The organism is Stenotrophomonas sp. SBJS02 (assembly GCF_020428325.2).
Taxonomy (GTDB): Bacteria; Pseudomonadota; Gammaproteobacteria; order Xanthomonadales; family Xanthomonadaceae; genus Stenotrophomonas; species Stenotrophomonas africana.
In genome coordinates this window covers 605000-662670 of sequence record NZ_CP109812.1, presented here as the reverse complement: position 1 = coordinate 662670, position 57671 = coordinate 605000, and the positions used below count along the sequence as shown (strand labels likewise).

Here is a 57671-nt window from a genome sequence, read left to right as displayed (position 1 = left end):
TCGCGCAGGTGTTCGATGTCATCGACCGCGCCGCCTTCGCCGTCGGCGGTTTCGACGATCGCGCCCATCGCGCTGCGGCCTTGGCCGAACCAGCGCTCGACCAGATCGTCGATCTCCGCGCGCATGCCCAGCACCGGCGTCACCGGTACACCCAGTGCCAGCTGCACGGCCTGTTGCGGGTAAGGATCGTGGGCATCGGCCAGCCACAGCCGTACGCCCTGTTCATCCAGCGCCAGCGGGCAGACATGGAACTGCTTGAGGAAGCGCAGCGACAGCGGCACTCCCTCCGCCAGGCCCTGCGGTGGTGCCTCGGGCAACTGCTTGCCTTCCAGCAGCGGCAGGCCCAGCACCTCGGCGCTGGCCTGCGCCTGGTCACGTTCGGAAACCAGTCCCAGCCGCACCAGCAGGCCCAGCAGGCTGCCGCCGGCCTCTGCGTGCAGCGGACGCGCACGTGCCAGATCGCCTTCCTTCAGCCGGCCGCGCGCCAGCAGCGCATCCAGGATGCGGCCTTCAGCGTCGTCGGCAGCGGCGGTAGCAGCAAGCGCGTTCACATGACTCTCCTGTCAATCGGCTCGACTTTAGCAGTTAAGCCATGATTTACGCCGCCTCTCCGCCACCTTTCGTAAAAAGACGAAGCCCGTCACATGCGGTGACGGGCTTCGGCCATTCAACTACGACAGTGCGTGCTTACTGCGTGGCAAGGATGCTCACGCCGTTGTAGGCCGCCTCGCCCACCACCTTGATGTAGTAGGTGCCGGCCACCGGCTTGTTCACCCGCACCGTTTCGGACGTGCCAGGACGGGTCGACTTGCCGTCGTTGTCGCTGGCGCTCGGCTCGCGTCCCTGGGCGATGTAGACCGACACGTTGCCGGTGCCACCGTAGGTGATCACGCTGAGCTGCTTGCCGGCGACGGCTTCGAAGCTGTACAGGCGGCTGCTGGCGGCAGCACCATTCAGGCCACCGACGGCAGCCTTGTTGGTCAGCGGCGTGGCCACCGGCCCGCAGTTCTCGGTGCACGGTTCTTCCAGTGCCTTGGCCAGCGCGGCCTTGGCATCGAGAATACCGGTACCGATCGGGGTGGCTGCCGGAATGGCGACCGGGAACGGACGCGCGGTCTCCTTCAGCAGGGTGCGCATCGCGGCCGGGGCCAGCGGATCCTTGCCCTTGGCGATCAGCGCGCTCTGCACCAGTGCAGCAACAGCAGCCACGTGCGGCGAGGCCATCGACGTGCCGCCCATGCCCATGTAGCTGTAGCTGCCCGACTCCGGGGTGGTGGCCGCATCGGAGCCGGACTGCCAGACGTAGCCGCCCGGATTGCCGTCCACACTGCCGCCACCGCCCGGACCGGACAGGTCCACACGGGTGCCGTAGTTCGAGTAGTAGGTGATCCCGCCGGTGATGCGGGTGGCGCCGACGGTCACCACGCCGTCGCAACTGGCTGGGCGGTACTTGGAGGCGTTGTCGGTCTCGTTGCCTGCGGCCACGACCACGGTGGTGCCCCGCGAGATCGCGCCGTTGATCGCATCCTGGTAGGTCCCGTCGCAGCTGCCGCTGCCGCCGAGGCTCATGTTGATGACCTCGGCCGGGTTGGTATTGGCGGGTACGCCGGCCACCGTGCCGCCAGACGCCCAGGTGATGGCGTCGGCGATATCGGAAAGGTAGCCACCGCACTTGCCGAGCACGCGGACCGGCAGCACCTTGGCCTTGTGCGCGACACCGGCCATGCCGACGCCGTTGTTGGTCTGCTCGGCCACGGTACCGGCCACATGGGTACCGTGCCAGGAGCTGTCCTCGGCGACGGAGCCGGTGTAGCACTCGTTGTCGTTCTCGACCCAGTCGCCATAATCCTGCGCGCCCGGCACGCGATCGTTGGTGGCACGGCGCGACGTCTCGGCATCGCTGATGAAGTCGTAGCCTTCCAGCAGGTTGCCGACCAGGTCCGGGTGCTGCGGCAGGATACCGGTGTCGAGTACCGCCACCACCACGCCTTCGCCCTGCGATACATCCCACGCCGACGGTGCGTTGATGCCGCCGGTGGCGTTGTGCAGGTGCCACTGGTACTGCTGGTAGTAGGGATCATTCGGCGCCAGCGCCGGCTGCACGTCACCGGCACGCAGCTCGGTACGGCGCAGCTTCACATCGGCCTCGGCGTACTGCACCGACGGGTCGGCCTTCAGCTCCTTCAGTACGCGCTGCAGCTCGGCCGGGGCCAGGCGCCCCTGCACACGGATGAGGTCCGCACCGGTCGACAGCTTGCGCACCACCTGCGGGCCGAGGGTACTGGCGCGGGAGGTGCCGCCGGAGAGGCTGGCACGGGTCAGTGCGGACTGCACGGTGGACAGCTTCGCCGAGCGGTCGGTGGCGGCAGCAGCGCCGGCACGGTACTTGACGATGATGCGCTCGGCCCCCGGTTGGGCGGTACTGGCCTGGCGCACCGGCTCACGGGTCGGCAGTCCAGCAGCGTGGACGGCACCGACAGCCGTCATCGACAGCACGGCGGCGGCAAGCACATTGATGCGAAGGTTCTGCTTCTTGATCACGTCGAATTCCTCTTCTGGGTCATGGATCGAACCAACACTGCGGCCATCATTCCTTGACGACTCCCGGCCGGCCCAGCCGGGATTGCCGTGACCTCCCCCCAGGCCCTCATTGCAGGTTTGGCGCCGGCGTGGGTGGCCGCCGGCGCAATGGAGTGGCTTACCAGCCGAAGCCGGCACCGACGCCAACCGAGCTGTCGTCGCTGCTGAAGGCACCGCCGAGGGTGACCGTGGCGCGATCGCTGATCGCACGCTGGTAGCCCAACGACAACGCCGACTCGCCGCCCTGGAAACCGATGCCGACGCCGACCCGGTTCTGGGTGCGGATACCGGCGGCACTGGTGGCCATGTTGAGCATCGCGGCACTCATCGCGCCCTGGCGGTCGATGCGGCGGTCCATGTGGCGCAGGCGTCCGTCGATCTCGCCCTTGAACACATCGAAGCTGTCGGCGACGGCCTGGACGCGACTGTCGGTGTAGCTGTTGGCGGTGGCCATGCCACGGTCGAGCTGGCCCTTGTTCACCGCATCGGTGGCCGTGGTACCGGCCGCCACGTTGGTGACCTGGCGCTCGTTGCCTTCACTGCCCACCGAGACCGTGTTGGCACGATCGGCGACAGAACCCTGGCCCAGCGCCACCGCGTTCGCAGCGGTGGCATTGGCCCCCTGGCCGATGGCCGTGGATGAAGCGCCACTGGCGACGGCGCCCTCGCCCATGGCGACGGCATTGAAGCCCGTCGCGGGAGTACCAACCGGAATCCCGGCACCGGCGGCGGCAGCGGTCGGCGTGCCCTGCACCCGCGCGGTGCTGGCCGGTGCCGCGTCGGCCGTTGCAGGTGCATCAGCGGTGCTGGCCAGCGGGCTCTCATCCAGCGAGGCACTCATCGCGCGCAGGTTGGCAGTCCCCGCACGCGAGCCACCGGCGGTGCGGCGGTCGATCTCGCTGACCTTGCGGTCCAGCGCGCCCAGCGCATCGCCGACGTTGCTGTAGGTGGCGCCCTGGATCACATAGTTCGGCGCCACGAACACGCCCTGCATGCCGACGCTGGCGCCACCACCAAGGAAGCTGGCGGCATCGCTGAGCGACTGGAACAGCTGGCCGCCGTTGATCGCCTGGCGACTGCCCGCGGCGATGCTGCCGGCACCAACGTTGTCGATGGTGGTGCCCTGGAACCCGGACAGGGTCAGGCGATCGCGGCTGGCGTCGTCATAGCCGACTGCGCTGGCCGCAGTGGTTTCAACGGTGGCGATACGAGAATCAAAATCGCCCACGCGGGTTTCCACCGCACCCACCCGCTGGTTGGTGACGTTGAGCTGCGAACCGGTGATGGCATCGCTGCTGCCGGCGGCGATGCGGCCATCGGCCACATTGACGATGCGGCGCGTGGCCGGACCATCGGTGCCATTGCCACCGCCCACCGACACCACGTTGGCATCGAGCGCACGGGAACCAGCACCCAGCGCCACCGAGTTCGCGCCGGATGCGCCGGCGCTGGTGCCCAGTGCAAGGGCACCGTTGCCGATGGCCATCGCATTGGCACCCAGCGCATTGCTGCGTGCGCCGCTGGCAGTGGCCGCCGAACCGATTGCGGCGGCATCGTTGCCGCTGGCGCTGGCGGTACCCGCGCCGGTGGCCTTCACGTAGCGCGCCGTGCCATCGGCGGTAGCAGCGACCGCATCGAGCTGGCCCCGGTTGACCGCATCGGAGCGCTCGGTACCGGCAGCGACACGCGTGATCTGGCGATCACTGCTGGCACTACCGACCGACACGGTATTGGCACGATCGGCGACCGAGCCTGCACCCAGCGCTACGCTACCGGCCGCGCTGGCGTTGGCGCTGACGCCCACCGCGGTCGCATTGGCGCCGGTGGCCTTGCTGCCGTAGCCAACGGCGGTACCCAGACGGCCGCTGGCGTCGGCATAGCTGCCGATGGCCGACGCGCCGTCGGCCGAAGCATTGGCGCGGAAGCCATTGGCCTGTGACTGCGTGCCGCTGGCGATGGCCTGCGCACCGCTGGCGGTGCTGTAGGCGCCCTTGGCCTGTGCGCCGGCACCGGTGGCACTGGAACCGAGTTCGCTGGCGCTGGCACCACTGCCCACGGCCACGCTGTCGACACCACTGGCCTGTGCGTTGGTGCCCAGCGCCGCCGCGTTGTTGCCGGTAGCCAGCGCATCGAAGCCCACGGCGGTGGCGTTGGCGGCCATGGCATTGGCACCGCTGCCCAGCGCGGTGGCGCCGTTGCCGATGGCGTTGGCCGCATTGCCGGCTGCCAGCGCATTGTCGCCGTCGACCAGTGCACCGGCTTCGCCATCGGCGTTGCCGCTGGCCTGGAACTGCCGGCTGGTCTTGTCGGCGACGCCGGCGACCGCATCCAATTGGCCCTTGTTCACCGCATCGGTGGCTTCGGTGCCGGCCGCGACGTGCGTCACCTGGCGCTCACCGCCGGCCTTGCCGACGGCGACGGTGTTGTCACGGTCGGCCTTGGAGCCTGCGCCGAGCGCAACGCTGTTGCTGCCATTGGCGGTGGCGTTGGCACCCAGCGCGGTGGCGCTGCTGCCTGCCGCCCACGAATTCCAGCCAATCGCGGTCGCGTAGTCTTCGGTAGCCCAGGCACCGGCACCGAAGGCCGCCGCACCGGTTCCGCTGGCACGCGAGGGAATCAGGCCGAAGAAGGTGCTGCCGCCGATGGCCACGCTTTCAGCGCCACTGGCCTCGCTGGACTGCCCCACTGCAACGGCACCGGTACCGGCCGCAGCGGCACCGAAGCCGACTGCAGTGGTGTTGGCACCGCTGGCTGCCGAGCCGTAGCCCAATGCGGTGCCGAGGCGGCCGCTGGCTTCGGCGTAGCCACCCACTGCGGTGGTGCCATCAGCCGAAGCCGCGCTGCGGAAACCGCTGGCGAGCGCCTGCCCGCCGCTGGCATTGGCTTCTGTGCCCGTGGCCGTGCTGTAGGCGCCACTGGCCTGAGCACGCGCACCCACCGCGCTTGCACCAACCTCGCTGGCGCTGGCACCGCTGCCCAGGGCCAGGCTGTCCTCGCCGGTGGCCTGTGCCGTGCTGCCCAGGGCCGCCGCGTTGCTGCCAGTGGCCAGCGCATCGATGCCCACGGCGGTGGCGTTGGCCGCCAGCGCATTGGCACCGCTGCCGAGTGCGGTGGCACCGTTGCCGATCGCGTTGGCCGCGTCACCGGCCGCCAACGCGTTGTCACCCTCCACCAGCGCGCCGGTTTCACCGTCGGCATTGCCACTGGCCTGGAACTGCCTGCTGGTCTTTTCCGCTGCCGCGGCTACGGTGTCGAGCTGGTTCTTGTTGACCGCATCATTGCCCTGCGTGCCATCGGCCACGTTGGTGATCTGGCGGGTGTTGCCGCCACCGCCTACCGACACGGTGTTGTCGCGATCGGCGATCGAATCGGCACCCAGCGCCACGCTGTTGGCGCCGCGCGATTCGGCGGCATTGCCCAGCGCGGTGCTGTTGATGCCGCCCGACCAGGCACCACCACCCACCGCAGTGGAGTAATTGCCCGAGGCCTCGGTGGCCAGCACGCCGAACAACGAACCACCGACGGCGACGCTGTTGGTGCCGGTGGCCAGGCTGCCCTGACCGGTGGCGGTGCTGTAAGCGCCGGAGGCTTCCGAATCGCCGCCCACTGCCACACTGTTGGAACCGGATGCATTGGCGAAGTTGCCGAACGCAGTGGCATTGAAGGCCGAGGCCTGTGCATAGCCACCGATGGCGGTGCTGTAACCGCCGCTGGCTTCGGCACCGATACCGAAGGCCGCCGACGCCGTACCACTGGCCACGCTCTCGCTGCCGACAGCGGTGGCCGCGTCGCCGCTGGCATTGCTGAAGTAGCCCACGGCCACGGCTTCTTCGCCGGACGCTTCGGACAGCACGCCATTGGCCGTGCTACCGGCACCGCTGGCGATGCTGGCCGCACCGAACGCCGCGCTCTGCTCGCCGCTGGCTTCGCTTTCCGCACCATGCGCAGTTGCGTACTCGCCCGTGGCCTGTGCGTTGGCACCGACAGCGCTGGCGTTGGCCGCAGTTGCCAATGCGTTGAAACCCAGCGCCTGTGCATTGCTGGCCAGCGCGTTGGCGCCGCTGCCCACTGCGGTGGCGCCATTGCCGATGGCGTTGGCGGCATCACCGGCCGCCAGTGCGTTGTCACCCTCCACCAGTGCACCGGCTACGTTGTCGCCATTACCGCTGGCCTGGAAGAAGCGGCTGGTGGTGGCAGCGGTAGACGCAACCGCATCCAACTGCGCCTTGTTCACCGCGTCGGTGGCCTGGGTACCGGCGGCGACGTTGGTGACCTGCCGTTCGTTGCCGCTGCTGCCCACCGACACCGTGCGTGCACGGCTGGCGACCGAGCCGGCACCGAGCGCGACAGCATTGCTGGCGCTGGCGTTGCTGCCGGCGCCAAGCGCGATCGCGCTTTCACCACTGGCCACCGTATTGGTGCCGATGGCGATGCTGTTGATGCTGTTGCCCAGCGCCTGGAAGCCCAGTGCCACGCTGTTGTCGCCATAGCCGAAGGCACCGCGGCCGACCGCCGTGGAACTGGTGCCGTTGGCCCAGCTGTTGTAACCGATGGACGTGGCGCCGCTGCCACTGGCCCACGCCGCATTACCGAACGCCGCGGCGTTGGTGGCGGTGGCCCATGCACCCGAACCGAATGCTGCGGCGCCACTGGCAGTCGCCCAGCTGTAACCGCCTACTGCGGTGCTGTCATCGCTGCTGGCGAATGCGCTGTCGCCGACCGCGACTGCATAGCTGCCGGTGGCGCGCGACTTGCCGCCTGCGGCGAAGCTGTTGTCACCACTGGCCTTGGCAGCGTTGCCGAAGGCGCTGCTGGCAGCCCCGGTGGCCTGCGCACCACTGCCCACTGCCGTGGCATCGGCAACAGCGGTGGTACCCACCTGCTGCGCCGTGCCGTCAGCACCGATGATCGGCTGGTTGAACTCGTCGTAGGCCTGGCCGAGTCCACCGATGGCGACACCGCCATTGCCGGTGGCTGCGCTGTTGCGGCCCACGGCCACGCTGTCATCGCCGATGGCCGACGCGGCTGCACCCTGCGCGATGGCACCGGCGCCGATCGCATTGCTCGACGAGCCCACAGCGATGGAGCCTTCGCCATCGGCCAGTGCGCCAGCGTCACTGCCCGCCTCCGGCTGTGCCTGGAAGAAACGCGCGGTGGCATCAGCGGTGCTGGCCACGGCATCGAGCTGGGCCTTGTTCACCGCATCGGTGGCTTCGCTGCCCGCAGCAACGCTGGTGATCTGCCGCTCGTTGCCTGCACTGCCGACAGCCACGCTGTTGGCACGCACCGCTTCGGAGTTCGCGCCAAGCGCGACGCTGTTGGCGCCGCGTGCGGTGGCGTAGTAACCCACGGCCGTGCTCTGCGCGCCGCTGGCCCAGGTCTGCGCACCCAGCGCGCTGGCATTCTCACCCGGGGCGTAAGCGAAGTAGCCAACGGCCGTGGCTTCAGCACCGGAGGCTTCGGTCAGGCTGCCGTTGGCCACCGCGCGGTCACCGCTTGCGATGGCACCGGCGCCGACGGCGGTCGCCGCTTCGCCGCTGGCCTGGGTCTGCACGAAGAAGCCCAGACCGGGAATCAGGTCGGCCGGGCCACCGATGGCGACGCTGCTGGTGCCGGTGGCATTGCTCTGCGTACCCAACGCTGTGGAGTAGTCACCGATGGCATTGGCCACCGCGCCGAATGCGGATGCCTGCGCGCCGGCAGCATAGGCGCCGACGCCGTAGGACGATGCCGCAAAGCCGCTGGCTTCGGCACTGGCGCCGACCGCGGTGCCACCGACGCCGGCGCTGGTGGCACCGGTCTCCACCGGTACGCCGCCACTGGTGATCAGCGGGTTGCCGTCGGCGTCCACCGCGGCGCCACCCACGGCAACGCCGCCCGGACCGTTGGCCTGCGCGTTGTTGCCGAACGCGGCACTGTTCTGCCCCGAGGCCAACGCATTGTTGCCCACGGCGGTCGCATTCTGCGCGACGGCCGTGGCGCCCGCACCGACGGCCGTGGTGCCGTTGCCGAGGGCATTGGCGGCCTCGCCCGCCGCCAGTGCATCGTCACCTTCGGCCAGTGCACCCGCATCGCTGTTGCTGCTGCCGGTGGCCTGGAAGCGCTTGGCGGTGGCATCGGCCACGGCGGCGACGCCCTTCAGCTGACCGACATTGACGGCATCGTTGTCTTCGGTGCCTGCGGCCACGCTGGTGATCTGCCGGGTCAGGCCGTATTCGGCGGCACCGACGGACACGGTATCGACGCGGTCGGCCAGCGAGCCCGCGCCCAGCGCCACGCTGCCGGTGGCGACCGCAGCGGAATTCGAACCCAGCGCGGTGCTGTATTCACCGACGGCGGTGCTGAAGGCACCCACGGCAATCGATGCTTCGTTGGCAGCGGTAGCACCACGACCGAGCGCGGTGCTGCCCGGCCCCATCGCCACCGCACCGCCACCCACGGCAGTGGCGCCATCGGCCGAGGCTTCGGACAGCGCACCGAGGGCGGTGGCCGCGCCATTTTCGCTGGCGGCGTAAGCACTGGCACCGACGGCCGTATCGCCGAGGCCGAACGCGGCCGCGCTCTGCCCGACCACCACACTGGCATCGCCGATCGCCAAGGCGCCCTGGCCGAACGCGCTGGCGCCCAGGCCCGCGGCAATGGCTTGGGTACCGATGGCAGTGGTGGCGTTGGCCAGCGACTGCGCGCCGGCACCGGCCGCAACCGCGCCCTGCCCGTCGATCTTCGCCGCGTCGCTGTCATCGCCTGCGCCGTCGGCCTTGAAATAGCGGTTGCCATCGGCGGCAACGTCGGCCAGCGCGGCCTGGGTAGCACGCGCCTGCGCATCCAGCTGTGACTTGTTCACCGCATCGGTGGCCTGGGTGCCTGCAGCAACGTTGGTGATCTGCCGTTCCTTGCCGGCATCACCCACGGACACGGTGTTGGCCCGCGTGGCCTTGGAACCAGCGCCCAGCGCAACGCTGTTGGCGGCACTGGCATTGCTGTTGCTGCCGATCGCCACCGCGTTGCTGCCCTTGGCGCTGGCCGAGCCTTCGATCAGGCACTTTTCGAGCAGCTTGCCGCTGAAGGCCACGCAGGTGGCGCTGCCACCGATCTGCACCGACTGTGCCGCGGCAGTGCCGCTCATGCCCACCCCCACTGCCAGGCCCAGTGCCACCGCCAGCAGTGCGGGCGCGGCCTGGGTCGCATCGCGGCGTCGGTCGACGACCCCGCCGCTGCTGCTGTCGGAGGAGGCCAGTTCCGAGGCCACCACCAACTGACCCAATGCTTTGTTCCAGACCTTGCGATAAATCCGATTCATCGGTACGGCTCCTGATTGGACTGGTTTTGGGCAAAGCAACGCCACCGCTGGGCTTTCCGGCCCAACGTCCCCTGGGGGCGTTTATTCGCGTGATTTACTGCGGGGTATTGCCGAACGGCGCGCAGCGACAGAAAACCGAGCGCGTGCGCCAACCGGTTACTGCGAAATGAATGATTCTGAAACGGGGTTCAAGTGTTAACGGCAACTTTCCAAATCGTCAAGACTTTGACACGGCAAATCCTATTGCCGTGAAGCAGTTCACCATTTCACGCATTTATGAGAGCTTTTTGTTAGGCATGCGTGACGAAGTTCCGCCGCATGAAAATCGATGTAACTAGCGGTCGCGACAGGAGTTTCACGCGCGCAAAGAAAAACCCGCCGATCAACGGCGGGTTTTTCCATACGCGGCGGCATTGATGCCTGCGCGATGTGATGCGATCAACCGCACCACACCCGCGCGTTGCGGAACATGCGCATCCAGGGCGAGTCACCCTGCCATTCGGCCGGGGCCCAGCTCAGGTTGAGCGCGCGCGGCGTGCGTTCCGGGTGCGGCATCATGATGGTGACGCGGCCGTCGTTGCTGGTCAGGCCGGTGATACCGTCCGGCGAACCGTTCGGATTCAGCGGGTACTGGCTGGCCACGTTGCCGTTGCCGTCGATGTAGCGCAGCGAGACGCGAGCGGCCGCCTGGTCGACGGCATTGTCGAACACGGCCTGGCCTTCACCATGCGCCACCGCCACCTGCAGGCGCGAACCGGCCATGCCGCGCAGCAGGATCGACGGCGATTCCACCACCTCCAGCAGCGCGGTACGGGCCTCGAACTGCTCGCTTGCGTTGCGGCGGAACTGCGGCCAGTGCTCGGCACCTGGAATGATGCCCTTGAGCTGGCTCATCATCTGGCAACCGTTGCACACGCCCAGCGCGAAGCTGTCTTCGCGCGCGAAGAACGCGGCGAAGGCATCACGCAGCGCACTGCGCTCCAGGATCGAGGTGGCCCAGCCACGGCCGGCACCCAGCACGTCGCCATAGCTGAAGCCGCCGCAGGCGACCAGGCCGGTAAAGTCCTGCAATGCCACGCGGCCTTCGATCAGGTCGCTCATATGCACGTCGAACGCGCGGAAGCCGGCACGTTCGAAGGCGTTGGCCATTTCGATCTGGCCGTTGACGCCCTGCTCGCGCAGTACCGCCACGCGCGGACGCGCGCCGGTGCTGATGAACGGGGCGGCCACATCTTCATTGAGGTCAAAGCTGAGCTTGGGCTTCAGGCCCGGAGCGGTGAAGGCACGGGCGATCTCGCGCTCGGCGTCGGCATTGGCCGGGTTGTCACGGCGCTTCTGCATCGCGTGGGTGACCGACCACCAGGCGTCGAACAGCGCGTCCCAGCGCCACTCGGCCAGGTTCTCGCCGCCCAGCGACACGCGCACCACCGGTGCGGTGGTCGGCTTGGCGATGCGCTGCGCGCATTCGATCAGTGCATGGCGCTCGACCAGGTCCGCAAAGGCGGCGCGGTCTTCGCGTGCGATCTGCACCACCGCGCCCAGCTCTTCATTGAACAGGCTGCGGAACGGATCATCGCCCCAGGCATCAAGGGTGATGTCCAGGCCCAGCCGCGAAGTGAACGCCATTTCGCACAGCGCGGCGAAGGCGCCGCCGTCGCTGCGGTCGTGGTAGGCCAGCAGCAGGCCGGCCTGGCGCGCATCGCGGATCAGCTCGAAGAAGCCACGCAGGCGCTGCGGGTCGTCCAGGTCCGGCGCGGCACCGGCGAAGGCCGGCAGATCGCCGTGGTCGGCATGCACCTGGGCCAGGATCGAACCGCCCAGGCGCTGCTTGCCGGCGCCCAGGCCGATCAGCCACAGCTCGCTGTCCACCTCGCGGTCGAGCAGCGGGGTCAGCTGCTGGCGCACGTCGGCCACCGGCGCGAACGCCGAGATCACCAGCGACACCGGCGACACGCTCTTGTGCGCTTCGCCCTGGTCGTGCCACTGCGCCTGCATCGACAGCGAGTCCTTGCCGACCGGGATGCTGATGTCCAGCTGCGGGCACAGCTCCATGCCCACCGCCTTCACCGCGTCGTACAGCAGCGCGTCTTCGCCCGGGTGGCCGGCCGCGGCCATCCAGTTCGCCGACAGCTTGATCTCATCCAGCGCATCGACCGGGGCCGCGCACAGGTTGGTCAGCGCTTCGCCGACGGCCATGCGCGCCGAAGCAGCGGCATCGAGCAGGGCCAGCGGGGTGCGCTCGCCGATTGACATCGCTTCGCCGGCCACGCCGTCGAAGTCGGCCAGGGTGATCGCCACGTCGGCCACCGGCAGCTGCCACGGGCCGACCATCTGTTCGCGTGCGGTCAGGCCACCGACGCTGCGGTCACCGATGGTGACCAGGAAGTTCTTCGAAGCCACCGTCGGGTGCGCGAGCACGCGCAGGCCGGCTTCCTGCAGGTCCAGGCCGCCGGTCTTCAGCGCCGGCCAGCGCGGGGCCGGCGGGTGCGCGGTGTCGCGGTGCATCTTCGGCGGCTTGCCGAACAGCACGTCCATCGGCAGGTCGATCGGGGCATCGGCCGGGGTGTGGCCCGGCACGGCGCCGTAAGCCACCACCAGGTGTTCCTCGGCGGTTGCCACGCCAACGGCGGCGAACGGGCAGCGCTCACGGGCGCACAGGGCGGCGAACTCGGCCAGGCGCTCCTGGGCCACGCCCAGCACGTAGCGTTCCTGCGACTCGTTGCACCACAGCTGCATCGGCGACAGCGACGGGTCATCGGTGGGCACCTTGCCCAGGTCGATGACGCCGCCGACCTTGGAGTCGTGCAGCAGCTCGGGGATGGCATTGGACAGGCCACCGGCGCCGACGTCATGGAAGAACTTGATCGGGTTGTTGGCACCCATCGCCACGCAGCGGTCGATGACCTCCTGGCAGCGACGCTCCATTTCCGGGTTGTCGCGCTGCACGCTGGCGAAGTCCAGGTCCTCGGCGCTTTCACCAGAGGCCACCGAACTGGCGGCACCGCCGCCCAAGCCGATCAGCATCGCCGGGCCACCCAGCACGATGACCGCATCACCGGCCTGCAGCTGGATCTTGTCGACCTGCACGCGATCGATCGCGCCAAGGCCACCGGCCAGCATGATCGGCTTGTCGTACGCGCGCACCAGATCGGCGCCTTCCGGCAACTCGAAGCTGCGGAAGTAGCCGAGCAGGTTCGGGCGACCGAATTCGTTGTTGAACGCAGCACCGCCCAGCGGGCCGTCAGTCATGATTTCCAGCGCCGGGGCCATGCGCGGGTTCAGCGCGCGCGGCGCTTCCCACGGCTGCGGCAGTTCCGGAATGCGCAGGTGCGAGACCGAGAAACCGGACAGGCCCGCCTTCGGCTTGCCGCCACGACCGGTCGCGCCTTCGTCGCGGATCTCACCACCATTGCCGGTGGATGCGCCCGGGAACGGCGCGATCGCGGTCGGATGGTTGTGCGTTTCCACCTTGATCTGGAACGCGCTGGGCACCTGTGCTTCCCGGCGGTACTCGCCACTGGCCGGATCAGGGCGGTAACGGGACGCCGGATGGCCTTCGATCACCGCGGCATTGTCGCTGTACGCGCTGAGCGTGTGCTGCGGGGTCTGCTGGTGGGTGTTCTTGATCATCCGGAACAGCGAACGGTCCTGTTCCTGGCCGTCGATGGTCCAGCTGGCGTTGAAGATCTTGTGGCGGCAGTGCTCGGAATTGGCCTGCGCGAACATCATCAGCTCGACGTCCGACGGCGAGCGACCCAGCGCGGTGAAGCGTTCGCGCAGGTAGTCGATCTCGTCCTGCGCCATGGCCAGGCCGAGGCGCTGGTTGGCGGCCTCCAGCTGGTCCACCGGCACGCGTTCCAGTTCACCCCGGGCCGGCGCCGAGAACAGCGCCTGGCCCTGTTCTACGGTTTCCAGCACCGACTGCGTCATCGGGTCGTGCAGCGCCTTGACCAGCGCCTGCTGTGCGGCGGCATCGGCCGGCCAGCCCTGCACGTCGATGCGCAGGCCGCGTTCCACCCGGCTGACCGGCTGCCCGGCACCGCGGACCAGTTCGGTGGCCTTGCTCGACCACGGCGACAGCGTGCCCAGGCGCGGCACCACGATGCGGCTGACCGCGCCTTCGGCCACGGCTTCGGCCTGCGGCGCGCTTCAAGGATGCGGCACAGGGTGTCGAGGTCGGGAGCGGCGCTGCCTTCGGGCTGCACGAAGTAGACGTGCCAGGCACCGCTGATGCGCAGGGAGGGCGCGATGGACTGCAGGCGGGATTCAAGACGTTCGCGGCGGAACGGCGACAGGGCGGGCGCGCCCTCGAGGACCATCATGTCCGGGGAACCGTAGTTGGGAAACGGGCCCGACATTGTACCGGAAGCGGGGGAAGGGCTTTGGCCGGGCGGCGCCCGGCACCCGCCGAGGCCAGGGCAACGGCAACAGCAACGGCCAAAGCAAAAGCTGGGTTCCCGTGGGATGGCGGGGTGGGTCCGGTTGCGGGGGACGCCGTGAATCCGTCCATGGAGGCTCGATGGCGCCATCCATGGCGCCAACGGTCCTGCTGGCCCCCACCACCCCGCCCCCGACAGATTTCCGCGATCTGCCGCCATGCGTGGATGCTCCCCGGTAGTGCCGGCCGCTGGCCGGCAACCAAGGAAATCTCAGAAGTCAGGCATTGGAGAGCGAAGCGACCGGCTTTTGCTTTTGATTTTTTGTTCTGTCTTCCGTGGCTGGCCGCGCAGGAACCTGTCCGTGGCCGGGTGGGCGGGCTGCGCAGGGGCGTAAGCGCCATGGATGGCGCGCCCGAGCCTACAGGGACGTATTCACGGCGTCCCCTGCGCAGCCCACCCGCCCGGCCAACCCCCAGAAATCCGCTGTCAGCGACCCACCCCAGCCACGAGGGGGCTCCGCCGATGGCCGCCGACCGCGCGCAGCGCCGCTCTCCATCCGAATCCCGGAACCATGCGCTTGCTCACGGATTGACCACGCGATTGATGACAACGTTGTCCCTACCTGGCGCCGGACTCTCTCCCCGGCCCCCCAGGTGCCTCCGTCCGGCCCCACCCGTCGCCTTCCCGGGCGACGCCCGGACCTGCGTCACGCGCGGCGCCATCGGGGCCCGCGCGCCCTTTGATCGGAGACTTACCCATGTACGACCCGATTGTGCGCAGTGCCGAACGTTCCACCCAAAGCTGTCGTCCCCGCCGCTTGGCTTGGCTGCTTGCCCTGGCCGCCGGTACCGCCGCCCTGCCCGGCCTGGCGCAGGCCGCCAGCTGTGCCGGCGTGGCCCAGTGGGACCAGGCCAAGATCTACCGGGCCGGCGATACCCTGCAGAAAGGAGGCGTCCTCTATCGGGCGAACCAGGACATCTGGAACGCGCCGCCGGACCATCCGGCCGGTGCGCCCTACTACACCAACCTCGGCGCCTGTGATGGCAGCGGCGCCAACCAGCCACCGGTGGTCAGCCTGACCTCGCCGGCCAATGGCGCCACCTTCAGTGCCGGCAGCACGGTCAACGTGACCGCCAGCGCCAGCGATCCGGACGGCAGCGTCGCCAAGGTCGAATTCTTCCGCGATGGCAGCACGCTGGGCGTGGCCACCAGTGCGCCGTATGCGGCCAGCTGGGCCAATGCCAGCGCCGGCAGCCACACCCTGCGCGCGGTAGCGACCGACAACAACAACGCCACCAGCAGCACCACGACCATCACCATCACCGTCAACGCCGCCGGTGGCGATACCACCGCACCGAGCGTGCCGGGCGGGCTGGCGGTCGGCACGCGTACCGCCAACAGCATCGCGCTTAGCTGGAGCCCCTCCACCGACAACACCGGCGGCAGCGGCCTGGCCGGCTACGACGTGTATCGCAATGGCAGCCTGGTCGGTTCACCGTCCAGTGCCAGCTATGTGGATGGTGGACTGACCGCGTCGACCACCTACCGTTATCGCGTACGTGCCCGCGACAACGCCGGCAATGCGTCGGCACAGGGCACCGAGATCAGCGCCACCACGCTGGCCGGCGACGGAGGCACCACCGGCAAGCGGGTCATCGGCTACTTCACCCAGTGGGGCATCTACGGCCGCAACTACCGGGTCAAGAACATCGACAGCAGCGGCTCGGCCGCGCGCCTGACCCACATCAACTACGCCTTCGGCAACGTGCGCAACAATCGCTGCGAAGTGGGCGTCACCCAGCCGTCGGATCCGAACAGCGGTGCCGGTGGCGACGCCTTCGCCGATTACACCAAGGCCTTCAGTGCCGCCGAGAGTGTCAGCGGCAGCGCCGATACCTGGGACCAGCCGCTGCGCGGCAACTGGAACCAGCTCAAGCAGCTCAAGGCCAAGTACCCGGGCATGAAGGTGCTGATCTCGCTGGGCGGCTGGACCTGGTCGCGCGGCTTCTCCAGCGCGGCGCGCCCGGAGAACCGCCAGGCCTTCGTCGCCTCGTGCATCGACGCCTACATCAAGGGCAACCTGCCGGTGACCGACGGTGCCGGTGGCGCCGGTGCCGCACTGGGCGTGTTCGACGGCATCGACATCGACTGGGAATACCCGGTGGCCTGCGGCATCGAATGCGGCAAGCCGGAGGACAACGCCAACTTCACTGCGCTGATGGCCGAATTCCGCCGCCAGCTCGATGCGGTGCGTCCGGGCCTGTTGCTGACGGTGGCAGTGGGTGCGGGCATCGACAAGATCCGCGTCACCGATCCGGCCGCGTACCACCCGTACCTGGACTACATCAACGTGATGACCTACGACTTCCACGGCGCGTGGGATGCGAAGACCAATCACCAGTCGGCGCTGTTCGATTCGCCGAATGACCCGTCCACCGGCGACCAGAAGCTGTACAACAGCAACGACGCCATCGAGGCCTTCATCAGCCGTGGCGTGCCCGCCGCCAAGCTCAACCTGGGCATCGGTTACTACGGGCGTGGCTGGACCGGTGTGGCCAATGCCAACAACGGCCTGTACCAGACCGCGACGGGTGCCGCCCCGGGTACCTACGAGGCCGGCATCGAAGACTGGAAGGTGCTGAAGAACCTGGCGTGGCCGGGCTACACCGACAACACCGCAGGTGCCACCTGGATCTACAACGGCAGCACGCTGTGGAGCTTCGATACCCCGGCCAACATCACCCGCAAGATGGGTTACGTGAAGACCCAGGGCCTGGGCGGCGCGTTCGTCTGGGAGTTCAGTGGTGACGATGCACAGGGCACGCTGACCAAGGCGGTCAGTGATGGCCTGAAGTAGGAAAAAAGCCGGGGATGCGACACGCATCCCCGGCTTCCGACCTGTAGAGCCGAGCCCATGCTCGGCTGCCGAAACATCAGCCGAGCATGGGCTCGGCTCTACAGGAAAAGATCGGCGGCGTCAGCGTTTGGCCGACAGCTTTTCCAGCGCCGCGCGCAGCTGCGCCGGCGGCAGGTAGCCGCCCAGCTGGGTGCCATCCGGCGCGAAGATCGCCGGCGTGCCATTCACGCCCAGCTGCTGGCCCAGCGCGTACTGCATCGCCACCGGGTTGGTGCAGTTCTTGGCCGGCACGCTGCCACCGCGCTTGGCATTGGTCAGCGCCTGGCGACGATCCGCCGCACACCAGACCGAGATCATGTCGGTGTAATCCTTGCTGCCCAGGCCCATGCGCGGGAATGCCAGGTACTCGACGCTGATGCCGTTGCGGTTGAGCTCGGCGATGTCCTGGTGCAGCTTGCGGCAGTAACCGCACTCGATGTCGGTGAACACGCTGATGGTGTACTTGGCGTTCGGCGCGGCAAACACGATGCGGTCGCCGTGGTTGGCCTTGGCCAGCAGGTCACGGCGGTAGCCCAGCAGGCCTTCGCTGTTGGCCGGGCCTTTGGCGCGGGTGTCGTAGGGCTGCGACTGGAACAGGTAGCGACCGTCATCGGACACATACAGCAGCTGCCCGGAAACGACGACCTCGCGGAAGCCGGGGAACGGTGCAGCACCGATGTAGTCCACCTGGAAGCCGGGATTCAGCGCGGTCAGCGCGGCGCGCACGGCCTGGTCGGCCGAAGCGTTGGCGGCCGGGCCGGCCTTGGCCGCAGCAGCGGCGGGTGCCTTGGCGGCCGGCGGAGCCGGCTGGGCGCAGGCGGTCAGGCTGAGCGCACCGAACACGGCGGCGATGGCAAATCGGAGCATGGAGCGTTCCGCGGCAGAAGAAGACCCCGGATTCTGACACAGCCACCGCGACCGGGCCGCGACGCCGCACACGGCGCAAGGCAGGGTTCAGGCCCTCGCTCAGCCGCGTGGATGATGCCGGGCGTGCAGCTTCTGCAGGTGTTCGCGCGCAACCAGGGTGTAGATCTGGGTGGTCGACAGCGAACTGTGGCCGAGCAGCATCTGCAGCGCGCGCAGATCCGCACCGCGGTTGAGAAGGTGGGTGGCGAAGCTGTGGCGCAGGCCATGCGGACTGATCCGCACCGGGTCGATGCCGGCCACCTGCGCGTGGCGCTTGACCAGGTGCCAGAACGCCTGCCGGGTCAGTGCATGCAGCGTCGGCTCGATGAACAACGGGGTCTGCCCATCGGCCAAGGCCTGTACTCTGCCCTTGCCGACCAGCTGCGGGCGCGACTGCTGCAGGTAACGCTCCAGCCAGTGCTGCGATTCCTCACCCAGCGGCACCAGCCGTTCCTTGCTGCCCTTGCCGGTAACCCGCAGCACGCCCTGGCGCAGGTTGACCGCGGTGGCCGGCAGCAGCACCAGCTCGCTCACGCGTAGACCGGCGGCATACATCAGTTCCAGCATGGCGCGATCGCGCAGGCCCAGCGGGCTGTCGATGTCCGGGGCCGCAAGCAGCGCATCGATCTGGCTTTCGGCCAGCGCCTTGGGCAGCAGCCGTGGCAGCTTCGGCGGATCCAGCAGCGCGCTGGGGTCCTCGCTGCGTTCGCCGCGGCGCACGCCATCGGCGAAGAACGCCCGCAGCGCCGACAGCAACCGCGCATTGCTGCGCGGCGACCAGCCATGCCGGGTGCGCCAGGCCAGATAGTCGAACAAGCCCGGGCGCTCGATGCCGGCCAAGCCACCGTCGCGCCCATCCATCCAGCGCGCCAGCCCTTCCAGGTCACGCCGGTAGCTGTCGAGGGTGGCGCGGGCCAGGCCGTTCTCGGCCCAGATCGCATCGAGGAAGCGCTGGATGCGCACGCTGTCGTCGGCGCGCAGTTCGGGCAGTTGCTGGACCAGCTGGCGGCGTTCGGCGGGGGTGGAAACAAGGGCCATGCGTGCAGGATACGAGGGCCACTGCGGGCACGGCCAGCTTTGCGTATGCTCGGCGCATGTCCCGCCCTGCCACCGACACGGCCTCTGCGGCCGCCAGCGAACTGCCTCGCCCGCGCGCACTGCTGTTGTGGCGCCTGCTGGCAATGGTCTACGACGCATTGCCGGTGCTGGCGCTGTGGATGCTGGCCGGCACACTGTTCACCCTTGCCTACACCTTCAGCGGCCACGCGCAGCGCGAGAACATCGCGCCGTTCAGTGCCTGGCAGTGGCTGCTGTGGGCGGTGTGCTGGGCGATCACGGGGTGGTACGCCACGGCCAGCTGGCGCCGCGGCGGGCAGACACTGGGCATGCGGCCATGGCGGCTGAAACTGCAATCGCGCGACGGCACCCCATTGCGGCGCGGCCAGCTATGGCTGCGTTTCGCCGTGGGCACGCTGTCCCTGCTGCTGGGCGGCCTGGGATTCTGGTGGGTGTGGGTCGACCGCGAACGCCTGACCTGGCACGACCGCGCCAGCGGCACCCGTCTGGTGCGCATGCCGAAACGGTGATGCACGACCTGTAGAGCCGAGCCCATGCTCGGCTGGCAGGCGGTGCGCAAAAAGCAGCCGAGCATGGGCTCGGCTCTACAGAATCCAGCACGCTGGGCCGGGATGCTGATGGTCCTGGCACGGATGCCGAAGCGGTGCATTGCCCCGGTAGCGCCGGGCATGGCCCCGCGCTACCAGAATCAGCCCGACTTGCGCCGGAACAGCAATCCGGACACCGCCAGCATCACGATCGGCGGCAGCGCATAGGCAATGCGGTAATCGAACTTCAGCGCGCCGGCCATGCGACCGAAGAACAGCTGCAGCAGCCAGAAGCCCAGTGCAAACAGGATGCCCAGGAACAGGCGCTTGCCCATGCCGCCACTGCGCAGCGAACCGAACGCGAACGGCACCGCGGCCAGGCACAGCGCCAGCACGTTCACCGGGTAGAACCAGCGGCTCCAGTACACATCCTCGAAGTCGCGCGCATCCAGCCCGTTGCGCTGGCGGTAGGCGATGCTGGTGCTCAGCTCGGCCACACTGAGGTTGCGCGGCTTGGCGATGCCGGTGGCCAATGCGGCCGCATCCAGCTTCGAATTCCACGGTTCACGCGCGATTTCCTGGCGGGTCGCCGAGCGCTCGCCGAAGGTGTCGCGCCGGACCCCGGTCAGCACCCAGCCGTCCTTGTCGTGCTCGGCGGTGTCAGCATGGGTCAACGCGGCAATCTTGCCGTCGTCGGCGATACGGTACAGGCGCACATCACGCAGGATCAGACGCGTGCCCTTGTCACCCACCAGCTGTTCCTCGCCGCTCTGCGCATTGAGGAAGGTATCGCCCTCGCGTGCCCACAGGCCCGAGTAGCGGGTGGTGGAAATGTCCCGCCCCCACTTGGCGCTGGCCTTCAGCGCATCGGCGCGGTCCTGGCCCCAGGGGCCCAGGGTCTCGGCGCTGAGCACCATCACCGCGGTCAGCAGCGACAGCGCGATCGCCACCGATACGCTCAGGCGCTTGCGCGACAGGCCCAGCGCGCGCAGCGCCGTCAGTTCCGAAGTCGCGGCCAGCTGGCCCAGGCCCATCAGCGCGCCGATCACCGCAGCGGTGGGGAACATCGTGTAGGCGCGGCGCGGCACCGTGTACAGCACCCAGGCGGCGGCATGGCCCAGGGTATAGCCGTTCTTGCCGATGTCCTTGAACTCGCCGGAGAAGGCCATTACCACGTCCAGGCCGACCAGCACGGCCCAGGTCAGCAGCACCGTGGTGAACACCGACTGGCCCAGGTACAGGTCGAAACGCATCGGGCGCAGCCTCATGCGCGGGCTCCCTTGGGGCGGCCCAGACGGCCATCACGTGCATACATCCAGATCGCCAGCGCCAGCAGCGGCAGGGTCAGCCACCATAGGCCGAGCGCAGGCGGAATCTTGCCGTTGGCGATCCAGCCGCTGCCGATGAACATCAGGTTGGTGCCGACCATGTAGGCCATCAGCGCCAGCATCATCCGGCCGTAGCGCTGCTGGCGCGGCGAGCTGCGGCCCAGCGGCACGGTCAGCAGGGCGAATGCCAGGGCGATCAGCGGCGGCGCCAGGCGGCGGTGCAGCTGCGCCTGCGCCTGCGGACGCTCATCGCCGATCAACTTCAGGGTCGGCATCAGTTCGGGGTCATCTTCGGTGCGGGTCTGCGCGCCATCGGGCAGGGCCACATCGTTGCGGGCGAAGGTCGCCAGCCGGTAATCCAGCGCGCCAGCCACCGGCCCCTCCACCTGGTGGCCATCATCCAGCTCCAGGAAGCGCTGGCGGGTGCCCTCGAAGAACATGCGGCCACCATTGGCGGACACCACTTCCAGGCGGTCGTCCTTCTGCCGCTGAAGGAATACCTTGCCCAGCTGGGTGCCATCGGGCGAGATCGAGGACAGGTAAACCACGCCGCCATTGGGCAGCGGGGTGAAGCGGCCCGGCTCCAGGCCCGCCATCAGCACGCTGCGGTTGGCCTCGATGATCATCTGCTCGGCCATCCGGCCGGCCCACGGGCCCAGCCACAGCGAGCAGGCGCCCACCAGGGCCACCACCGGCACCACCAGCATCAGCAGTGGCCGCAGCAGGCGTTTGGGCCCGACGCCAATGGCGGTGATCACCGCCATCTCCGAGTCGCGGTACAGGCGGGCGATGGCCAGCAGCAGGCCCAGCATCAGCGCCAGCGGCAGGATCAGCGGCAGGTAGGCGATGAACTGCAGGCCCAGCTGCGAGAACAGCAGCTTGGCCGGCAGGCGCCCGTCGGCAATGTTGCCGAGGATGTCCACCAGCACGCCGCCCACGCTGACCACCAGCAGGACGATCAGGGTAGCCAGGAAACTCTGGACGAAATCGCCCAGCAGGTATCGGTCGAGCTTCAGCATGGGGCGGTGGTTTAAACTCTGGGGTTCGTTCGCGGTGCCGCCCAGTCTACTGTCTGGGCGTAAACGGCCTGCGATTGTACGGACTCGCCAATGGAATCTGCTCAATGGCCCTCGAATTCACCCTGAACCACGTTGCTCCGGCCGCCGCCGCCGTTGATTGCCTGGTGGTCGGCGCGTATGCCGACCATACCCTGACCGCGGCCGCACAGGCCCTGGACACCGCCAGTGGTGGCCGCCTGGCCGCCCTCGCCCAGCGCGGCGACCTGTCCGGCAAGACCGGCGCGACCACCCTGCTGCACGACCTGCCGGGCGTGACCGCCCCGCGCGTGCTGGTGGTCGGCCTCGGCGAAGTCGCCCGTTTCGGCGTGCCGCAGTACCTGAAGGCCGTCGGCGATGCCGTGCGCGCGCTGAAGGCCGGTGCTGCCCGCAGCGCACTGTTCACCCTGTCCGAAGTGACGGTGAAGGACCGCGACGCGGCCTGGGCGATCCGCCAGGCGGTAATCGCCGCCGATCACGCCGCCTACCGCTACACCGCCACGCTGGGCAAGAAGAAGGCCGACGACGCCGGCCTGGCCCAGCTGGCCATCGCCGGTGACGACGCGCAGGCTCTGGCCCAGGGCCAGGCCATCGCCGCCGGTGTCGAGTTCGCCCGCGAACTGGGCAACCTGCCGCCGAACTACTGCACCCCGGCCTACCTGGCCGAGGTGGGTGTGAAGTTCGCCGGCGAGCATGAAGGTGCCGAAGCCGAGATCCTCGACGAGCATCAGATGGAAGCGCTGGGCATGGGCTCGCTGCTGGCCGTCGCCCGTGGCTCGGCCAACCGCCCGCGCCTGGTCGTGCTGAAGTGGACCAATGGCGGCGACGCCAAGCCGTACGTGCTGGTCGGCAAGGGCATCACCTTCGATACCGGTGGCGTCAACCTGAAGACCCAGGGCGGCATCGAGGAGATGAAGTACGACATGTGCGGTGGCGCCAACGTCATCGGCACCTTCGTTGCTGCGGTCAAGGCCAAGCTGCCGCTGAACCTGGTAGTGGTGGTGCCGGCGGTGGAAAACGCCATCGACGGCAACGCCTACCGCCCGTCCGACGTGATCACCTCGATGTCGGGCAAGACCATCGAAGTGGGCAATACCGACGCCGAAGGCCGCCTGATCCTGTGCGACGCGCTGACCTACGCGCAGCGCTTCGAGCCGGCCGCGCTGGTCGACGTTGCCACCCTGACCGGTGCCTGCATGGTCGCCCTCGGCCACCAGACCGCCGGCCTGATGAGCAAGCACGACGACCTGGCCACCGAGCTGCTGGCCGCCGGCGAACACGTGTTCGACCGCGCCTGGCGCCTGCCGCTGTGGGACGAATACCAGCCGATGCTGGATTCAAGCTTCGCCGACGTCTACAACATCGGCGGCCGCTGGGCCGGCGCGATCACCGCGGGCTGCTTCCTGTCGCGCTTCGCCGAAGGCCAGCGCTGGGCCCACCTGGACATCGCCGGCGTGGCCAGCGATGAAGGCAAGCGTGGCATGGCCACTGGCCGCCCGGTCGGCCTGCTGAGCCAGTGGCTGCTGGACCAGGTCGCTCGCGCCTGATGCCGTACCTGCCCCTGGCCGGCGCCTGCCGGCCGGGGCATCCTCCGGCCTGCCCCGCCCGGCATGCCGGGCCCCTGCCCGACCCGGACCCTGCCATGCCCCGCGCTGATTTCTACCTGATCGCCAAGCCCCGCTTCCTGACCGAGCCTCTGCGCCTGGTCTGCGAACTGGCGCGCAAGGCCAACGACGCCGGGCTGTTCACCCTGGTACTGGCCCGCGACCAGGCCCAGGCCGAGGAACTGGACGAACTTCTCTGGTCGTTCGACGACGATGCCTACATTCCGCACCAGATCGTGGGTGAGGATGTCGACGAGGAAGAAGCGCTGGTGCTGATCGCCCCGCCGGGCGGTGACGCGCCCATACGGCCGCTGGTGATCAACCTGCGCGACGAACCCTGGCTCGGCCAGTGCGAACGCGTGCTGGAAGTGGTGCCGGCCGACCCGGAAGCGCGCGAACCGCTGCGCGAACGCTGGCGCCAGTACAAGACCGCCGGTTACGACCTGAACAAGCACGACATGTAAGGCCGCGCCGGCCCCCTTGATGGGCCGCTGCCGCGCCCTGATCCTTCAATGATTACCTCTTGGTTCCCCCGCATGACCCAACTCGCCTCCAGCTACGACCCGAAGTCCTTCGAGACCGACCTCTACGAGGCCTGGGAGAAGGCTGGCCACTTCAAGCCGTCCGGCACGGGCGAGCCGTACACCATCCTGCTGCCGCCGCCGAACGTGACCGGCACCCTGCACATGGGCCATGCCTTCCAGCAGACCCTGATGGACGCGCTGGTGCGTTACCACCGCATGCGCGGCTACGACACGCTGTGGCAGGTCGGTACCGACCACGCCGGCATCGCCACTGAAATGGTGGTCAGCCGCAACCTGGCGCTGGAAGGCAAGGGCGAGACCCGCGATTCGCTGGGCCGCGAAGGCTTCATCGGCAAGGTCTGGGAGTGGAAGCAGCAGTCCGGCGACACCATCGAGCGCCAGATGCGTCGCCTTGGCACGTCGGCCGACTGGTCGCGCAGCACCTTCACCATGGACCCGCAGCCGTCGGCCGCGGTCAACGAAGCCTTCGTGCGCTGGTACGAACAGGGCCTGATCTACCGCGGCCAGCGCCTGGTCAACTGGGACCCGGTGCTGAAGACCGCCATTTCCGACCTGGAAGTGGAGAGCGCCGAGGAAGACGGTTTCCTGTGGTCGATCGCCTACACGCTGGATGAAGGCCTGAGCTACGAGCACGTCGAGCGCGATGCCGACGGCGTGGAAACCCTGCGCGAAACCCGCGACTATCTGGTCGTCGCCACTACCCGCCCGGAAACCCTGCTGGGCGATACCGCGGTGATGGTGCACCCGGAAGACGAGCGCTACGCGCACCTGATCGGCAAGAGCGTGGTGCTGCCGCTGACCGGCCGCCGCGTGCCGGTGATCGCCGACGACTACGTGGACCGTGCGTTCGGCACCGGCGTGGTCAAGGTCACCCCGGCGCACGATTTCAACGACTACGACGTGGGCGTGCGCCACAGCCTGCCGATGATCAACCTGTTCACCCCGGTGGCAGCGCTGAATGAAAATGCACCGGAGCGTTTCCAGGGTCTGGACCGCTACGAAGCACGCAAGGCCGTGCTGGCAGAGCTGGAAGACCTGGGCATCCTGGTCGAGACCAAGGCGCACAAGCTGCAGGTGCCGCGCGGTGACCGCACCGGCCAGGTGATCGAGCCGTACCTGACCGACCAGTGGTTCGTGAAGATGGACGACCTGGCCAAGCGTGGCCTGGAACTGGTCGAGGACGGAAGCATTTCCTTCGTGCCGCCGAACTGGATCAACACCTACCGCCACTGGATGAACAACATCCAGGACTGGTGCATCAGCCGGCAGCTGTGGTGGGGCCACCGCATCCCGGCGTGGTTCGACGAAGCCACCGGCAGCTGCTACGTCGGTCGCAGCGAAGAGGAAGTGCGGGCAAAGCACAACCTGGGCAGCGACGTGGTGCTGAACCAGGAAAGCGACGTGCTGGAGACCTGGTTCTCCTCGCAGCTGTGGCCGTTCTCCACCCTGGGCTGGCCCAACGAGCAGGCCATGGCCGAGCGCGGCTTCGATCGCTACCTGCCGTCGTCGGTATTGATCACCGGCTTCGACATCATCTTCTTCTGGGTGGCGCGCATGATCATGGCCACCGACAACCTGGTCGGGAAGATCCCGTTCAAGGACGTCTACTTCACCGGCCTGATCCGCGACGGCCAGGGCCAGAAGATGTCCAAGAGCAAGGGCAACGTGCTCGACCCGCTGGACATCATCGATGGCATCACCATCGACGACCTGGTTGCCAAGCGTACCGGCGGCCTGATGCAGCCGAAGATGGTCGAAAAGATCGAGAAGGCCACCCGCAAGGAATTCCCGGACGGCATTGCTGCCCACGGTGCCGATGCGCTGCGCTTCACCATCGCCGCGCTGGCCACCCACGGCCGCGACATCAAGTTCGACATGAACCGCGCCGAGGGCTACAAGAACTTCTGCAACAAGCTGTGGAACGCCAGCCGCTTCGCGCTGATGAACACTGAAGGCGCGGCGTTCACCGGCGTTCCCAAGCCGCGTACGGATGCCGAGCGCTGGATTCTCTCGCGCCTGGCCGCCACCACCGCCGAAGCGCAGGGCCATTTCGCCGCCTACCGCTTCGACCTGCTGGCGCAGTGCCTGTACGAGTTCGCATGGAACGCGTTCTGCGACTGGTTCCTGGAACTGAGCAAGCCGGCCCTGAATGGTGCCGACGCAGCGGATGCCGAGAGCACCCGTCACACGCTGTTGTACGTACTGGAAGCGCTGCTGCGCCTGCTGCACCCGCTCACGCCGTTCATCACCGAACAGCTGTGGCAGCAGCTGGCCCCGCGCCTGGGCCTGGCCGAAACCACGCTGTCGCTGCGCCCGTACCCGACCGCCGCCGAGTTCGAAGGCGATTTCGCCCAGGCCGAGGCCGACGTGGAATGGCTGAAGGCGGTGATCAGTGCCGTGCGCCGCGTGCGCAGTGAGCTGAACGTCGCCCCGTCCAAGCTGGTGCCGCTGCGCCTGCAGGCCGGGCTGGAGCAGGACCGCGTGCGCATCGAACGCTTCAGCGCCTCGCTGTCGTTCCTGCTGAAGCTGGACAGCATCCAGTGGCTGGCCGAAGGCGAAAGCGCACCGCCGGCTGCCGCCGCGATCGTGGGCGAGCTGAAGCTGCTGGTGCCGCTGGAAGGCCTGGTCGATCTCGATGCCGAGCGCGTGCGCCTGGACAAGGAAATCGCCCGCGTCGAAGCCGAAAAGGAAAAGAGCGAGACCAAGCTGGCCAAGTTCACCGACAAGGTGCCGCCAGCCGTGGTCGAGCAGGAACGCGTGCGACTGGCCGATTGGAACACCCAGCTGGCCGGCCTGCGCGAGCAGCGCGCGAAGCTGTAAGCGCCGCACTCTGGTGCGTGCCAACCAAGGTTGGCACCTACCACGGCGGGAGAGATTGGCACCTACCACGGCGGGAGAGATTGGCACCTGCCACGGCGGGAGAGGTTTGCACCTGCCGAAACGGAATCGGAAACGCCTGGCGATGCCCGGCGTTTTCATTTCCGCGCATGGCATCATCGCTGGATGCCTCTTTCCATTTTCCTGCTGGTCCTCGCGGCCGCGGCCCTGCATGCCAGCTGGAATGCAATCGTCAAGCGCGGGCCAGACAAATTCCTCGGCACCGTGCTGGTCACCGGCAGCGCCGCGCTGCTGTCCGCAGCCGCCCTGCCCTTCCTGCCATTCCCCGCCCCGCACAGCTGGCCGTGGCTGGCCGCTTCAGTGCTGCTGCAGGTGACGTACTACGGCCTGGTCGCGCGCTGCTACCAGCAGGTCGACATGAGCCTGGCCTATCCGCTGATGCGTGGCAGCGCGCCGATCCTGGTCGCGCTGGCGGGCACCCTGCTGGGCCAGCAGCTGCCACCGGCGGCGTGGCTGGGCGTGGTGCTGGTCAGCACCGGCATCCTGTGCATGGCAGTGGGTGCGCGCGGCGGCCAACTGCGGCTGCCGCTGCTGACCGCGGCGATGATCGCCACCTACACCCTGGTCGATGCGCAGGGCGCGCGCCAGTCCGGCAGCGCACTCAGTTACACGCTGTGGCTGTTCCTGCTATCGGGCATTCCGCTGCCACTGTGGGCGCTGTACACCCGCGGTGGCGCGGTGCTGGTCTATGCACGCCAGCATTGGCCACTGGGCCTGGCCGGTGGCGTCGGCACCACGGCGTCCTACGCGATGGCGTTGTGGGCGATGACCCAGGCACCGGTGGCGATGGTCGCGGCGCTGCGCGAATCGTCGATCCTGTTCGCGTTGCTGATCTCGGTGTTCCTGCTGCGCGAACGGATTCCGCACGCGCGCTGGCTGGCAGCGGCGCTCATCGTCGGTGGCATGCTGGCCTTGCGGCTGGCGTAGCGGTAATGCCGGCCGCTGGCCGGCAACCCTGCTCCTTTACAACGGCGGCATCGTCTGCAGGTCGCCGTCGACCAGTTCGATCGCCATCACCACCGCATCTTCGCGGCCCTGTGCGGCCGGATAGTAACGCGGGCGGCGGCCGATCTCGTTGAAGCCTTCGCTGTGGTACAGCGCCAGCGCCGGCGTGTTGGACGGACGCACCTCCAGGAACACACGCTGCGCGCCGCGGTCACCGGCCAGCTGCACCAGAGCGCGCAGCAGCTGGCGTCCGAGTCCACGCGACTGGGTCAGCGGGTCGATGCAGATGTTCAGCACATGGGCCTCGTCGGCCGCGATGCTGAGTACGCCATAGCCGATCAACTGGCCATCGCGCTCCATGGCCAGACCCGGGTAGCCCGCACGCAGGCAGTCGACGAAGATGCCGCGGGTCCACGGGAACGGATAGCCACGTACTTCGATCGCCATCACCGCGTTGAGATCGCTCTCGCGCAGCGCGCGCAGGCTGACCGGACCGGGCAGGCTGACCGCACTCATGGCGTGCCCCGCTTGCGCAGGGCACGCAGCTGCGGCCACAGCGCGCGCTTGGCGGCCGGGTCCTGACGCAGCTGGTCCAGCGGCCAGCTGTCCATCAGGGACTGCGTGGCCGGATCGTTGGGGTTGCAGCCGGACGCACGCAGCAGGGCAATCTGCAGGCGATCCGGCAGGCGCACCACCGGCTGCCGCGCATTGCCGCCCGGCAGCGGACGACTGGGGGCCGGCGCGGTATCCGGTGCGCTGACCGGAGTCTCGCGACGCGGCGGCGCCGGGCGTTCCTGGCGGGAAACCGGTGCGGCTTCAGCCCGAGGCGCGCGCGCGGGTGCGGTGGGTGCCCGCGCCTGCTCCGCCGCTGGCGTGGCAGCCGTCTCGGCTTCGGCCACACTCAGCTGCAGCGCGGCATCCAGTTCCGCGGCCACTTGGCCGTCGTGGTAGACGGTGTAGCCCATGGCCTGCAGCCAGGCCTGCTGGGCCGGTGACCACAGCACGGGCAGGTCCTGGCTCACGCGGCCTCGGGCTTCTTGCGCAGGCGCTGCACGGCCCACATCACCGGGCCGGACAAGGCGTACAGGATGCCGACTGCGAACAGCACACGCGGCAGATCGATGACCGCGATGGCGATCGCCACCGGCACCAGTGCCAGCACCAGGAACGGGACGCGGTCGGAACGGGTGCCCTTGGCGGCACCGCCCTTGAAGCTCCAGAAGCGGATGCGGCTGACCATCAGCAGCGCAGCGATGATCGTCACCGCCAGCGCCACGTAGCGCAGCTGGTTGCCGTCCCAGCCCAGGTTGCCATCGGCAAAGGCCCAGACGAAGGACATCATCAAGCCAGCCGCAGCCGGGCTGGCCAGGCCGACAAACCAGCGCTTGTCGACCACCGCCACCTGGGTGTTGAAGCGGGCCAGGCGCAGCGCGGCACAGGCGGCATACAGGAAAGCGACGGCCCAGCCGACACGGCCGAGCAGCGGGTCATCGAACTTCAGCCACGACAGCGACCAGTGGTACATCACCAGCGCCGGGGCCATGCCGAAACTGACCAGGTCGGCCAGCGAGTCGTACTGCACGCCGAATTCGCTGCTGGTACCGGTCAGGCGCGCAACGCGCCCGTCCAGGCCATCCATCACCGCCGCCACGAACACGGCGATGCTGGCGTTGACGAAATCCCCGTTGGCCGCGGCGATGATCGCGTAGAAACCGGCGAACAGGCCGGCGGTGGTGAACAGGTTAGGCAGCAGGTAAATCGTGCGCGAACGCGGCGGCGGTGTGATCGGGTCCATGGAATCCAGTTTAATCGACTTGCCAGTGCTCGGCGCCAATGCTGCAATCGGCGTTCTACGCCCATTCCGTGGAGTTTGCCATGCGTGCCCTGTCCTGCCTTGGATGCCTGCTGCTGTTGGCCAGTGCCAACGCCGTGGCTGGCCCGGTCTATAAATGGAAGGACGCCCATGGCGTGACCAAGTATTCGGAGACCCCGCCGGCGGGCAGGAAATTCGAGACCCGCGAGCAGGCCCGCACCCCGCAGGCCGCGGCCAGCGCCGAAACCCCGGCCACACCCGTGCCGGAGCAGTGCAGCACCGCCCGTGCCAACCTGGCCCTGCTGGAAGGCTCCGGCCAGGTGATGCAGGACACCAATGGCGACGGCAAGCCCGACAGCCCGTTGAACCCGGAGCAGCGCAGCGCGCAGAAGGGATTGGCGGAGGCCGCCATCAAGGCCTACTGCCCACCGGCGGGTTAAAGGGGGTCGGCAGGGCTGCGCCCTGCACCTGCAGAGGCTGCAAGCAACGGCAACGGCAACGTCAAAAGCGGGCATTCCGTGGAATGGCGGGGCGGTGTGGGATTGCGGGGACGCCGCAAGTACCTCCATGTAGGCTTGGCAGCCGCATCCATGCGGCTGACACCCCGCAATCCGACACCGCCCCACCCGCCATCTCCCAGGAAACCCGCTGTTGTTGTTGCTGTTGCTGTTGACGTTGCTTGAGGCGGGTGCAGGGCGCAGCCCTGCCGATACCCCTCCCCCCGGCGGGGCTGGCAGAATAGAGGTCTCTGCCGTTATCCGAAGCCGACGATGCGCCTCTCCCAGTTCCACCTGCACACCACCAAGGAAACCCCCAGCGACGCCGAGCTGACCAGCCACCGGCTGATGCTGCGCGCGGGCATGATCCGCAAGCTGGCGTCGGGCCTGTACACCTGGTCGCCGCTGGGCCTGCGCGTGCTGCGCAAGGTCGAACGCATCGTGCGCGAGGAAATGGACCGCGCCGGTGCCGTGGAATTCCAGATCCCGACCATCCAGCCGAAGGAACTGTGGGAGCAGACCGGCCGCTGGCAGAAATTCGGCCCGCAGCTGCTGAAGATCAAGGACCGCAAGGACCAGGTGTTCTGCTACAGCCCGACCGCCGAGGAAGCCGCCTGCGACTTCGCGCGCAGCGAGCTGTCCAGCTACAAGCAGCTGCCGGTGAACTTCTACCAGGTGCAGACCAAGTTCCGCGACGAGATCCGCCCGCGCTTCGGCGTGATGCGCTCGCGCGAGTTCCTGATGAAGGACGCTTATTCGTTCCACCTGCACGATGAGTGTCTGGTGCGCGAGTACGAGAACATGAAGTCGGCCTACAGCCGCATCTTCACCCGCCTCGGCCTGGATTTCCGCATGGTGCAGGCGGACTCCGGTGCGATCGGCGGTGATGCCTCGCAGGAATTCCACGTGATCGCCGATTCCGGCGAAGACGCGCTGGTGTTCTCCACCGGTTCGGACTACGCGGCCAACATGGAAGCGGCAATCGCCGCCGATCCGGCACCGCGTGCCGCCGCCAGCGAGGCCATGCGCAAGGTCGACACCCCTACCCAGAAGACCTGCGAGGATGTCGCGGCGCTGCTCGGCATCGACCTGCAGCGCACGGTGAAGTCGGTGGCACTGATCGCCGGCGAAGGCAAGGCACAGCAGTTCGTGCTGGTGCTGGTGCGCGGCGACCATGAGGTCAACGAGATCAAGCTGGCCAAGGTTGCCGGCCTGGAAGAACAGCGCTTTGCCAGCGAGGCGGAAATCGCCGAGTACCTGGGCAGCGTGCCGGGCTTCCTCGGCCCGGTCGCCCCGGCCAAGGCCATCCGCGTGGTGGCTGATCGCGAAGTGGCGGCGATGTCCGACTTCGTCGTCGGCGCCAACGAAGCCGGTTTCCACCTGGCCGGCGTCAACTGGGGCCGTGACCTGCCGGAACCGGAAGTGGCCGACATCCGCAACGTGCGTGCCGGTGACCGCGCGCTGGACGGTGGCGAACTGAAGATCGCCCGTGGCATCGAAGTCGGCCATGTGTTCCAGCTGGGTCGCAAGTACGCCGAAGCGCTGGATGCCACCGTGCTGGACGAGAACGGCAAGGCGGCGGTGATGGCGATGGGCTGCTATGGCATCGGCATCTCGCGCGTGGTCGCTGCCGCGATCGAACAGAACCATGACGATGCCGGCATCATCTGGCCGGACGCGATGGCGCCGTGGCAGGTGGTGGTGTGCGTGATCAACCCGAAGGGTGACGCCGCCGTGGCCGATGCAGCCGCCAACCTGCTGCAGGAACTGCGCGATGCAGGCCTGGACGCGGCGCTGGACGACCGAGGCCTGCGCCCGGGCGCGATGTTCGCCGACATGGAACTGATCGGCATCCCGCACCGCGTGGTGGTCAGCGAACGCGGCCTGGCCGCCGGTACCTACGAGTACCGCTCGCGCCGCGCCAGCGAAGCGGAAAGCCTGGACAAGGCCACCCTGCTGCAGCGCCTGCAGGGTTGATCAGTAAAAGACCGGGGCATGCCCCGGTCTTTTTTTACCTGACGCCCCCTTGAGAAATATTGCAGCAGACATAATCCGGTCAAAATCGAAGCAATGCGGCCGGCATGTCGCCAAGCCTTGTCCTGCCTGCATTTGTACTCTGATTAATTCATCTTTATTCTGTCCGCCGACGCCATGGACTGGCTCGTCCCGTCCACACATTAGTTTCCGGAGTAACCGTAAATGAGCATTGACCTGACCGGCCTGTCGGCACGCGAGCTGGGCGCCCTGATTCGCACCGCCAAGAAACAGCAGACCATCGTCGCCAAGCGCCGGCCGATCACCAAGGTTCGCGCCCAGCTGACCAAGCTGGCCAAGACCGAGGGTTACACCATCGAGGAACTGTTCGGCGACGCCCCGGCCCCGCGCGCCCGCAAGGTAGCCAAGGTCGCCAAGGCACCGTCGAAGACCGCTGGCCGCAAGCTGGGCAAGGTTGCCCCGAAGTACCGCAACCCGGCCAACCCGAAGGAAACCTGGACCGGCCGTGGCAAGCAGCCGCGCTGGATGGCCGAGCTGACCGCCAAGGGCAACAAGAAGCCGGAAGATTTCCTGATCAAGAAGGCCTGAGGCCAGATCGGGATGCAATGAAAAACGCCGGCGAAAGCCGGCGTTTTTTTGTTTGTAGAGCCGAGCCCACGCTCGGCTATCCATATCCGAAGCCGAGCATGGGCTCGGCTCTACAGAGTCTTGCGAGCAGGCATCAGCAGGTTGCCGAACAGCAGGCCCGCCACCAGCGCCATCACCACGTTGAGCACGGTGAGGAACACGCTCTGGCCGGCGCCCACGTCCTGCTGCTGGACCAGGGTCAGCACGCCGCGCAGGCTGGTGCTGCCGGGTACCATCATGATGATGCCCGGCAGGCGGATGATCGCACCCGGTCGGCCAACCAGGCGGCCGAACAGATTGCCACCGGCGGTCAGCAGCATCGCCGACAGGAAGATACCGGCGGGCGCGCCCCAGGCGTGGCCACCGAACTTGGAGATCGCATAACCGGCCACCGAGGCGGCGATCACCCACGGGTAATCACGGCGGTTGGCCTTGAACAGCATCGCGAAGGCGAATGCCGCGGTCAGCAGCGAACCCCACTCCACCCAGGGCCCCTGCGGCCGCGTGGCGCGGATCACCGGATCCAGCCCGAGCACGTCGGCCAGGGTCACCGCGATCATCGCGCCGACACTGAGTTTCATGATGGTGGTCAGCGCACCGGCGAAGCGCGCGGTCCCCGACACCCAGTGCTGGCTGGCCAGCTCGTTGACCGCATTGGTCAACGACATGCCCGGCAGCAGCACCACCAGCGAGGCGATGATCACCGTATTGAGGTTGAGTGCACCGACAAAGGACGCGACCAGGGTGGCGACCAGGCCGGCCAGCAGCGCGGCCAGTGCCTCGGCGGCTTCGCGGGTTGCCGGGCGACGGTCGGTGACCATGCCGAGCAGGCCGATCATCAGGCCGATGACACCGGCGGTGGCGATGTCCAGCCACGGCAGCTTCCACATGCCGGCCACGCCGGCCGCGCCGAGGGTGAACGAGAGGATGGTGCGCAACTTGCCGCGGCGTCCCGGGTCCTTGTCCAGCTGGCGCAGCGCGGTGTGGCCCTGGGCGATGCTCATCCGCCCGTTGGCCACTTCCTCGGCGATATGGTCGGCGACGCTGAGCTTGTGCAGATCGTTTTCACCGGGCGCCAGCCGGATCACGCGGGTGATGTCACTGGAGCCGATCGCCTGCGCCGGGTCGCTGAAGCTGAGGATGATACCGGTGGGATTCGACCACGGTTCACAATCCAGATCGAGCTGGCGGGCAAGTGCCACTACCGCCGTTTCCAGGCGCTGAGCCGTTGTGCCATAGCTGTGCAGGCGTCCGGCGATCTCGGAAACGAAGGCCACGCGCTGCGCGTAGGTGGCCTGGGGCGTGGGGATCGTGTGAGCGTCTGCGGACATGCGCCGTAGTATTACCTAGCCTGGGCCTTACCGGAGAAATTCATCCGAGTTCGACGCGATGCCCAATACAGAACGGTTATGCTGCGACCCGAATGGCCCAAGTGACCCCGAACCACGCCCCCCAGCTCGAACAGGATGCCCATGACCCGGGCGTGATCCACCTGTCCGGCACCTGGACCTTGAAGACCGCGCTGGCCGCGGCCGAAGTCCTGCGCGGCGTTCCCGATACGCTGACCGGCATCGATGCCACCGCCATCGAGAAGATGGATTCGGCCGGCGTGCTGCAGGTGCTGCGCGTAGCCCATCGCGCCGACCTCGGCGAGGACGCACTGAAGTTCCGCCCGGATCACCAGGCGCTGGTGTGCACCATCGAGGAAGTCGCCGACGACCGGCCCAAGCCCAAGCGCGACTTCGGCGTGCTGGCGGCGCTGGAACGGCTGGGTGTCAGCGTCCATGCCACCGGTCACAACATCAAGGCGCTGTGCAGTTTCCTCGGCGAGAACCTGGTCAAGGCCGCACGCCTGGTGAAGGAACCGCGCCGGTTCCGGCTCACCGCCACCGTGCACCAGATGGAACAGGTGGGCCTGGATGCGGTGCCACTGGTAGCGCTGCTGTCGTACCTGGTCGGCGCGGTGATCGCCTTCCTCGGCTCGACCATCCTGCGTGACTTCGGTGCCGAGATCTATGTGGTCGAACTGGTCAACATCGCCTTCCTGCGCGAGTTTGCCGTGCTGCTGACCGCCATCGTGCTGGCCGGCCGCACCGCCAGCGCCTTCACCGCGCAGATCGGTGCGATGAAGGCGCGCGAGGAAATCGACGCGATGCGCACCCTGGGCCTGGATCCGATCGACCTGCTGGTGCTGCCACGGCTGCTGGCGTTGCTGGTCACCCTGCCGCTGCTGACCTTCATTGCAATGGTCGCCGGCCTGGCCGGCGGCATCACCGTCGGTGCGTTCGACCTCGATATCCCGCCGCAGATGTACATCGCGCGCATGCACGAGACGATGGAAGTGCGGCACATGCTTGTCGGCCTGTCGAAGGCGCCGGTGTTCGCGCTGGTGATCGGCCTGATCGGCTGCCTGGAAGGCCTGAAGGTCGAAGGCACGGCGCAGTCGGTGGGCGAACGCACCACCTCCAGCGTAGTGCAGACGATCTCGCTGGTGATCATCATCGACGCCTTCGCGGCGTTGTGGTTCATGCACATGGACTGGTGACATGAGCACGCATCCGACACCCGAAGAAATTCCCATGCAGGACGACGACGGCCACGACCTGGCCATCCGCGTGCGCGGGCTGGTCAACCGCTTCGGCAGCCAGACCGTGCACGAAGACCTGGACCTGGACGTGCGCCGCGGCGAGATTCTGGGCGTGGTGGGTGGTTCGGGTACCGGCAAGTCGGTGCTGATGCGCTCGATCCTCGGCCTGCGCGTGCCCGATGCCGGGCAGATCGAAGTGCTTGGCCGCGACGCGCGCGCCGATGATACCGAGAGCCGCCTGCACATCGAACGCAATACCGGCGTGCTGTTCCAGGACGGCGCGCTGTTTTCGTCGCTGACCGTGGGCGAGAACGTGCAGGTACCGCTCAAGGAACACCACCGCGAGCTGCCCGAGCGCTGGCATTACGAGCTGGCGCTGTTGAAGGTGAAGCTGGCCGGCCTGCCCGCCGATGCGATCAACAAGCTGCCCTCGCAGCTGTCCGGTGGCATGCGCAAGCGCGCCGGCCTGGCCCGGGCGCTGGCACTGGATCCGCCGCTGCTGTTCCTGGACGAACCGACCGCCGGTCTCGACCCGATCGGTGCGGCGGCGTTCGACCGCCTGATCAAGACCCTGCAGGAAGCGCTGGGCCTGACCGTGTTCCTGATCACCCACGACCTGGACACGCTGTATGCCATCTGCGACCGGGTGGCGGTGATCGCCGACCGCAAGGTGGTGGCCAACGCCCCCTTGCCGGACATCGAGAAACTGGATCATCCGTGGATCCAGGAATACTTCCACGGACCGCGCGCGCGTGCCGCGCGTGGCGAACAGATCGAGAGTGCCTGAGCCATGGAAACCAAAGCCAACTACGTGCTGATCGGCGCGTTCACCCTGATCACCGGCCTGGCCCTGCTGGCCTTCGGCCTGTGGGCCGCCAAGTACTCCTCCGACCGCACCTGGCAGGAGTACCGCGTGGTGTTCCGCGAAGCCGTGACCGGCCTGTCGGTGGGCAGCCCGGTGCAGTACAACGGCATCGCGGTGGGCTCGATCACCGAGTTGAACCTGGTGCCCGACGACCCGCGCCAGGTCGTCGCGCGCATCCGCCTGAACTCCAACACGCCGGTCAAGACCGATACCCGCGCCAAGCTGGCGATCACCAGCCTGACCGGCCCGTCGATCATCCAGCTCAGCGGCGGCACGCCGCAGTCGCCGGCACTGACCACGGTCAACAAGGATCCGGCGCCGATCATTCCGACCACGCCGTCGGCCCTGCAGAACATCACCGACGTCGCCAACCGCATTGTCGAGCGCATGGACCAGATCCTCAGCGACCGCAACGTGGCCTCGATCAACGCCACACTGGCCAACCTGGAAACGATCAGCGGCGGCCTGGCCGACCGTGATCAGGGCACGCAGGCGCTGCTGCTCAGCGCGCGCGATGCCGCCCGCAGCCTGGACACCACGCTGAAGACCACCAACGGCACCATCGAGCGCCTGGACAGGAATCTGGTGCAGCAGCTGCCGGGCATCATCGACAAGCTCGACGGCACCCTGGCCAAGCTCGATTCGGCCGCCGGCAACGCCGATTCGATCCTTGGCGAGAATCGCGCCGCGATCAACAGCTTCGCCAACGATGGCCTCGGCCAGCTGGGCCCGACACTGACCGAGCTGCGCGGTCTGATCCGCGACCTGCGCCGGGTCAGCGACCGCCTCGAGAACAACCCCGCGCGCTACCTGCTGGGCCGCGACGCACCGAAGGAGTTCGAACCCAAATGAGCCCGACCACCCTTCCGCGCCGGCTGCTGGCCGCTTCGATGGTCACCCTGCTGGGCGGCTGCTCCATCCTTGGCAGCAGCGAGAAAACCGCGGTGACGCTGTACTCGCCGTCGGTGCAGGTCAAGGCCGACCCGGCGTGGCCGCAGGCCAGCTGGCAGCTGGTACTGGCCAAGCCCAGCGCCGCGCGCATGGTCGACAGCCCTCGCATCAACGTGCGGCCGACACCGTCGCAGTTGGAGATCTACAAGGGCGCCAGCTGGGCACAGCCGGCCACCGACATGATCGAGGACACCCTGCTGCGCGGCTTCGAGGACTCCGGCCGCATCCGCGGCGTGGCCCGCAGCACTGCCGGCATCCGCGCCGACTACAAGCTGTCCACCGACGTGCGCCGCTTCGAATCCGATTACCAGGGTCAGGCGACGCCGACCGTGGTGATCGAGGTCAACGCCAAGCTGATCCATGTGGCCGACCAGCGCGTGGTCGCCGACCGTACCTTCCGCCAGGCGCAGCCGGTCGGCAGCACCGATGTTCCGGCGGTGACCGCGGCCTTCGAGCGTGGCCTGCAGCAGCTGGCACAGGACATGGTGGGCTGGACGCTGCAGAGCGGGCAGGCCGACCAGCCGACTGTCACGCGCTGATCGATCAGCGCGGCGTAATCCAGCGGAACGTCAGGTTGATCCGTTCACCCTGCACCCGCGCCATCTTCGGCAACGCGTGCTGGTAGAACCTCTGCGTCTGCCCTGCCATCACCAGCAGATCGCCATGGCCGAGCAGATACTCGGCCTTCCGCGTCGGGCCGTCGCGCCGGCGCAGCAGGAAGCGCCGTGCCGCGCCCAGGCTCAGTGAAGCAATCACCGGCATCGGGCCCAGTTCGGGTTCGTCGTCACTGTGCCAGCCCATGTAATCGCCACCACCGCGATAGCGGTTCAGCAGTACGCTGTTGAACCGGCCGAAGCCTTCCGCCTGCAGGCGCTCGCGCATGGCCTGCAACGCGGGGGGCCACGGGTGCGGAACGAATTCAGCCCCGGAATAGCGGTAGCGCGCCTGGGGGTCACCGATCCAGCAGCTCAACCTCGGCGAATCCACCCAGCTGCCGAACATGCGGATGCGATGGATCTCCCAGGCCACGTCGGCCTGCAGCGCGGACAACAGCCCGTCGGCATCGGCGGCAGCCAACCAGCCCGGCAGGTGCTGGACATCGGCATCGGGGAGCTCATGGGGAAACAGCATGGCCGCACAGTAACACCTGGCGGATTTGCCGTTGCAGCGGCGATTACCTGAAAATGGCTGCAGTCCCACCGTTGGTCCCGAATCATGCGCCGCCCCCCGTTTCCCAGGTTCCATCCATGAGCCACGCGGCGCCCGGCATCCGCCAGCTCACCTTCTCGGTCCTGCGCGCGCTGTTCCGTGCCCTGCCGATGCCTGCGTCACTACGTGATCGTCTGCGCAACCGGGGACTGGACCGTATCGGCAGCTGGAGCCCGCCACCGCCCCGCGGCCGTGTGGGTGCAGCGGCCGATGGCGCACGTGCGCTGCTGCGCGCCGATGAACGGGCGATCGGCTACGCCGCCGCAGAAGACGCGCCATTGCCGGCCACGCTGCCAGCCACGTTGGTGGCCTTCTATCTGCCGCAGTTCCATCCGTTCGAAGAGAACGATGCCTGGTGGGGCAAGGGCTTCACTGAATGGCGAAATGTCAGCCGCGCCCTGCCCCAGTTCGAGGGCCATGTACAGCCACGCCTGCCCGGCGACCTGGGCTTCTATGACCTGCGTGTTGGCGAGACGCTGCGGGCGCAGGCCAAACTCGCTGCAGACCATGGCATCGGCGCTTTCTGCTTCTACTTCTACTGGTTCAGCGGCCATACGCTGATGGAGCGGCCGCTGCGGCAGTGGTTGGCCGACAGCACGATCGACTTGCCGTTCTGCCTGTGCTGGGCCAACGAAAACTGGACCCGGCGCTGGGACGGCCGCAACCAGGACGTGCTGATCGGCCAGCAGCATAGCGAGCAGGATGATCTCGCTTTCATCGCGCACGTCGCCGACTACCTGCGCGACCGCCGCGCCTTGAAGGTCGATGGACGTCCTGTGCTGCTGCTGTATCGCCCGCAGTTGCTGCCCGATCCCAAGGCCACAGCTGCACGCTGGCGCGGGTGGTGCCGTGACAATGGCATCGGCGAGATCCATCTGGCCTATGTCCAGAGCTTCGAGCGCCCGGACCCACGCGATATCGGCTTCGATGCCGCCGTGGAGTTCCCACCGAACATCGCCGCGCCACGTCAGTTGAACACCTCCCAGTTCCTGCTCAACCCCGACTACGAAGGCGACGTGCGCGATTGGCGCGAACTTGCCTCGCAGATGCGCAAAGCGCCGTTACCGGACTATCCGCTGTATCCGGGCGTCAATCCGGGCTGGGACAACGAGGCTCGCCGCCCCGGGCGCGGCCGTGTCCTGCTGCACGCCTCGCCGCGGGGTTACGGCGACTGGCTGCACGACACGGTGCACGAGCGACTGCGCGATGTAGCACCGTCCCGGCGCATGGTGTTCATCAACGCCTGGAACGAATGGGCGGAAAGTGCCGTGCTCGAGCCCGATGCCCGCCTCGGCCATGCCTGGCTGCAGGCCACCCGACGCGCGCTGGCACCGCCACCATCCGTGCCATCGCGGCCGTGCATCGTCATCCATGCCTGGTACCTGGATGCGCTGCCGGAGCTGCTGCAGGCGGTGAAGGACAGCGGGCTGCAGGCGCGCCTGGTCATCACCACCAGCGCGGACCGCCAGGCTCAGGTGCAGTCGATCGCCGATGCGCAGGACATGCCTGCCGAGATCTGGGCCTACGACAACCACGGTCGCGACATCCTGCCGTTCCTGCACGCGGCCGATCGCCTGCTGCAGCAGAACGAGTCGCTGGTGCTCAAGCTGCATACCAAGCGCTCCACCCATCGCGACAACGGCGACCAGTGGCGAAGAGAGATGGTCGATGCCCTGCTGGGCCCGGCACGGGCTGCCGCCAACCTGGCCCATCTCCAGGCCGATCCCCACCTGGGGCTCATGGCGCCTGCCGGGCATCTGCTGGATGTGGCCGACTATATGGGTGGCAATGCACAGCGCATGGAGCGGCTGTGGGCACAGCTGGGTCTGGACGGCGCGCCCGGCGACGGGCAGTTCGCGTCCGGCAGCATGTTCTGGGTGCGCCTGCAGGCACTCCGCCCGCTGCTGGATGGGCATCTGCTGCCCAGCATGTTCGATGTCGAAGCCGGCCAGATCGATGGCACGCTGGCCCATGCCATCGAGCGCGCGACCGGCGCCGTGGTCACGTGCGCCGGCTTCTCGGTGGGTGACACTTCCCAGGTGCAAGGCGCCGCCGCCCCACCACCAGCATCCGCGGGCTATCCATACGCCCGCGGGAGCTGAACTTCCGGCGTCAGGCGCGGGCGAACGTCACGCCCGTTTTTTCCTTCAGTTCGTCGTCGCTGACACCCGGCGCTGCTTCCACCAGCAGCAGGCCCTTGTCGGTCACGTCGAACACGGCCAGGTCGGTGATGATGCGGTCGACCACGCCCACGCCGGTCAGCGGCAGCGTGCATTCGGCCAGGATCTTGTGCTCGCCGTTCTTGGCGGTGTGCTCCATCAACACCACCACGCGCTGCACGCCGGCCACCAGATCCATCGCGCCGCCCATGCCCTTGACCATCTTGCCGGGCACCATCCAGTTGGCCAGGTCACCCTTGTCGGTGACCTGCATGGCGCCGAGGATGGCCAGGTTGACGTGGCCACCGCGGATCATCGCGAAGCTGTCATGGCTGCCGAAATAGCTGGCACCGGCACGCGCGGTGACGGTCTGCTTGCCGGCATTGATCAGGTCGGCGTCCACTTCGGCGTCGGTCGGGAACGGGCCGATGCCAAGCAGGCCGTTTTCCGACTGCAGCCACACGTCCACGCCTTCAGGGATGTGGTTGGCGACCAGGGTCGGCAGGCCGATGCCCAGGTTCACGTAGGCGCCATCGGTCAGTTCGCGGGCGGCACGCGCCGCCATCTCATCGCGGGTCCACGCCATGTCAGTTGCCCTCCGCGCGGATGGTGCGCTGTTCGATACGCTTCTCAGGATGCGGGTTGTGCACGATGCGGTGCACGTAGATGCCCGGCAGGTGCACCTGGTCCGGGTCGATGGCACCGACCGGCACCACCTCTTCCACTTCCACGATGCAGACCTTGCCGGCCATCGCACAGGCGGGGTTGAAGTTGCGCGCGGTCTTGCGGAACACCAGGTTGCCGGCCTCGTCGGCCTTCCACGCCTTGACCAGTGCCACATCGGCGCGCAGCGCGGTTTCCATCACGTAGTGCTTGCCGTCGAACTCGCGGGTTTCCTTGCCTTCGGCCACCACCGTGCCATAGCCGGTGGCGGTGAAGAACGCCGGAATGCCTGCACCGCCGGCGCGCAGGCGTTCGGCCAGGGTGCCCTGCGGGTTGAATTCCAGCTCGAGCTCGCCGGCCAGGAACTGGCGCTCGAACTCCTTGTTCTCGCCCACGTAGGACGAAATCATCTTCTTGATCTGCCGGGTTTCCAGCAACTGGCCCAGACCGAAGCCATCGACCCCGGCATTGTTGGAGATCACGGTCAGGCCCTTGGCGCCACTGTCGCGCAGCGCGGCGATCAGGGCCTCGGGGATGCCACACAGGCCGAAGCCGCCCACGGCCAGCGTCTGGCCATCGGCGACCACCCCTTGCAGGGCCTCCGCCGCACTGGCGAAGCGCTTGCTGCGCTTGCCGGTGGAAGTCGATTGCTGCATCTCTACTGCCCTACCCGGTGAGAATGTTGCCATTCTAGCGGTACACCCGATACCGGCTGGGGTGCGCCGCAGCATGAACCGGTATGCCCGGCCGCCTTTCCGTAGAATGTCCCCTTCCCCGCTTGCGGTGCCCTTGGCAACGCGCGCCGCAGATGGAGAGGACAGGACGACGCATGGCCGTAGTATTCACCGGAGGGGAACTGTCCCGCTGGCTGGATGCCGGGACACTGGAAAGAGGCAGGCAACGCGCAGGTGCCGTGCACGCGCTGCACTACAGAGCGCCGCTGCTGACCGCGCAGGTGGAAACCTGGCAGGTGACCATCGACCTGGACGCCAGCGCCCGCGCTCCGCGCAGCCCTCTGCAGAGTCGCTGCACCTGCCCGGCGGGAGGCTCCTGCGAGCATGTCGCTTCGGTCCTGTTGGCGGCACTGGGCACGTCACTGGAGGGCGACACGGGCCCGCTACGTCCCGCTGCGCATCCGACGCTGCCAACCCTGCCGATCCAGGCGATGACACCGATCCTCCATCTGCACAGCCTGGAGTACCGACCCGACTGGCTCACCGAGCGCGATCCTTCGCAGTGGCTGGACGTTGCCACCCTCGCGTTCGAGTATGACGAGCACGTACGCTTTCTCGACGACCCGTCGCCGTTCGTGCACGGCCCGCAGGGCCAGCTCTACCTGCTGCCGCGTGACCTCCACGAGGAGGCACGGCGCGAAGATGAACTGCGCAGCGTGCATCTGCACCGTGAGCGGCAGCCACGCATCGTCCTGGACGGCGGCGGCCCATTGTTCGAACTGCGCAGTTTCGACTGGACCCGCTTCCTGCTGGATGACGTGCCGCGGCTGGAGGCCCTAGGCTGGAAAGTGGAGGCAGACGACGATTTCCGCCATCGCATCACCCGGGTGGATGAAATCGATCTGGACATCCAGGCGGACCCGCAGGATGCGGGCTGGTTCAATCTGGGCCTGGAGATCCAGGTGGACGGCCACAACGTGTCCATGGTTCCGCTGCTGCAGCAGGTACTGAATGCCGATCCTCGCTGGTCGCGCGGACAGCTGGACGCCATTGGCGATGACGAGAACATCCTGCTGACTGCCGGTGGCAATACACGCCTGGCGCTTCGGGCGTCGCGATTGAAACCGGTCATTGCCCTGCTGGCCGACCTGTTCACCCCGCGCGATGTGCCGTTGCGGCTGTCGATGCACGATCGCGGTCGGCTGCAAGCCCTGAAGGACGACGCACACCTGCAGCTGCGGGGCCACGGGGACACCCAGGCACTCGTGCAGCGCCTGCTGCAGGCGCCTGCCCCGGAAGACGTAGCAACGCCTGCCGGATTGCAGGCGACGCTGCGTGGCTATCAGCGCGATGGCCTTTCGTGGCTGCAGTACCTGCGGCAGCAGCGCCTGGGCGGCGTACTGGCCGATGACATGGGGCTGGGCAAGACTCTTCAGACCCTGGCGCATCTGCTGGTCGAGAAGGAAAGTGGCCGCCTGGACCAGCCGGCGCTGCTGGTGGTGCCGACCTCACTGCTGCACAACTGGCAGAGCGAAGCGGCACGCTTCACCCCGGACCTGCGCGTGCTGACCCTGCACGGATCGACGCGCGAGACGCTGTTCGACGCGATTCCCGCGCATGATCTCGTACTGACCACCTACCCCCTGCTGTGGCGCGACGAACAGGCGCTGCAGGCACATGCCTACCATCTGCTGATCCTGGATGAGGCCCAGCAGGTGAAGAATCCGAAGTCACGCGCTGCCGTCACCCTGCGCACGCTGCAGGCCCGCCATCGCCTCTGCCTGACCGGTACGCCGCTGGAAAACCATCTGGGCGAACTGTGGACGCAGTTCGATTTCCTGCTGCCCGGCCTGCTCGGCACCGAGAAGCAGTTCAACCAGCATTGGCGCCACCCGATCGAGCGCGGGAGCGACCACCGCCGTGCCCAGCTGCTGGCACAGCGGCTGCGTCCCTTCATCCTGCGCCGGCGCAAGGACGAGGTGGCTGCCGAGCTGCCGCCGAAAACCCTCATCACCCGCGCGGTGACGATGGAGGGCGGGCAGCGCGATCTCTATGAAACCGTTCGGGCGGCAATGGAGAAACAGGTCCGCGAAGCCATCAGTGACAGCGGTCTGGCGCGCAGCCACATCCGGGTGCTGGATGCGCTGCTGAAGCTGCGCCAGGTCTGCTGCGATCCGCGGTTGCTGCCGGGCGAAACGACGGCACGGGCTGCAGGCTCGGCCAAACTGGAGCTGTTGCGCGAGATGCTGCCGCCGATGGTCGAGGAAGGTCGTCGCATCCTGTTGTTCTCGCAGTTCACTGGCATGCTGGCGCTGATCGCGCAGGCGCTGGACGATCTGGGACTGGCCTATGTGACCCTGACCGGTGATACCCAGGACCGGGCCACGCCGGTGCAGCGTTTCATGCAGGGTGACGTCCCGGTGTTCCTGATCAGCCTCAAGGCAGGTGGCGTGGGGTTGAACCTGACCGCGGCCGACACCGTCATCCATTTCGATCCCTGGTGGAATCCCGCCGCCGAGAACCAGGCCAGTGACCGCGCTCACCGGATCGGCCAGCAGCAGCCGGTGTTCGTCTACCGGTTGATCGCCGCAGGCAGCATCGAAGAGCGGATTGCCGAGCTGCAGGAACGCAAGGCCCTGCTGGCCGAATCGATTCTCGAAGGCGGTGGCAGCGCCGGGCCGCGCTTCAGCGAAGAAGACGTGCAGGCACTGCTGGCGCCACTGCCGGGCCTGCCGGCCAGACGCACCCGCAGGCCGGGCCGACGGCCGCCGCAGCACTGACCGGAACACCCAGTCAGGTGGCGTTTCCCGATGGAAACGATTCCCATACGGGACTGGGACTACAATTGAGGGCTGAGCTCACAAAGGATCTGATCGATGCCCCTGCCCGCTTTCAAGGCCTACGATATCCGCGGCCGTGTGCCGGAAGAACTGAACGAGGACCTGGCCCGCCGCATCGGCGTCGCCTTGGCCGCACAGCTCGCTCCCGGCCCGGTGGTCCTCGGCCATGATGTGCGCCTGACCAGTCCGGCACTGCAGGATGCGCTGGCCGCAGGCCTGCGTGGGACCGGCCGTGAGGTGATCGACATCGGCCTGTGCGGCACCGAAGAGGTCTACTTCCAGACCGATCACCTCGGCGCGGCCGGCGGCGTGATGGTGACCGCCAGCCACAACCCGATGGACTACAACGGCATGAAGCTGGTCAAGGAGAACGCGCGGCCGATCAGTTCGGATACCGGCCTGTTCGCGATTTCCGACGCGGTCGCCGCCGATACGTCCGAAGCCCGGCCGCCGCGTGCCGGGCAGACCGCCCAGCATGACAAGCACGCCTACATCCAGCATCTGCTGAGCTATGTCGACGCCGGCAAGCTCAAGCCGCTGAAGCTGGTGGTCAACGCCGGCAACGGCGGCGCCGGCGCCATCGTCGACCTGCTCGCACCGCACCTGCCGTTCGAGTTCATCCGCATCTGCCACGAACCGGACGGCAGCTTCCCCAACGGCATTCCCAACCCGCTGCTGCCGGAAAACCGCGCTGCCACCGCCGACGCGGTGCGCGAACACGGCGCCGACTTCGGCATTGCCTGGGACGGTGACTTCGACCGCTGCTTCTTCTTCGACCACACCGGCCGCTTCATCGAGGGCTATTACCTGGTCGGCCTGCTGGCCAAGGCGATCCTGGCGCGCAACCCGGGTGGCAAGATCGTGCATGACCCGCGCCTGGTCTGGAACACCGTGGACATGGTCGAGCAGGCCGGCGGCGTGCCGGTGCAGTGCAAGAGCGGCCATGCCTTCATCAAGGAAAAGATGCGTGCCGAAGATGCAGTGTACGGCGGCGAGATGAGCGCCCATCACTACTTCCGCGAATTCGCCTATGCCGACTCCGGCATGATCCCGTGGCTGCTGATCGCCCAGCTGGTTTCCGAGAGCGGCCGCTCGCTGGCCGACTGGGTCGAAGACCGCATGGCGGCCTACCCGTGCAGTGGCGAAATCAACTTCAAGGTTGCCGATGCCAAGGCCGCCGTCGCGCGCGTGATGGAGCACTTCGCGGCGCAGTCGCCCGCGCTGGACCATACCGATGGCATCAGCGCCGACTTCGGCGACTGGCGCTTCAACCTGCGCAGCTCCAACACCGAGCCGCTGCTGCGCTTGAACGTCGAAGCACGTGGTGACGCCGCATTGATGCAGGCGCGCACCGATGATATCGCCCGCCTCATCCAGCAGTAATCAAGGAAGATCATGAGCCGCATCCAGCCTGTCATCCTTTCCGGTGGTTCCGGTACCCGCCTGTGGCCGCTTTCGCGCGAGGCGTATCCGAAGCAGTTCCTGCCACTGGCAGGCGAACTGACCATGCTGCAGGCCACCTGGCAGCGCGTCGCTCCCATCGCCGCGCACGGTCCGCTGGTCATCGCCAACGAGGAGCACCGTTTCGTCGCCGCCGAACAGCTGCAGCAGGTCGGGGCTGAACCGGCCGCGATCATCCTGGAGCCGGTGGGTCGCAATACCGCTCCGGCCATCGCCGTGGCCGCGCTGGAGGCCACCCGTGACGGTGCGGATGCATTGCTGCTGGTACTGCCTTCGGACCATGTGATCACCAACGAAGCTGCCTTTCGCGATGCGGTACAGGCTGCAGCCAGTGCCGCCGAATCCGGCAAGCTGGTGACCTTCGGCATCGTGCCGACAGGCCCGGAAACGGGCTACGGCTATATCAAGGCCGCCGACGGCCAGGGTCTGCGCGCGGTCGAGCGTTTCGTCGAGAAGCCCGACCTGGACACGGCCACCGGCTACGTCAGCAGTGGCCAGTACTACTGGAACAGCGGCATGTTCCTGTTCAAGGCATCGCGCTACCTGCAGGAACTGGAACGCTTCCAGCCGGCAATGCTGGCTGGCAGCCGCCAGGCCTGGCAGCAGGCCCGCCGCGATGCCGACTTCACCCGCCTGGACAAGGACGCCTTCAGCGCTGTGCCGTCCGACTCGATCGACTATGCGGTGATGGAAAAAACCGCAGACGCGGTGGTGATCCCGCTGGACGCGGGCTGGAACGACGTCGGTTCCTGGACCGCACTGCGGGATGTCTCGCAGCAGGACAGTGATGGCAACGCCCACCAGGGTGATGTGATCGCCATCGACTGCCGCAACACCTACGCCTATGCCCAGCGGCTGGTCGCCCTGGTTGGGCTGGATGATGTGATCGTGGTCGAGACCGATGACGCGGTGCTGGTCGGCAAGGCCGACCGCATGCAGGAGGTCAAGACGGTGGTGGCGAAGCTGAAGGCCGAAGGCCGCAGCGAAGCCACCTGGCACCGCAAGGTCTACCGCCCCTGGGGTGCCTACGACTCGATCGACAATGGTGAGCGCTTCCAGGTCAAGCGCATCACCGTCAAGCCCGGCGGCACGCTCAGCCTGCAGATGCATCACCATCGCGCCGAGCACTGGATCGTGGTCAGCGGCACCGCCGAGGTGACCCGCGGCAACGACGTGATCCTGCTCAGCGAGAACCAGAGCACCTACATTCCGCTGGGCGTCACCCATCGCCTGCGCAACCCCGGAAAACTGCCGCTGGAACTGATCGAAGTACAGTCGGGCAGCTACCTGGGCGAGGATGACATCGTGCGGTTCGAGGATACCTACGGGCGCAACTGACGCGGTGGATCCTTCGGCGGGCAGTCAGACATCGACGGCCCGCCGGCCCTGCTCATCGGTCGCCGGATACCGACGGATCGACTTTCACCGGCAGAATCGCGCGCAGCTTCGGATCATCCAGCTGGGCCTTCAGCTTCGCCGCATCCGGGTACGGCAGCTCGAACTCGCCGACGTCCAGCGCAGCCGGATCGCCGGTGACCAGATAACGCACCGCATTGGCCTGCTGTACCCGGCAGTCCGCAGCGAACTCACGGATCTTGCGGACGTCCTTGCCCACCTGGCTCAGCGGCGCCACCACCACCAGCAGCGTGAACAGGACCACTGCGGTACGCGCTGCGTGGCGCATCCGCGACGCGGGCAGCAGGTTCCAGAGCTGCAGTGCAAACCACGCATTGGCGAACAGCCCAGGTACGAACAGTTCGGTGTAGCGCGATGCAGGAACACGCATCTCATGGCCGCGACCGTAGGCAATCGCCACGCCCTGCAGCGCTGTCCAGATGCACAGGCCAGCCATCACCAGATCGGTCCTGCTCGCCTGCCTGCGCAGCAGCATGCGCGCGATCATCACCACACCGGGCAGCCATACGATGATGACTGCCCAGTTCGAGCGTGCCGGCCACGCCAGGGTATGCGTTGCCGCCAGCAACAGCTCCGCCAGCGACTGTGCACGTAGCATGCCGTGACCATCGATGACGGGAATCGAGCGATAGGCAACGATCGCCAACACCGCCAGTACCGCCGTCGCACAGATTGCCGGAGTGCGGTGGCCAGGCAGGCACAGGCAGGCGATCACGCAGGTGATGCCGACCGCGACGGCCGTCAGCATGCCCGAGGCCATGGTGGTGGCGGCCAGAACGCTCAGCGCGATGGCCGCCAGCAGCGCAGGAATGCTCTGATGATGGCGCGCAGCCAGTCCAACGGCGGCAATGCTGGACAGAATGAGGAAGTAGAACTGGCTCTGGAACCCGACCAGGAAGTTCTGCCAGGCAAACGGCAGGACCGACATCAGCAGTGCAAAGGCAACCAGCAGCCGGCGTCCGTTGGCCGCTGCTGCGTCCCGCAGCGCGTACCAGACCAGCAGCGCGGGAATGAAGCAGAACACCAGCGCGCTGATGCGTGCTTCGTAGACGTTGTTCCACTGCCCGGTCAGCAGATAGGACAGCAGTGCCACCAGACGGGTCGGCAGGATGCGATGCTCGTTATGCGGCGTCAGCAACGTGCTCCACTGCAGCGTCCCGTTCAGCCAGGGCTGCAGTGCAGTGGCGCCTTCTCCGTCCCACTGGTCCCAGAAGGGCATCGGCGTGCTGAAGAACTGCACGTAGAGCAGGCGCACCAACAGCGCCATCACTGCTACACCGGCGGCCACAGCCAGTGGGGACCATCCATTCCTTGCGGCGGGCGCAGTGCACGCTCTGCTCATGAATTCCTTCTCGTCGACGATGAATGCGCCGCGCGATGGTGGAGCCATTTGCAGGAGCTGTCAAAGAAAAAGGCGCGCCGCGAACCCTGTTCACGGACACGCCCCTTTGCCTGCGCTACCTCAGCCGCGGGCCGCAGCGACCTCGCCGATCACGCGCGACAGGCCGTCTTGCCACGTCGGCAGCACGATGCCGAAATCCTGCTGCAACCGACGGTTGTCCAGCACCGACCAGGCCGGGCGCTTGGCGGGCGTCGGATACTCTGAGCTGGGAATCGCCTCGACGGCGGGCACCTTCGTCAACACGCCCGTCGCCAGCGCCTCGGCAAAAATCGCCTCGGCAAAGCCATGCCAGCTGGTCTGGCCACTGGCGGTCAGGTGCCAGGTGCCCGACAACTGCCCCGGATGCTGCAGTGCCTGCGCGGTGACATCGGCGATCAGCGCCGCCGGCGTCGGCGTACCCACCTGGTCAGCTACCACACGCAACTGCTCCCGCTCGGCGCCGACACGCAGCATGGTGCGGAGGAAATTCGCACCATGCGAGGCATACACCCATGCCGTGCGGAAGATCAGGTGGCGTCCTGCCGCCGCCCGTACGGCGTCCTCACCATCACGCTTGCTGGTGCCGTAGACACCCAGCGGCGCGGTCGGTTCGTCCTCACGGTACGGGGAAGTGCCCTGTCCATCGAACACATAATCGGTGGAGTAATGCACGAACGGCACGCCATGCGCCGCACACCAGCGTGCGATCACGCCCGGCGCCTGCGCGTTGGCCGCAAAGGCGGCGTCGACCTCCTGTTCGGCACGGTCGACGGCGGTGTAGGCGGCCGCGTTGACCACGATCGACGGCTGCAGCCGGTCAAGCAGGGCCGGCAAGCTGTCCGGCTGGCCGAAATCGGCGGTTTCGCAGGCGCTGCCATCGGGCAGGACGCCGCTGCGGGTGGTCGCGACCACCTTGCCCAGCGGCGCCAGCGCGCGCAGCAGCTCCTGGCCGACCTGGCCGTTGCCGCCGAATACCAGAACCGTCATGGCACGTAGACCGGCAGGCGGTCTTCAGCGATGTCCTTCAGGAAGGGGGCGTTCTCGTCCTTGGCCGACAGCGTCGGTGCACTGACCGGCCAGTCCACGGCGATGTCTGCATCGTTCCAGCGCACGCCGGCATCGAAGTCCTTGAGGTAGACCTCAGTGCACAGGTAGCTGAACACCGCGCGTTCGGACAGCACAGCGAAGCCGTGGGCGAAGCCTTCCGGAATCCAGAACTGCTTCTTGTTCTCCGCGCTCAGCACCACCGCTTCCCACTGGCCGAAGGTCGGCGAACCGCGACGGATGTCGACGGCCACGTCATAGACCTCGCCTTCCAGCACGCTGACCAGCTTGCCCTGCGGCCGCGGCCACTGGTAGTGCAGGCCGCGCAGCACGCCCTGCGCCGAGGTGGAAACATTGCTCTGCACAAAGCGATCCGGCAGGCCCAGCGCAGCGAAGCGCTCGGCGTTCCAGGTTTCGAAGAAGTAACCACGGGCATCGCCGAACACGGCCGGCTCGATCACCACACAGCCGGGCAACTTGGTTTCAATCACTTTCACGGAACGACTCCACGCAGGGCGAGCTTGTGCAGGTACTGGCCGTAGCCATTCTTGATCAGCGGTGCAGCCAGTGCTTCCAGCTGCTCGGCGGTGATCCATCCCTTGCCAAACGCGATTTCTTCCGGGCAGCAGACCTGCAGGCCCTGACGGGTCTGGATGGTCTCGATGAAGTTGGATGCCTCCAGCAGCGACTGGTGGGTGCCGGTATCGAGCCAGGCGTAGCCACGGCCGAGCGCCTCCAGATGCAGGTGGCCTTCACGCAGGTAGCGCTGGTTCAGATCGGTGATCTCCAGCTCGCCACGCGGCGACGGCTTGAGCTCAGCCGCATAGTCACTGGCATTGCCGTCGTAGAAGTACAGGCCGGTGACCGCGTAGTTCGATCGCGGATTCTCCGGTTTCTCGACCAGGTCGATGACCTTGCCGTCCTTGTCGAACTCGGCCACGCCGTAGCGTTCCGGGTCATTGACCCAGTAACCGAACACGGTCGCGCCCTGCTCGCGCTGGTCAGCGTTGCGCAGCACCTCGCGCAGGCCATGGCCATGGAAGATGTTGTCACCCAGCACCAGGCAGCTCGGCTTGCCGGCGACGAAATCACGGCCGATCAGGTAGGCCTGGGCCAGGCCATCGGGGCTGGGCTGCACGGCGTACTGGATGTCCATGCCCCACTGCGAGCCGTCGCCGAGCAGCTGCTGGAACAGCGCCTGCTCGTGCGGCGTGTTGATGATCAGCACTTCACGGATGCCCGCCAGCATCAGCACGCTGAGCGGGTAGTAGATCATGGGTTTGTCATACACCGGCAGCAGCTGTTTGCTGACGCCCTTGGTGATCGGATACAGCCGGGTGCCGGAGCCGCCGGCGAGGATGATGCCCTTGCGCTGGGTCATGAGGTCTCCTGGGTTTTCAGGCCGCGGTGCCGATGCGCTGCAGACGGTAGCTGCCGTCGAGCACGCCGTTGACCCATTCCTGGTTGTCCAGGTACCAGTCAACGGTGAAGGTGATGCCCTGCTCGAAGGTGTAGGCCGGTTCCCAGCCCAGGTCGTTCTTCAGCTTGGAGGCATCGATCGCGTAACGGCGGTCATGGCCCGGGCGGTCGGTGACGTAGGTGATCTGGCTGCTGCGCGGCTGGCCGTCCGCGCGCGGGCGGCGTTGGTCCAGCAGTGCGCAGATGGCCTGCACCACTTCGATGTTCTGCTTTTCCGAATTGCCGCCGACGTTGTAGGTCTCGCCGACCTGGCCCTTGGCCAGCACGGTGCGGATCGCTTCGCAGTGGTCGGACACGAACAGCCAGTCGCGCACCTGCTTGCCATCGCCGTACACCGGCAGCGGCTCGCCGGCCAGCGCCTTGGCGATCACCAGCGGGATCAGCTTCTCGGGGAAATGATACGGGCCGTAGTTGTTGGAGCAGTTGGTGGTCAGCACCGGCAGCCCGTAGGTGTGGTGGAAGGCACGGACCAGATGGTCCGAAGCGGCCTTCGACGCCGAATATGGGGAATTCGGAGCATACGGCGTGGTTTCGCTGAACTTGCCGGTCTCACCCAGGGTGCCGTACACCTCGTCGGTGGACACGTGCAGGAAGCGGAAGGCCGCGCCCTGTTCGGCCGGCAGCGCCTTCCAGTAGTCGCGCACCGCTTCCAGCAGGCCCAGGGTGCCCACCACGTTGGTCTGGATGAAGGCGCCCGGGCCGTCGATGGAGCGATCCACGTGGCTCTCGGCGGCAAAGTTGAGCACGGCGTCCGGCCGGTGCTCGGCCAGCAGGCGGGTGACGAGCGCCTGGTCGCCGATGTCCCCTTGCACGAACACATGATTCGGGTTGCCGTCCAGGCTGGACAGGGTCTTCAGGTTGCCGGCGTAGGTCAGCGCATCGAGGTTGATGACCTTGACGCCGCGCGCGACGGCCTCGAGAACGAAGTTACCGCCAATGAATCCGGCGCCGCCGGTGACAAGCCATGTGGGCACTACCTGTTCTCCTGATCGAAATTCATCCAAGGAGCGCCCATGAGCGCCCCGACACAGCGGCACAGGATACATGCCGATGGCCTTCACGACTGCCTGCGTGACGTGAACGGAACACCGGAACGGGTATGTTTTTGCCGCGCCGCAGCATAACCATACGCATTCGCATGGTGCCTTCAAGCCGGCTAGAATCGGGATCCCACCCCCGAACCGGTTGCTGTTCCAGAACCGGGCGTTCTCCGCAACTGTGAGCCGGCCGGTGGCCGGCACTACAAGGATCGAGCAGCAGATGAAAATCCTCGTCGCGTACAAGCGCGTGGTGGACTACAACGTCCGCATTCAGGTCAAGCCGGACGGTTCCGGCGTGGTCACCGACGGCGTCAAGCTGTCGCCCAACCCTTTCGATGAAATCGCGCTGGAAGAAGCCCTGCGCCTGCGCGACAAGGGCATCGCCAGCGAAGTGGTGGTCGCCACCATCGCCCCGGCCGATGCCCAGGCGCACCTGCGCAACGGCCTTGCCATGGGCGCCAACCGTGCCATCCACGTCGTCACCGACCAGGCCATCCAGCCGCTGACCGCGTCGCGCACCCTGCTCAAGCTGATCGAGAAGGAACAGCCGGATCTGGTGATCCTCGGCAAGCAGGCCATTGACGACGACGCCAACCAGACCGGCCAGATGCTGGCCACGCTGTGGGGCCGCCCGCAGGCCACCTTTGCCAGCAAGCTCGAGATTGCCGACGGCAAGGCCACCGTGACCCGCGAAGTCGACGCCGGCCTGGAAACGCTGGAAGTGGACCTGCCGGCGGTGGTCACCACCGACCTGCGCCTGAACGAACCGCGCTTCATCAAGCTGCCGGACATCATGAAGGCCAAGGCCAAGCCGCTGGAAACCCTGCAGCTGGCCGATCTCGGTGTTGACGCCGCCGACACCTTCAAGACCACCCACTACGCCGCGCCGTCCAAGCGCAGCAAGGGCGTGATGGTCAAGGACGCGGCCGAACTGGTTGCCGCACTCAAGCAGAAGGGGCTGCTGTAATGAGCAAGATTCTCGTCATCGCCGAACACCACGACGGCAAGCTCAACGCCGCCACCGCCAAGACCGTCAGCGCCGCCGCCGCCATCAGCGGTGCCAGCATCGATGTGGTGGTGCTGGCCGCCGACCCGGCCGGCGTTGCCGCCGAAGCCGCGAAGATCGCCGGCGTCGCCAAGGTCCTGACCGTGGCCAATGCCGCCAACGCGCAGGCCATCGCCCAGGTACTGGCACCGCAGATCGCGCAGCTGGCCAAGGGCTACAGCCACGTGTTCGGCCCGTCGACCACCTTCGGCAAGGACCTGATGCCGTGCGTGGCCGCCCTGCTCGGCGTCAACCAGGTCTCCGATCTGATGAGCGTCGAAGGCAGCCACACCTTCAAGCGCCCGATCTACGCCGGCAACGCGATCATCACCGTCGAAGCCCCGGCCGACCAGATCGTGGTCGCGACCGTGCGTGCCGCGTCGTGGCCGGAAGCGGCCCAGGGCGGCAGCGCGGCCATCGAAGCGGCCAGCGTCGATGCTGCCCTGCCGACCCACACCCGCTTCGTCGGCCTGGCCGCCGGTGCCAGCGACCGCCCTGACCTGCAGAGCGCCAAGCGCGTGGTCTCCGGCGGCCGTGGTGTCGGTTCGGAAGAGAACTTCAAGGTGATCTTCCAGCTGGCCGACAAGCTCGGTGCCGCCGTCGGTGCCTCGCGTGCCGCGGTCGATGCCGGCTACGTGCCCAGCGACCTGCAGGTCGGCCAGACCGGCAAGATCATCGCGCCGGAACTGTATGTGGCCGTTGGCATCAGTGGTGCGATCCAGCACCTGACCGGCATCAAGGATGCCGGCACGATCGTGGCGATCAACAAGGATGCGGATTCGCCGATCTTTGAAATTGCCGATATCGGCCTGGTCGGGGATCTGTTTGCGATCCTGCCGGAGCTGGAAAAGGCGCTGTAATTCGAAGTACGGCCTTACAGCAACACGGGTCGGAATCAGTCGATTCCGACCCTTTTCGGTACGCGGACATCTTTCGGTGCGCGGACATCGAGCCCGGCCCACGACCTGCAGGCCATCGCCGTTTACGCGGGCCCGAGTGGATCACCCGTTGCAAGCCCATGCATCGGCTTGTTGGAGAAGCCGAGAGGATCAACGTTGCCGGCAACGTGCACGGCGCCGACAGGCGCAATGGTAGGATCGCGCCCCGTCCGGCCGCGACGTTCCTGCCGACGCTGCAGAAGGTGCCGCTCCCGTGTCCGAAAGCCTTTCCACCACCGCCCCCCCGATCCGCCGCGGACGGGCTTTGGTCTGGCTGACCCTGATTGCCAGCGTCTACCTGCTGGGCTTGTGGTATGTCGATCGTGACAAGCAGATCCTGACCCGCCTGCAGGCGCTTGCGTTGCCGCTGGCGGGCTGTGCTGTCCTGGTCCTGGCCAGCTATGGGGTGCGCTACCTGCGGTGGCGCATGCTGCTGAGCGCACAGCGCCAGCGCACGGGCTGGGGAGCCGGCATCCTCGCTTATCTCGCAGGGTTCGCCTTCACGGCCTCTCCCGGAAAGGCTGGCGAGCTTCTGCGCATTCGCTACTTCTCCCGCCTTGGGGTTCCCGCGCAAGTCACGCTGACCACCTTCATCTACGAACGCGCGCTGGATCTGCTGGTGATAACCGGATTGAGCCTTGCAGCGGCCCACCTGGTTCCACTTTTCGGTGTGCTCGCCAGCATCGTGCTGTGCCTGGTCGTGGCCCTTTGCCTGCTTGCCTGTGCGCCCCGGCTGCAGCGCCTGGCCAGCGCGTTTGTCAACCGTCTTCCCGGCCAGCCCCTGCGCCGCCTTGCGCGCTTCCTGATGGGTGGCGCCATCTCCTTGCGCCCGCTGTTGCGCCCGGGACTGACGGTGGCGAGTACCGTCTGCGGGGCACTGGCATGGTTGCTCACAGCGGCAGCTTTCGCCTGGCTGTGCAATGCACTGGACATCGTCCTGCCTTGGCAGTACGCCATGGCCATCTACCCCTTGGCGATGCTGATTGGCGCTCTTTCCTTCGTTCCCGGGGGCGTCGGCACCACCGAGGCAGCGATTGTCCTGATGCTGGCGGCATCGGGTGCGGAGCCGGACGCCGCCCTGGCCGCCGCCATTGGTATCCGCTTGGCCAGCCTGTGGTTGGCAGTGGCCGTCGGCATGATTGCCGCGGCCGTACTGGAGACGCGCGGCCCCGGCGCTCCTGGATAGGCAACCCGCTCTGTATGCGGTGCTGATCGAGCTATAATCGAGGAGTTGCGACGCAATTGGCCGCATTCTGTGCACCCAAGGAGCTGGAGTGACCGCATCCGTTTCAGCCTTCATTTCCGTGGTTTACGTGATGCGGAACCATGGCGCGCACCTGGCACCACTGCTGTCGGAAACCGTTGGCCGCTTGGGTGCACTGGCCACCGACTATGAGCTCGTCGTGGTGGACAACGGTTCCACCGATGAGAGCGTTGCTCGACTGCGAGAGCTCACCGGCGAAGGCGGCCTGCCAAATCTACAGGTCTATGCGTTGACCCAGACCGTTGCCTGGGAAACAGCCGCCTGGGCAGGGGTCGAAAGTGCGCTCGGCGATTTCATCGTCGTTCTGGACCCCCTGACAGATGATCTTTCAGTCCTCCCGCAGTTGCTGGAGACGGCGGTCACAGGCACGGACGTAGTGTTCGCCAACAACCAGGCCCGTCCGCGCCTTGGCGTTGCGTACCGGCTGGCCAGTGCTGCATTCAACCACGCCTTCCGCTGGCTCAATGGCGTTGACCCGGGAACGGAAGCTCCGCAGTACAGGGTGATGAGCAGGACAGTGGTCAACTACATCCTGCAGCATCCCCGTCCGGCCGCAATCTATCGCCTGCTTCCCGTCACCGCGGGCTTTACACGGGCCAACGTGACGTACCGGTACGAACCGAGGGCATCCCCGGAGAAGAAACTCGGGCAGAGCATCGACCGGGGCATGCGCCTGCTGGTATCGAGCACCCGGCTGCCCATACGACTGGTGACCATGCTGTCCACCTTCGGCGCACTGGCCAATCTTCTCTACTCCTTCTATGTCCTGGCCATCGCCGTTTTCAAGGCGGACGTTGCGCCAGGCTGGGTCAGCCTTTCGCTGCAGCAATCCGGGATGTTCCTGCTGATCTCCCTTGTCCTGCTGGTACTGGGCGAGTACATCCTGCACATGGCCGCTCTCAGCAACGAGGGCCCATCCTTCCACGTTGCCCAGGAGTTCAACAGCGCCCGCCTCGAACGCCTCGAACGCGTCAACGTGGAACGTACGGCCGGGCCGTCCGGGCGTGCTTGAGCACATGCCACTGGATGCCGATGCGATCATCATCGGCGGTGGCTTCTATGGGGCCATGGTCGCCTGCTATCTCGCCAGCGAGAGGGGACTTGCCAGCGTCATCCTGATTGAACGCGAACCCCGCCTGATGCAACGCGCTTCGTTCGCGAACCAGGCTCGCGTGCACAACGGCTACCACTATCCCCGCAGCTTCACCACAGCCTATCGCAGCAGAGTGAACCTGCCCCGTTTCATGCAGGAATGGGACTCGGCGGTGCGTTCCGATTTCCTGAAGATCTACGCGATTGCGCGCCGCAACTCAAAGGTCACTGCTACCCAGTTCGTCCGCTTCTGCGAGACGATCGATGCCCCGCTGACACCAGCACCCGCTTCGGTGGCATCGTTGTTCAACCCGAACCTGATCGAACAGGCGTTCGTCGCGAAGGAGTACGGATTCGACTCCGAACGGATGCGCCAGATGCTTGTAGCCAGGCTGTCAGCTGCGGGCGTGCATGTAGTCTTGCAGCAGGAGGCGACTGCCGTGCAAAAGGAGGGCGACGCGGTGCGCGTATGCCTGCGCAGCATTGACGGAAGCGCTACAACCTCCCTCGTGGCCCAGCAGGTATTCAACTGCACGTACGCCGGGCTGAACCTGATCGACGGCCCGCACGGCCGCAGTCATGCCCGCCTCA

At 67.2% G+C, this 57671-nt stretch carries 41 protein-coding genes and 1 pseudogene (2 of these 42 running past the window's edge); 22 read left to right on the top strand and 20 right to left on the bottom strand.

Annotation, left to right across the window (positions count from 1 at the left end):
• The 4 genes and pseudogenes from gspE to purL all read right to left on the bottom strand — a co-directional run.
• Positions 1-551: the start of a type II secretion system ATPase GspE gene (gspE, locus tag FQS62_RS02990; RefSeq protein WP_049443602.1), read on the bottom strand. Its footprint begins 1174 nt before the window's first position; only the first 551 of its 1725 coding nucleotides appear in the window; its start codon is at positions 549-551; the stop codon falls past the left edge of the window.
• A gap of 136 nt (positions 552-687) precedes the next feature.
• Complete coding sequence (locus FQS62_RS02985) at positions 688-2541, bottom strand: S8 family peptidase (RefSeq protein WP_057501350.1); 1854 nt, start codon at positions 2539-2541, stop codon at positions 688-690.
• Between the two features lie 157 nt (positions 2542-2698).
• Positions 2699-9880, bottom strand: coding sequence for an ESPR-type extended signal peptide-containing protein (locus FQS62_RS02980; RefSeq protein ID WP_208042846.1), 7182 nt, complete (start codon positions 9878-9880; stop codon positions 2699-2701).
• A gap of 438 nt (positions 9881-10318) precedes the next feature.
• Positions 10319-14238, bottom strand: a pseudogene (gene purL / locus FQS62_RS02975) (phosphoribosylformylglycinamidine synthase).
• 778 nt (positions 14239-15016) lie between these two features.
• Here purL and FQS62_RS02970 point away from each other — a divergent pair.
• The gene (locus tag FQS62_RS02970; RefSeq protein ID WP_208042845.1) at positions 15017-17116 is read left to right on the top strand and encodes a glycosyl hydrolase family 18 protein; all 2100 of its coding nucleotides are present in this window, start codon (positions 15017-15019) and stop codon (positions 17114-17116) included.
• Positions 17117-17236: 120 nt separating this feature from the next.
• Here FQS62_RS02970 and FQS62_RS02965 read toward each other — a convergent pair whose 3' ends face one another.
• On the bottom strand, positions 17237-18022 hold the full coding sequence (locus FQS62_RS02965; protein ID WP_049447586.1) for a DsbC family protein: 786 nt from the start codon (positions 18020-18022) through the stop codon (positions 17237-17239).
• A gap of 99 nt (positions 18023-18121) precedes the next feature.
• Entirely contained in the window at positions 18122-19099 is a 978-nt protein-coding gene (gene xerD, locus FQS62_RS02960) for a site-specific tyrosine recombinase XerD (protein WP_049447585.1), read from the bottom strand.
• A gap of 56 nt (positions 19100-19155) precedes the next feature.
• Here xerD and FQS62_RS02955 point away from each other — a divergent pair, with 56 nt between their 5' ends.
• The gene (locus tag FQS62_RS02955; RefSeq protein WP_088479991.1) at positions 19156-19647 is read left to right on the top strand and encodes an RDD family protein; all 492 of its coding nucleotides are present in this window, start codon (positions 19156-19158) and stop codon (positions 19645-19647) included.
• Between the two features lie 179 nt (positions 19648-19826).
• On the opposite strand, the gene lptG is transcribed toward FQS62_RS02955, so the two are convergent.
• On the bottom strand, positions 19827-20933 hold the full coding sequence (lptG, locus tag FQS62_RS02950; protein ID WP_049447583.1) for an LPS export ABC transporter permease LptG: 1107 nt from the start codon (positions 20931-20933) through the stop codon (positions 19827-19829).
• Positions 20930-22012, bottom strand: a complete 1083-nt coding sequence (lptF, locus tag FQS62_RS02945; protein WP_088479992.1) for an LPS export ABC transporter permease LptF — start codon at positions 22010-22012, stop codon at positions 20930-20932. The genes lptG and lptF overlap by 4 nt, the downstream gene beginning before the upstream one ends.
• 104 nt (positions 22013-22116) lie before the next feature.
• Between lptF and FQS62_RS02940 the strand changes: the two genes are divergently transcribed.
• The 4 genes from FQS62_RS02940 (at position 22117) to FQS62_RS02925 (ending at position 28022) form a co-directional block, all read left to right on the top strand.
• Positions 22117-23595, top strand: a complete 1479-nt coding sequence (locus FQS62_RS02940; RefSeq protein WP_049447580.1) for a leucyl aminopeptidase — start codon at positions 22117-22119, stop codon at positions 23593-23595.
• Positions 23596-23690: 95 nt separating this feature from the next.
• Positions 23691-24116: a DNA polymerase III subunit chi gene (locus FQS62_RS02935; protein ID WP_088479993.1), complete on the top strand. Its 426-nt coding sequence runs from the start codon at positions 23691-23693 to the stop codon at positions 24114-24116.
• A 72-nt stretch (positions 24117-24188) separates the two neighbouring features.
• Entirely contained in the window at positions 24189-27017 is a 2829-nt protein-coding gene (locus tag FQS62_RS02930) for a valine--tRNA ligase (RefSeq protein ID WP_208043734.1), read from the top strand.
• Between the two features lie 183 nt (positions 27018-27200).
• Positions 27201-28022, top strand: a complete 822-nt coding sequence (locus tag FQS62_RS02925) for an EamA family transporter (RefSeq protein WP_208043735.1) — start codon at positions 27201-27203, stop codon at positions 28020-28022.
• Between the two features lie 36 nt (positions 28023-28058).
• Here the strand turns inward: FQS62_RS02925 and rimI are convergent, their stop codons facing one another.
• The 3 genes from rimI to pssA are packed head-to-tail and all read right to left on the bottom strand — an operon-like array spanning position 28059 to position 29835.
• Positions 28059-28556, bottom strand: a complete 498-nt coding sequence (gene rimI, locus FQS62_RS02920) for a ribosomal protein S18-alanine N-acetyltransferase (protein WP_049447575.1) — start codon at positions 28554-28556, stop codon at positions 28059-28061.
• Positions 28553-29062, bottom strand: coding sequence for a hypothetical protein (locus FQS62_RS02915; protein WP_208043736.1), 510 nt, complete (start codon positions 29060-29062; stop codon positions 28553-28555). Before FQS62_RS02915 ends, rimI begins: the two co-directional genes overlap by 4 nt.
• Entirely contained in the window at positions 29059-29835 is a 777-nt protein-coding gene (pssA, locus tag FQS62_RS02910; RefSeq protein ID WP_005415206.1) for a CDP-diacylglycerol--serine O-phosphatidyltransferase, read from the bottom strand. The genes FQS62_RS02915 and pssA overlap by 4 nt, the downstream gene beginning before the upstream one ends.
• 80 nt (positions 29836-29915) lie before the next feature.
• Here pssA and FQS62_RS02905 point away from each other — a divergent pair, with 80 nt between their 5' ends.
• The 3 genes from FQS62_RS02905 to FQS62_RS02895 all read left to right on the top strand — a co-directional run bounded on the left by FQS62_RS02905 (position 29916) and on the right by FQS62_RS02895 (position 32933).
• Positions 29916-30293, top strand: coding sequence for a DUF4124 domain-containing protein (locus FQS62_RS02905; RefSeq protein ID WP_226053641.1), 378 nt, complete (start codon positions 29916-29918; stop codon positions 30291-30293).
• Between the two features lie 330 nt (positions 30294-30623).
• Positions 30624-32327: a proline--tRNA ligase gene (locus FQS62_RS02900; RefSeq protein ID WP_049446182.1), complete on the top strand. Its 1704-nt coding sequence runs from the start codon at positions 30624-30626 to the stop codon at positions 32325-32327.
• Positions 32328-32549: 222 nt separating this feature from the next.
• Positions 32550-32933: an H-NS histone family protein gene (locus FQS62_RS02895; RefSeq protein WP_005415203.1), complete on the top strand. Its 384-nt coding sequence runs from the start codon at positions 32550-32552 to the stop codon at positions 32931-32933.
• Positions 32934-33043: 110 nt separating this feature from the next.
• On the opposite strand, the gene FQS62_RS02890 is transcribed toward FQS62_RS02895, so the two are convergent.
• Positions 33044-34303, bottom strand: a complete 1260-nt coding sequence (locus FQS62_RS02890; protein WP_004142069.1) for a threonine/serine exporter family protein — start codon at positions 34301-34303, stop codon at positions 33044-33046.
• A 92-nt stretch (positions 34304-34395) separates the two neighbouring features.
• On the opposite strand from FQS62_RS02890, the gene FQS62_RS02885 reads away from it, so the two are divergent.
• Genes FQS62_RS02885 through FQS62_RS02870 form a run of 4 tightly spaced genes read left to right on the top strand, consistent with a single transcriptional unit; the run spans position 34396 to position 37914 of the window.
• Positions 34396-35517: an ABC transporter permease gene (locus tag FQS62_RS02885; protein ID WP_057500365.1), complete on the top strand. Its 1122-nt coding sequence runs from the start codon at positions 34396-34398 to the stop codon at positions 35515-35517.
• Position 35518: 1 nt separating this feature from the next.
• The gene (locus tag FQS62_RS02880) at positions 35519-36346 is read left to right on the top strand and encodes an ABC transporter ATP-binding protein (RefSeq protein WP_057500366.1); all 828 of its coding nucleotides are present in this window, start codon (positions 35519-35521) and stop codon (positions 36344-36346) included.
• A 3-nt stretch (positions 36347-36349) separates the two neighbouring features.
• Positions 36350-37276: an MlaD family protein gene (locus FQS62_RS02875; RefSeq protein ID WP_057500367.1), complete on the top strand. Its 927-nt coding sequence runs from the start codon at positions 36350-36352 to the stop codon at positions 37274-37276.
• Entirely contained in the window at positions 37273-37914 is a 642-nt protein-coding gene (locus tag FQS62_RS02870) for an ABC-type transport auxiliary lipoprotein family protein (protein ID WP_208042913.1), read from the top strand. Before FQS62_RS02875 ends, FQS62_RS02870 begins: the two co-directional genes overlap by 4 nt.
• 4 nt (positions 37915-37918) lie before the next feature.
• Here FQS62_RS02870 and FQS62_RS02865 read toward each other — a convergent pair whose 3' ends face one another.
• Positions 37919-38506: an alpha-ketoglutarate-dependent dioxygenase AlkB family protein gene (locus FQS62_RS02865; protein WP_208042914.1), complete on the bottom strand. Its 588-nt coding sequence runs from the start codon at positions 38504-38506 to the stop codon at positions 37919-37921.
• A 116-nt stretch (positions 38507-38622) separates the two neighbouring features.
• Between FQS62_RS02865 and FQS62_RS02860 the strand changes: the two genes are divergently transcribed.
• Positions 38623-40686, top strand: a complete 2064-nt coding sequence (locus FQS62_RS02860) for a glycoside hydrolase family 99-like domain-containing protein (protein WP_208042915.1) — start codon at positions 38623-38625, stop codon at positions 40684-40686.
• A gap of 10 nt (positions 40687-40696) precedes the next feature.
• Here FQS62_RS02860 and FQS62_RS02855 read toward each other — a convergent pair whose 3' ends face one another.
• Both FQS62_RS02855 and FQS62_RS02850 read right to left on the bottom strand, forming a co-directional pair.
• On the bottom strand, positions 40697-41329 hold the full coding sequence (locus tag FQS62_RS02855; RefSeq protein ID WP_208042916.1) for a CoA transferase subunit B: 633 nt from the start codon (positions 41327-41329) through the stop codon (positions 40697-40699).
• A gap of 1 nt (position 41330) precedes the next feature.
• On the bottom strand, positions 41331-42062 hold the full coding sequence (locus FQS62_RS02850; RefSeq protein WP_049434964.1) for a CoA transferase subunit A: 732 nt from the start codon (positions 42060-42062) through the stop codon (positions 41331-41333).
• Positions 42063-42235: 173 nt separating this feature from the next.
• Between FQS62_RS02850 and FQS62_RS02845 the strand changes: the two genes are divergently transcribed.
• The 3 genes from FQS62_RS02845 to FQS62_RS02835 all read left to right on the top strand — a co-directional run bounded on the left by FQS62_RS02845 (position 42236) and on the right by FQS62_RS02835 (position 47719).
• Positions 42236-44860 carry a DEAD/DEAH box helicase gene (locus tag FQS62_RS02845; RefSeq protein ID WP_208042917.1) on the top strand — a complete coding sequence of 875 codons (2625 nt, stop codon included), beginning with the start codon at positions 42236-42238 and terminating at the stop codon, positions 44858-44860.
• Positions 44861-44956: 96 nt separating this feature from the next.
• Positions 44957-46303: a phosphohexomutase domain-containing protein gene (locus tag FQS62_RS02840; RefSeq protein WP_088480375.1), complete on the top strand. Its 1347-nt coding sequence runs from the start codon at positions 44957-44959 to the stop codon at positions 46301-46303.
• Positions 46304-46315: 12 nt separating this feature from the next.
• The gene (locus FQS62_RS02835) at positions 46316-47719 is read left to right on the top strand and encodes a mannose-1-phosphate guanylyltransferase/mannose-6-phosphate isomerase (RefSeq protein ID WP_208042918.1); all 1404 of its coding nucleotides are present in this window, start codon (positions 46316-46318) and stop codon (positions 47717-47719) included.
• A 52-nt stretch (positions 47720-47771) separates the two neighbouring features.
• Here FQS62_RS02835 and FQS62_RS02830 read toward each other — a convergent pair whose 3' ends face one another.
• The 5 genes from FQS62_RS02830 to rfbB all read right to left on the bottom strand — a co-directional run bounded on the left by FQS62_RS02830 (position 47772) and on the right by rfbB (position 52675).
• Entirely contained in the window at positions 47772-49064 is a 1293-nt protein-coding gene (locus tag FQS62_RS02830; RefSeq protein ID WP_208042919.1) for a hypothetical protein, read from the bottom strand.
• 195 nt (positions 49065-49259) lie between these two features.
• Entirely contained in the window at positions 49260-50165 is a 906-nt protein-coding gene (gene rfbD / locus FQS62_RS02825; RefSeq protein ID WP_154348473.1) for a dTDP-4-dehydrorhamnose reductase, read from the bottom strand.
• Positions 50162-50719, bottom strand: coding sequence for a dTDP-4-dehydrorhamnose 3,5-epimerase (gene rfbC, locus FQS62_RS02820; protein ID WP_004141806.1), 558 nt, complete (start codon positions 50717-50719; stop codon positions 50162-50164). The genes rfbD and rfbC overlap by 4 nt, the downstream gene beginning before the upstream one ends.
• A complete protein-coding gene (gene rfbA, locus FQS62_RS02815; RefSeq protein WP_057500378.1) occupies positions 50716-51603 on the bottom strand; it encodes a glucose-1-phosphate thymidylyltransferase RfbA in 888 nt (295 codons plus the stop codon). The genes rfbC and rfbA overlap by 4 nt, the downstream gene beginning before the upstream one ends.
• A gap of 16 nt (positions 51604-51619) precedes the next feature.
• Positions 51620-52675 carry a dTDP-glucose 4,6-dehydratase gene (rfbB, locus tag FQS62_RS02810; protein WP_019660969.1) on the bottom strand — a complete coding sequence of 352 codons (1056 nt, stop codon included), beginning with the start codon at positions 52673-52675 and terminating at the stop codon, positions 51620-51622.
• 286 nt (positions 52676-52961) lie between these two features.
• Between rfbB and FQS62_RS02805 the strand changes: the two genes are divergently transcribed.
• The 5 genes from FQS62_RS02805 to FQS62_RS02785 form a co-directional block, all read left to right on the top strand.
• On the top strand, positions 52962-53708 hold the full coding sequence (locus FQS62_RS02805) for an electron transfer flavoprotein subunit beta/FixA family protein (RefSeq protein WP_057500379.1): 747 nt from the start codon (positions 52962-52964) through the stop codon (positions 53706-53708).
• Positions 53708-54646, top strand: coding sequence for an electron transfer flavoprotein subunit alpha/FixB family protein (locus FQS62_RS02800; RefSeq protein ID WP_208042920.1), 939 nt, complete (start codon positions 53708-53710; stop codon positions 54644-54646). The genes FQS62_RS02805 and FQS62_RS02800 overlap by 1 nt, the downstream gene beginning before the upstream one ends.
• Before the next feature lie 292 nt (positions 54647-54938).
• The gene (locus FQS62_RS02795) at positions 54939-55910 is read left to right on the top strand and encodes a lysylphosphatidylglycerol synthase transmembrane domain-containing protein (protein WP_154348471.1); all 972 of its coding nucleotides are present in this window, start codon (positions 54939-54941) and stop codon (positions 55908-55910) included.
• A gap of 88 nt (positions 55911-55998) precedes the next feature.
• Complete coding sequence (locus FQS62_RS02790) at positions 55999-57000, top strand: glycosyltransferase family 2 protein (RefSeq protein ID WP_208042921.1); 1002 nt, start codon at positions 55999-56001, stop codon at positions 56998-57000.
• 4 nt (positions 57001-57004) lie between these two features.
• A protein-coding gene (locus tag FQS62_RS02785) for an FAD-dependent oxidoreductase (protein WP_226053642.1) crosses the window boundary here: on the top strand, positions 57005-57671 show its 5' portion. The gene runs 461 nt beyond the window's last position; the window shows 667 of its 1128 coding nt (coding positions 1-667); it begins with the start codon at positions 57005-57007; its stop codon lies off the right edge, out of view.

Excerpts from the sequence above, each read along its gene's own strand:
- FQS62_RS02980 (WP_208042846.1), bottom strand. The coding sequence starts at position 9,880 with ATGAATCGGATTTATCGCAAGGTCTGGAACAAAGCATTGGGTCAGTTG.
- FQS62_RS02970 (WP_208042845.1), top strand. The coding sequence starts at position 15,017 with ATGTACGACCCGATTGTGCGCAGTGCCGAACGTTCCACCCAAAGCTGT.
- FQS62_RS02965 (WP_049447586.1), bottom strand. The coding sequence starts at position 18,022 with ATGCTCCGATTTGCCATCGCCGCCGTGTTCGGTGCGCTCAGCCTGACC.
- xerD (WP_049447585.1), bottom strand. The coding sequence starts at position 19,099 with ATGGCCCTTGTTTCCACCCCCGCCGAACGCCGCCAGCTGGTCCAGCAA.
- FQS62_RS02955 (WP_088479991.1), top strand. The coding sequence starts at position 19,156 with ATGTCCCGCCCTGCCACCGACACGGCCTCTGCGGCCGCCAGCGAACTG.
- lptG (WP_049447583.1), bottom strand. The coding sequence starts at position 20,933 with ATGAGGCTGCGCCCGATGCGTTTCGACCTGTACCTGGGCCAGTCGGTG.
- lptF (WP_088479992.1), bottom strand. The coding sequence starts at position 22,012 with ATGCTGAAGCTCGACCGATACCTGCTGGGCGATTTCGTCCAGAGTTTC.
- FQS62_RS02940 (WP_049447580.1), top strand. The coding sequence starts at position 22,117 with ATGGCCCTCGAATTCACCCTGAACCACGTTGCTCCGGCCGCCGCCGCC.
- FQS62_RS02935 (WP_088479993.1), top strand. The coding sequence starts at position 23,691 with ATGCCCCGCGCTGATTTCTACCTGATCGCCAAGCCCCGCTTCCTGACC.
- FQS62_RS02930 (WP_208043734.1), top strand. The coding sequence starts at position 24,189 with ATGACCCAACTCGCCTCCAGCTACGACCCGAAGTCCTTCGAGACCGAC.
- FQS62_RS02925 (WP_208043735.1), top strand. The coding sequence starts at position 27,201 with ATGCCTCTTTCCATTTTCCTGCTGGTCCTCGCGGCCGCGGCCCTGCAT.
- rimI (WP_049447575.1), bottom strand. The coding sequence starts at position 28,556 with ATGAGTGCGGTCAGCCTGCCCGGTCCGGTCAGCCTGCGCGCGCTGCGC.
- pssA (WP_005415206.1), bottom strand. The coding sequence starts at position 29,835 with ATGGACCCGATCACACCGCCGCCGCGTTCGCGCACGATTTACCTGCTG.
- FQS62_RS02905 (WP_226053641.1), top strand. The coding sequence starts at position 29,916 with ATGCGTGCCCTGTCCTGCCTTGGATGCCTGCTGCTGTTGGCCAGTGCC.
- FQS62_RS02900 (WP_049446182.1), top strand. The coding sequence starts at position 30,624 with ATGCGCCTCTCCCAGTTCCACCTGCACACCACCAAGGAAACCCCCAGC.
- FQS62_RS02895 (WP_005415203.1), top strand. The coding sequence starts at position 32,550 with ATGAGCATTGACCTGACCGGCCTGTCGGCACGCGAGCTGGGCGCCCTG.
- FQS62_RS02890 (WP_004142069.1), bottom strand. The coding sequence starts at position 34,303 with ATGTCCGCAGACGCTCACACGATCCCCACGCCCCAGGCCACCTACGCG.
- FQS62_RS02885 (WP_057500365.1), top strand. The coding sequence starts at position 34,396 with ATGGCCCAAGTGACCCCGAACCACGCCCCCCAGCTCGAACAGGATGCC.
- FQS62_RS02880 (WP_057500366.1), top strand. The coding sequence starts at position 35,519 with ATGAGCACGCATCCGACACCCGAAGAAATTCCCATGCAGGACGACGAC.
- FQS62_RS02875 (WP_057500367.1), top strand. The coding sequence starts at position 36,350 with ATGGAAACCAAAGCCAACTACGTGCTGATCGGCGCGTTCACCCTGATC.
- FQS62_RS02870 (WP_208042913.1), top strand. The coding sequence starts at position 37,273 with ATGAGCCCGACCACCCTTCCGCGCCGGCTGCTGGCCGCTTCGATGGTC.
- FQS62_RS02865 (WP_208042914.1), bottom strand. The coding sequence starts at position 38,506 with ATGCTGTTTCCCCATGAGCTCCCCGATGCCGATGTCCAGCACCTGCCG.
- FQS62_RS02860 (WP_208042915.1), top strand. The coding sequence starts at position 38,623 with ATGAGCCACGCGGCGCCCGGCATCCGCCAGCTCACCTTCTCGGTCCTG.
- FQS62_RS02855 (WP_208042916.1), bottom strand. The coding sequence starts at position 41,329 with ATGGCGTGGACCCGCGATGAGATGGCGGCGCGTGCCGCCCGCGAACTG.
- FQS62_RS02850 (WP_049434964.1), bottom strand. The coding sequence starts at position 42,062 with ATGCAGCAATCGACTTCCACCGGCAAGCGCAGCAAGCGCTTCGCCAGT.
- FQS62_RS02845 (WP_208042917.1), top strand. The coding sequence starts at position 42,236 with ATGGCCGTAGTATTCACCGGAGGGGAACTGTCCCGCTGGCTGGATGCC.
- FQS62_RS02840 (WP_088480375.1), top strand. The coding sequence starts at position 44,957 with ATGCCCCTGCCCGCTTTCAAGGCCTACGATATCCGCGGCCGTGTGCCG.
- FQS62_RS02835 (WP_208042918.1), top strand. The coding sequence starts at position 46,316 with ATGAGCCGCATCCAGCCTGTCATCCTTTCCGGTGGTTCCGGTACCCGC.
- FQS62_RS02830 (WP_208042919.1), bottom strand. The coding sequence starts at position 49,064 with ATGGCGCTGTTGGTGCGCCTGCTCTACGTGCAGTTCTTCAGCACGCCG.
- rfbD (WP_154348473.1), bottom strand. The coding sequence starts at position 50,165 with ATGACGGTTCTGGTATTCGGCGGCAACGGCCAGGTCGGCCAGGAGCTG.
- rfbA (WP_057500378.1), bottom strand. The coding sequence starts at position 51,603 with ATGACCCAGCGCAAGGGCATCATCCTCGCCGGCGGCTCCGGCACCCGG.
- FQS62_RS02805 (WP_057500379.1), top strand. The coding sequence starts at position 52,962 with ATGAAAATCCTCGTCGCGTACAAGCGCGTGGTGGACTACAACGTCCGC.
- FQS62_RS02800 (WP_208042920.1), top strand. The coding sequence starts at position 53,708 with ATGAGCAAGATTCTCGTCATCGCCGAACACCACGACGGCAAGCTCAAC.